Here is a 57090-nt window from a genome sequence, read left to right on the forward strand (position 1 = left end):
CCAGGAGCTCCTTCTTGGTGAGACCGGAGGCGGCCACGTCCTCGAAGTCGATCGCCTCGAGCTCCTTCAGACGCTGAAGGCGCTTGTAGACGGTGGAGAAGTTGGTGAGCATGCCGCCGAGCCAGCGCTGGTTGACGTAGGGCATGCCGACGCGGGTCGCCTGCTCGGCGATGGCCTCCTGCGCCTGCTTCTTCGTGCCGACGAACATGATGGAGCCGCCGTGCGCGACGGTCTCCTTGACGAACTCGTAGGCGCGGTCGATGTACGACAGCGACTGGAGCAGGTCGATGATGTAGATGCCGTTGCGCTCGGTGAAGATGAAGCGCTTCATCTTCGGGTTCCAGCGACGGGTCTGGTGACCGAAGTGGACGCCGCTCTCCAGCAGCTCCCGCATCGTGACGACGGCCATGGCCGTATCTCCTTGAGTTTTCTCGGTTGTGTCCTGACGCCCCGACGCGCCGTGCCGCGAGGGACCGAGAGGCGCGGCCACCGACCGAGGATGAGGGCGGTGGCGGGGCGTGCGAAGTCGACCCGGGTGACCCGGATCGCCAGAAGAAGTGTACGGGACCGCCGAGGTGCCGGGTGACGGCGATGTCCACAACGGGCCGGCCGTCCACAGATCCGGACCATGATCAACGCGGAGGCGGCCGGCTGGGGGAACGTCGACGTCATGAATCGCGGACGACGAGTCGTGACGACGGCGCTGGCAGCGGTGCTGCTGGTGGCGGTCCCCCCGGTGGCGGCACGGGCGGCGGTCTGGCCGGTGGGCCCACCCCGCCCCGCGCTGGTCCGGGGCTGGGAACCGCCACCCTCCCCGTACGGGCGGGGCCACCGCGGGGCGGACCTGGCGGCCAGCCCGGGCACCGAGGTGCGCGCCGCCGCACCGGGGCGGGTGTCCTTCGCGGGACCGGTGGCGGGGCGCGGTGTGCTGTCGATCGAGCTGACGGGGACGGACGACCCGCCGCTGCGCACGACCTACGAGCCGGTGCGCCCCCTGGTCCCACCGGGCGCCATGGTGGCCGAGGGGCAGGTCGTGGCGGTGGTGGCGGCGGGTTCCTCGCACTGTCCGCGCGGGTGTCTGCACTGGGGGCTGCGGCGGGGCGGGACGTACCTCGACCCGCTCTCCCTCCTGCCCGCCCCGGCCCTGCGCCGGGGCCCGTCCCGGCTGCTTCCGGTCTTCGGAGTGCCCCTGCCGCCGACGGCTCCGGGGGCGGCCGTACCGGGACTCGCCGAGGCGTCGGCGGCCTCGTCCCGGGCCGGTGCCGACACGGTCCAGGCCCTGGTGCTCGCAGCGGCGGCGCTCTTCTCGCACCGGGCGATTCGTCTCGGGCGCCAGAGGGTCGCCAGGGGTGGGAGCGGCGGCGCGGGTGTGGGGCACGAGCACGGAGAGGGAGTGGGGGCGGAACCGGGCAGCGACACGGGACAGGTCGCGACCGGCCGGAGGGACCCGATACGACCAGGCCGCGACCGGGCCGAACGCCGACGCGGACCGGAACCGGCCGAACAAGGACCCGCAGTGGGGCTCAGTCCCCCAGCACTCCACGGAGCGCCATCGAGACCGCGGCCTCGGCGATGGCGGAGGGGTCTTCGGCGGCGCCCAGCTCGATACGGCGCACCGCCGCGTCCACGACCCCCTGGAGGAGCATGGCAGCCAGGCGGGGCTGCCGGTGCTCCAGGTCCCCGAGCGCCTCCGCGATCATGGCGATCAGCCCACCGTGCGCGGCACGGATCTTCTCCCTGGCGCCGTCGTCCAGCTCGCTCGCCGAGATCGCGACGACGGCACGGTGGCGCCGGTCGCCGACGAGTTCCAGCTGACGGCGCACATACGCCTCGACCTTGCCCTCGGGGGTGTCCGAGCCGGCCATGGCGGCTTCGACCTCCGCCGCCCAGACCGGGAAGTCGACGGCACACAGCTCTTCGACCACCGCGGCGCGGGAGCGGAAGTACTCGTACACGGAGGACCTGGCCAGGCCCGTGCGCTCGGCGAGGGCGGGGAAGGTCAGCGCGTCCGTCCCGCCTTCGGACAGCAGGGAACGCGCGGCGTCCAGCAGGGCGGCACGCTGCATGGTCCGGTGCTCGGCCACGGAGGCCGCTCGAATCCTTGGCACGGGACCACTTTACGGCGACGGCGGCACGCACGGGCGGGACAGTGACGGTTCGGCACCGCGCCGCCGCCCGCTCCCCGGGCCGCCCCGGCCCGTCCGCCTCACCGGGCGACGTCGGCCAGCTTCGCCCTGAGCTGCAGCACGGACTTGGTGTGGATCTGGCTGACCCGACTCTCGGTGACGCCCAGGACATTGCCGATCTCGGCCAGGGTCAGGCCCTCGTAGTAGTAGAGGGTGACGACGGTCTTCTCCCGATCGGGAAGGGTGTTGATCGCTCGGGCGAGGAGACGCCGCAGCTCGCGGTCCTCGGCCACCTCGACCGGGTTGTCGGCGGCGGTGTCCTCCAGGGTGTCCATGAGGCTGAGCCGGTCGCCGCCCTCACCCCCGACGTGGAGCAGTTCCTCCAGTGCGACGACGTTCGCCAGGGACAACTGGCTGAAGACGGAGTGGAGGTCCTCGAGCGAGATGCCCATCTCCGCGGCGACCTCGCTCTCGGAGGGGGTGCGCCGCAGTTGCGCCTCCAGTGTGGCGTACGCCCGCTCGACGTTGCGGGCCTTCTGCCGCACCGAGCGCGGGATCCAGTCCAGCGCCCTCAGCTCGTCGATCATGGCGCCCCGGATGCGGGTGATCGCGTACGTCTCGAACTTGATCGAGCGCTCGATGTCGAACTTCTCGATCGCGTCGATGAGTCCGAAGACGCCGGAGGAGACGAAGTCCGCCTGCTCGACGTTGGACGGCAGTCCGACGCTCACCCTTCCCGCGACGTACTTCACCAACGGCGAGTAGTGCAGGATCAGCTGCTCCCGCAACCGGTCGTCGCCGGTGGCCTTGTACGACCGCCACAGCTCTTCGAGCGACGAGGGCGCGGGCGGCCGCACGGAACCACGGGCAGCGGGGGGAACTGCCGCGTGGTCAGACCCGGAGGTGTGCTGGGGCATGCGTTGCCTTTGAGCCGTTCTGCTGTGGGGCGTGTCGGGACGGGTTGTCTGGGCCGGTGGCTGGGCGGTGAACCTGGCGAGCGTAGCGTGACTGGGCGATTGCGGTGCGCGAACGGCGGCGGATCGCGCCTCGGTGGGTGTGTACCGTCGGCCACATCTTCGAACGAGAGCCGGAGGCGGGCGCCGGCCCTCGCGGTCCCGCTGAAGTGCCGCCGGGGCCGTCGGGCTCACCCTTTCACCCGAATGCCCCGGATCAAGCACCGCCTCGCCGTGCGTTCGAGCCCGTTGTCGCGGCTGCGGCCAACTGCCAGCGGTCCCCCCGGCGTTCGACGAAGCCCAGGGAGTGCAGCTCGTACAGCCTCGCGAGGGCGTCGTCGGGCGTGGTGCCGGCCCGCGCGGCGACGTTCCGGCCGTCGAGGGAGCCGTTGGCCGGGAGGGCCTCCAGGACCCGTGCACAGCCGTGGCCGAGCAGATCCCGCGGGAGGACCGGACCGCGGCGCGCTGGGGCGAGATCGCCGATGTGGCCGACCAGTTCGACCACTTCGTCGGCGTCGGTGACCAGCACCGCGCCGGTGCGCAGCAGTTCGTGCACCCCTGCGGAGAGTCCGCTGGTCACCGGGCCGGGAACGCCCATGGTGAACCGGCCGAGGCGCTCCGCGGCGCGCGCCGTGGCGAGTGAACCGCTCCGGTACTCGGCCTCCACGACGACCGTGCCCCGGGACAGGGCCGCGATGACCCGGTTCCGCAGCACGAACCTGCTGCGGGTGGGATGGGCTCCGGGCGGCAACTCCGCGATCACCAGGCCCTGTTCGACCACGCGGCGGAGCAACTCCGCATGGCCGCGGGGATAGACGGCGTCCACCCCGCAGGCCAGTACCGCGACCGTCGCGCCCGCCGCGGACAGCGCGCCTCGGTGGGCGGCGGCGTCGACCCCGTACGCGGCGCCGGAGACGACCACCCAGCCGCGCTCGGCGAGACCCGAGGCGAGGCTCCCCGACACATGGACCCCATACGGGGTGCACGCTCTCGCACCCACCACGGCCACCGAACGCAGGGCCCATATCCGCAGGTCGGGTCCGCCCCGGACCCAGAGCCCGACCGGCCTTGCGTCTCCGAGGTCGTCCAGTTGCCCCGGCCACTCCGGATCCCCCGGACACAGGAAGCGTCCGCCCAGTTCGGCCACCCGCTCGAGATCGCGCTCCGGACGTGCCGCCGCAGCCCGCATCCGGTAGCCCTCGATCCGCTGCTCCCCCGCACCGGGAAGGGCACCCTCGCCCGGGGTGGGCGCCGTGAGGCGGGCCAGGAGTTCCACCGGGCCGAGCCGGCGCAGCCATCTCCCCGCGTGTTCGTCACCCGGTTCGACGACCCTCGTCAACGCGGCACGCGCCCTGCGTTCCTCCTCGCCCGCACCGGCGGTCACGACCGGGCTCCCGTCGCCGCGCCCGGGCACCGGTCCGGCCCGCTCCCACGCACGGGGCTCACCGCTCGGCTCCGAACCCCGCCGGGACGCCCCGCGCGATGCCCGTGCGCAGTTGGAGCGCCAGGTCCACATCGCGGGTGCCGGGCCGGTCGTGGCCCGCGAGATCGGCGATCGTCCAGGCGACCCGGAGTACACGGTCCATGCCCCGCGCGGTGAGCAGTCCCCTCTCCATGTCCCGCTCGGCCGCGGCCAGCGCGCCGGGAGCGGTGTGCCAGCGGGTGCGCAGCTCGTGCCCGGGCACCTCGCTGTTCGCGTGCCACGGGGTGCCGGCCAGCCGGGCGGACGCTCTGTCCCGTGCCTCCCCGACCCGGGCCGCGACGTCCGCGGACGGCTCACCCCGGCCGCCCCTGCCCAGCAGGTCGGCCCGGCTGACGGGCTCCACCTCGACCCTCAGGTCGACCCGGTCGAGCAGGGGTCCCGAGAGCCGCGCCCGGTACCGCCGGATCAGCGCCGCGGGGCAGTCGCACCCCGAGCCGTGCAGGGTGTGGCGCCCGCACGGGCAGGGGTTGGCCGCCAGAACCATGAGGAACCGGGCGGGCAGCCGGACCACCCCCGCGCTCCGTGCGACGATCACATGGCCCGATTCGAGGGGCTGGCGGAGGGCGTCGAGCGCCTTGCCGGAGAACTCCGGGGCCTCGTCCAGGAACAGGACGCCCCGGTGCGCCAGGGACACCGCGCCGGGTCTCGGCACGCCCTGACCACCGCCCACGAGGGACTGCATCGTCGCCGAGTGGTGCGGGGCGCAGTAGGGCGGCGTGCGCACCAGGGGCTCGCCGGGCGGCAGGATGCCCGCGACCGAATGAACGGCGGTGACCTCGAGGGACTCCTTGCGGGTGAGTGGCGGGAGCACGGACGCGAGCCGCTCCGCCAGCATCGTCTTCCCCGCGCCCGGAGGGCCCTGGAGCAGCAGGTGGTGGCCCCCGGCGGCGGCGATCTCGACGGCGGTGCGCGCAGCGTGCTGCCCGGCGACGTCCGCCAGGTCCGGATGGGAGCCCTCGCCCCGCCCCGGACCGGCGAGACCCGTGCCCACCCCGGCGCCGGGAACCGTGAGTCCGGCGAGCATGGCGTCGGGCCGGCCGTCGCCGTCGGGCTCCTCCTCCGGCACCGGTTCGTCGTTCAGCACCGCGATGAGCTGGCGCAGACTGCGCACTCCGAGGACCGAGACGCCCGGGACGAGCGAGGCCTCTCCCGCGGTCCGCTCGGGTACGACGACCTGCCGGTATCCCGCCTCCGCCGCGGCGAGCACCGCGGGCAGCACGCCCCGCACGGGCCGCACCCTGCCGTCGAGCCCCAGCTCGCCGAGGAGTACGAGATCCGCGATGGCCCCGGGATCGATGCGCTCGGCTGCACCGAGCACGGCGCAGGCGACGGCCAGGTCGAAACCGCTGCCGCTCTTGGGCACGGAGGCCGGGCTGAGGCCGACGGTGAGCTTCTTCTGCGGCCACTCGGCATCGGAGTTGACGACGGCGGCCCGGACCCGGTCCCGGCTCTCCACGAGGCTCTTGTCCGGGAGTCCCACCAGGGCGAAGGCCGCGACTCCCGGCTCCAGGTCCGCCTGGACCTCCACGACCACGCCCTCAACCCCCACCAGGGCCACCGAGCATGTGCGCGCGAATCCCATCAGGCCACCCCCGCCACATGCTCGACCTGGGGCGCGCCCCGCCGGGGCAGCACGACCCCGACGACGTCGATCCGCACCCCGCCCGGGGGCGGTGGCCCCCCGTGCCGCTGAAGCCAGCAGGCGGCCAGGTGTCTCAACCGCTCCACCTTGGCGGATGTGATCGCGGCCATCGGATGCTCGAAGGGCGTACGCCCGTCGGGGCCGACCCTGCGGGTCTTCACCTCGCAGACGACCATCGTGTCGCCGTCCCGGGCGACGATGTCGATCTCTCCGGCCCGTCCGCACCGCCAGTTCCTGGCGAGTACGGCCATTCCGGCCGCTGCCAGCAGCCGGACGGCCAGTTCCTCCCCGTACCGCCCCAGTGCGCTCGTCGCGTTCATCGGGCACCACCTCCGGCACCGACTCTGACGCCTGCGGCCCCGGCGAGTGGATCTTGGTGGAAAACCGGCCCGATGTGGAAAACCGCGCCGCCCCTTCGGGTGGAGATCAGCCCTGGGGAAGCTCCAGATCGCTCTTGTTCAGCTCCTCGATGTTCACGTCCTTGAACGTGAGTACCCTGACCTGCTTGACGAACCTGGCCGGCCGGTACATGTCCCACACCCAGGCATCTGCCATGGAGACCTCGAAGAAGACCTCACCTTGCACCGAGTGGACCTGCATCTCGTAGTCATTGGTGAGATAGAAACGGCGCTCGGTCTCGATCACGTATTTGAACAGACCGACGACGTCGCGGTACTCCCGGTAGAGCTTCAGCTCCATCTCGGTCTCGTACTTCTCGAGGTCCTCGGCGCTCATGGCATGTTCCCCTTCAGCCGTGCGTCCCCCTATTGTGCGCCAGCCCCCCGCGTCCCTAGACGTTTTCCCGGGCCAGGACCACAGGCGCACTCGGAGGCCCCTCGTCGAGCAGCGTACGCAGCAGCTCGGCGAGCCTGGTCGGATACACCGTCTCACGCGCCGCCGACAGTTCGGCGGAGGTCCACCACCTCAGCCCCGCGACACTGCGCTGCTCCAGCCGGGTCAGGCCGGTCAGGCTGGTCGTCGTCTGCCGGGTACGTGCCAGGTAGTACCACTCGTCCTGGTCCCAGCGCCGTCCGTCGAACGGGAAGGAGCACTCCCGCTGCCAGATCACCGGTCCCAGCTCGACGTCTGTGATTCCCGTCTCCTCGGCCAGCTCGCGCAGCGCGGCCTCCTCCCGTGACTCCGTGCCCTCGACCCCACCGCCCGGTGTGAACCACCAGTCGTCGTCCGGATCGTCCGGCTCGAAGCCGTGCAGCAGCAGGACGCGGTCGTCGGGATCGAGCAGGATCACCCGGGACACCCGGCGCAGGGCGCGCCCGGCCCCGCCCCCGGTCGTCCCGGACGTCCTCCCGTCCACGGCAGCCCCCGGCGCAGGACCGCCCGCAGGCGTCCCTCGGCCCGATCCGTCCGACGGCCCCTCAGACATCCGCGGTCGCCCCGCTCCGCCCAGCAGTACGCTTCCGCCGGCCCGCGAGCTTCGCGAGCGGTCCGTGGGCGGCCCCACCCAGGATCAGCACGGCGCCGAGCGCCACCGACGCGAGGACCGGCCGGACGGGCCCCGGCTCGGAGATCCCGCCGGGCAGGGCGGCGAAGCCCCGCGGCCGTTCCAGTATCCCGCCGAGCGGCCAGGCGACGGCGTCGAGCCGGGCGGTCACCGCCCCGACCGGCACGGTGCCCTGGCCGGCCTCCTGGAGGTGCGAACGGGAGTCCACGGAGGTCCTGCGCTCGTCACCGAGGAGGAAGAGCTTCCCCGCGGGCACGGACACGTTGAAGCCCAACGGTGACGCGGGCTCCTCGCCGCGCAGATACGGTTCCTCGACGGCCTTGCCGTTGACGGTCATCCGGCCGTCGGAATCGCAGCACGCGACCTTGTCGCCGCCGACCCCGACCACGCGCTTCACCATCGGGGCGTCGGCCCACACCTTGTCGGTGAAGACGACGACGTCCCCGCGCCGGACCTCCGATCCGTCGATGCGCTGCGCCAGCACCCGGTCACCCGGCTCCACGGTCGGTGACATCGAGTCCGTCGGGACCGTGTACGGCTGGTAGAGCAGCGCCCCCCAGACGAATCCGCCGAGGAAGAGCACACAGCCGACGGCCACGGCGAGCCCCGACAGCACACTGCCGAGGCGGCCGTGGCCGCTGCCCGTACGTCCTGTTCCGCTCATCGCAGCGCTCCCTGCCTCCCAGGACCGACGATCGCTGATCCGAGCGGCACCCTACCCGTCGGTTCGCCCGCGGGTCAGCCGCCTCCGGCGGACGAGCACGATCGGCAACGCGCCGGCCACCGCGAGTGCGCCCGGCGCGAGGGTCCCGCCGATCACAGCCGCCGAGTTCAGCCCGGGCTGGTCGAAGGTGTCCGGAACCGGCAGCGTGGACCAGCGGTTGAACGGCCAGGCCACCACGACGGCCCTCCCGACGACGTCCTCGTTGCTGACCGTGCCGTTGTAGGGCAGTTCCTGGTGGTAGCGCGAGTCCAGGGAGTTGTCGCGGTTGTCGCCCATCACCCAGATCCGGCCCTCGGGCACGCGGATCGGACCGAACGGCTTGTCGTCGCAGGGCGTGCTGCCGGGCCGGATGTACGACGTCTCGTCCAGGGCCTTGCCGTTGACCATGACCTTGCCTCCCTTCTTGCAGGAGACGGTGTCACCGCCGACCGCGATGACACGCTTGATCAGGTCCTTCTCCTCCGACGAGGGCATCAGGCCGATGAAGCTCAGGAACTGCTGCACCACATTGGGCTCGGGAGCCTGGGTGTCGTCCAGCCAGCCGCCCGGGTCGTGGAAGACGACGACCTCGCCGCGCTCGGGTTCGGAGCCGAACCAGGGCGTCAGCTTGTCGACCAGCACCCGGTCGCCCCGCTGCAGCGTGTTCATCATCGAGTCCGACGGGATCGAGAACGCCTGCACCAGGAAAGTCTTGATCAGCAGCGCCAGGACCAGCGCGATGCCGACGAGGAGCGGCAGCTCCTTCCAGAAGGACCGCTGCTTCCTCGCCCCGGTACCGGACGAGCCGTCGCCGTCCGCCGGGTCACCGCCCCCCGAACCGCCGTCGCCCTGCGGGGGAAGGCCGCCGGAGCCGCTGGAACCGGGGGAAGGCTTCGCGTACCGCTCGGGCCGCTCCTCGGGCTCCTCGTGTCCGGATCGTGCGCCTACGGCCAAATCCCCCACATCCACTCCTCACTCCGTGCGACCGCCCGCGCCCGAGACGGCGCAGGCCCACTACTCCCATAACGAGCGGGAGTTCCGCAGGGCTCGGGAGCAGGACCAGTCCTTTGTGATCCTGGGAGGACACACTATGCGACGCTCCGTGTGCGGTGGCCGTCCCGGCGCGCGCATCGGGGACCGAGGCGTACGTTCCCCTCTCCTCCAGTTTGCTCCAGTGGTCGAACGGCCATGCGATGACCACGGCGCGCCCGACGACCTCCTCCTCCGAGACGGTGCCGCTGTACTCCTCGTCGAGGTGGAATCGGGAGTCGGCCGAGTTCGACCGGTGGTCGCCCATCACGAACAGCCGGCCCTCGGGGACCTGCACGTCGAACCTCAGTTTCGAGGGGGCGTTGCCGGGGTGCAGATAGGGCTCGTTCAGCGGGACCCCGTTGACCGTGACCTTGCCCTCCCGGTCGCAGCACTTGACCGAGTCACCGCCGACGGCGACGACCCGCTTGATCAGGTCCTGCTCGTCCTCGGACGGCAGCAGGCCGATGAAGGTCAGCACGTCCTTGGCCTGCTTGACGACGACAGGGTCGTCCCTGCGCGGCGTCTGTTCCTCCTGGAGCCAGCCGCCGGGGTCCTTGAAGACGACGACGTCACCGCGCTCGGGCTTGGAACCGAACCAGGGCGTCAGCTTGTCGACCAGCACCCGGTCGTCGATCCGGATCGTCTGCTCCATCGAACCCGAGGGGATGACGAACGCCTGCACCAGGAAGGTCTTGAGGACGAGGGCGATCATCAGCGCCACCGTGATGAGAAGGGGGATCTCCTTGACCGCGGATCGCTGGCGCCGTCTCTTCACCTTCTTGGCGAGCCTGCGCCGCTCGGCGCGCCCGGGCAGCGTCCGGCCGCCGTCGGTGGGCCGGGTGCCGGTGGGCAGCCGGGTGTCGGCCCGGTGGCTCGCGCGCCGCCCACGGCTACCCATGGACACCGTCCGGTGCGGTCACACGGTCGAAGGCGCCCGTCGAAGGCAGCGCGGACCAGCGGCCGAGCGGCCAGCCGATCCAGTCAGCGCGCCCGACCACCCGGTCGAGGGGGACCGTGCCCCCGCCGGGTTCGCCCAAGTGGTCGCGGGAATCACGCGACTTGCTGCGGTGGTCGCCCATGACCCACAGCGTGCCGTGCGGCACGACGATGTCGAAGGGCACATGGGACGGTGCGTCACCGGCGTACAGATAGCCCTCGTCGACCGGTACGCCGTTCACCTGGAGTCTTCCCCTCTTGTCGCAGCAGACCACGCGGTCGCCGCCCACTCCCACCACACGTTTGACGAAATCGGTGTCGGACGGTTCCGCGAGCCCGAGGGAGGCCAGCCCCTCGCGCGCCGCCGCGCTGACCGGGTTCTCCTCCACGCCCTCCGGCACGAAGGATCCGATGCCGTCGAACACGATCACGTCGCCGCGCCGCGGTTCGGACCCGAAACGGTACGCGAGCTTGTTCACCAGCACGCGGTCGCCGACTTCGAGGGCCGGTTGCATGGAGGTGCTGGGGATCAGGAACGGCTGCATCACGAAATGGCTGAGGAGCAGCAGGAACACGGCGCAGACGCCGCCCAGCACGCCGGCTCGCCGCCAGGACGGCCGCCGGTAGACGCGCGCGGAGCGCGACCGCTCTCCGGTGCCGGACCCATCGGTCTCGGGGGCGGAAGAGCGGTCGCGCTCCGTGTGCAGTGCTTCGGTGTCCATCGGGGCCAGATGCTATCCGGCCGCCGTAAGAACCGTATGAGGCCTCAGCAGGGCGCGGGTGTGAGCCGTGGCTCAGTTCTCGCGCTTCTCCTTGATCTTCGCGGCCTTGCCGCGCAGCTCACGCAGGTAGTAGAGCTTGGCGCGGCGGACGTCACCGCGGGTGACGAGCTCGATCTTCTCGAAGATCGGGCTGTGCACCGGGAAGGTGCGCTCGACGCCGACGGAGAAGGAGACCTTGCGGACCGTGAAGGTCTCACTGACGCCCGAACCCTGGCGGCGGATGACGACGCCCTTGAACTGCTGGATACGGGAGCGGTTGCCCTCGATGACGCGAACGTGGACGTTCACGGTGTCACCCGGGCGGAAGGCGGGGAGGTCGGTCCGCAGCGAGGCGGAGTTGACGGCGTCGAGCACGTGCGACATGTTTCGTCTGCTTTCTTCGCCGATGCCACAGGTCATCGACGGTATCCGGAGTGATGTTCGAGGAGCCGCGGCGTCGGGGCGGGCGTCGTGTCCCCCTGTGGCAGGGGCGCACGCCGGACGTACGGCAGCGGCCTATTCTTCCACGGCCTCCGGCCTGCGCCAAAATCGCCCGTCGGGCGACGGCGCCCAGCCCAGGATGGAGAGGATCTCCCGGTCCTTCTTGTCGAACGCGGAGGGGTCGCAGCGCTCGATCAGGTCCGGCCGGTGCAGGGCGGTCCGGCGGAAGGCCTCGTCCCTTCGCCATCGGGCGATCCGGCCGTGGTGACCGCTGAGCAGCACGTCCGGTACGCCGCGGCCGCGCCAGAGCGGTGGCTTGGTGTAGACGGGCCCCTCCAGGAGGTCGGCCATGGCGCCGGGCGCGAAGGAGTCGTCGCGGTGCGACTCGGCGTTGCCGAGGACGCCGGGCAGCAGCCGTGCGACGGCCTCCGTCATGACGAGGACGGCGGCCTCGCCGCCGGCCAGCACGTAGTCGCCGATGGAGACCTCGTGGACGGGTATGCGGGTCGCGTACTCGTCGATGACGCGGCGGTCGATGCCCTCGTACCGGGCCGGGGTGAAGATCAGCCACGGCCGCTCGGACAGCTCGACGGCGAGCTCCTGGGTGAACGGCCGGCCGCTCGGGGTCGGCACGACCAGCGCGGGAGCGTGGGCGCCCGCCTCGTAGCCGGATGCGAGGACCTCGTCCAGCGCGTCGCCCCAGGGCTCGGTCTTCATGACCATGCCCGGTCCGCCGCCGTACGGGGTGTCGTCGACGGTGCTGTGCCGGTCGTACGTCCAGTCCCGAAGGTCGTGGACGTGGACGCCGAGCTGCCCGCGTGCCCGGGCCTTGCCCACGAGCGAGACGTTCAGCGGCTCCAGGTACTCGGGGAAGATCGTGACGACGTCGAGCCGCATCAGTTCCCGTCCTCGGCGTCCGCTTCCCGCTGCGAGGCGATCTCCGCGCGGTCGTCGACGAGGCCGGGGGGCGGGTCGATGACGGCCCGCTGTCCGGCGAGGTCGATCTCGGTGACGATCTCCTCGACGAACGGGATCATGACCTCGCTTCCGTCCGGCCGCTCGACGATGAAGAGGTCCTGCGACGGCAGATGGGAGATCTCCGTGATCCGGCCGATCCCCGTGCCGTCCGCGAGCACCACGTCGAGGTCCATGAGCTGGTGGTCGTAGTACTCGTCGGGCTCCTCGGGCCGCTCCTCCGGATCGACCTCGGCGATCAGCAGGGTGTTGCGCAGCGCCTCGGCGCCGTTGCGGTCCCGGACCCCCTCGAAGCGCAGCAGCAGCCGGCCGCTGTGCACCCGGCCCGTCTCGATGGTCAGCGGGCCCGCGGAGGCCGGTTCGGTGGCCAGTACGGCTCCGGGGGCGAGCCGCAGTTCCGGCTCGTCGGTACGTACCTCGACGGTGACCTCGCCCTTGATGCCGTGGGCGCGGCCGATCCGTGCGACTACCAACTGCACGCTCAAAGCTCCTGTCGTACGACGACGGGCCGGGGCGGGCCGGTAGGCCCTCCCCGGCCCGCGCCGGTGATCAACTGCTCAGCGGACCTGGTCCACGTCGACGAGGTCGACACGGATACCACGGCCGCCGATGGCGCCCACGACGGTGCGCAGGGCGCGCGCGGTGCGGCCGTTGCGGCCGATCACCTTACCGAGATCGTCGGGGTGGACCCGGACCTCGAGCACCCGGCCGCGACGCAGATTGCGTGAGGCGACCTGCACGTCCTCGGGGTTGTCGACGATGCCCTTCACGAGGTGCTCGAGAGCCTCCTCGAGCATGCTCAGGCCTCGGTGGACTCGGCGGGAGCCTCAGCCTCGTCCGCCTTCTTCTCGGTCTTCTTCGACTTCTGGGTGATGGCCTCACCCTTGCCCTCTTCGCCCTCGAGAGCCTTGGCGAACTCGTCGAAGGAGCGGCGCTTCTCTTCCTTCGTGGCCGGGGCGAGGAGCGGCTTCTCCGGGGCGGGCAGGCCCTTGTGCTTCTGCCAGTCGCCGGTGAGCTTCAGGATCGCGAGAACCGGCTCGGTCGGCTGGGCGCCGACGGACAGCCAGTACTGGGCACGCTCCGAGTCGACCTCGATGCGGGACGGGTTGTACGTCGGGTGGTACAGACCGATCTCCTCGATGGCCCGGCCGTCACGGCGGGTACGGGAGTCGGCGACGACGATGCGGTAGTGAGGCGAACGGATCTTGCCCAGACGCTTCAGCTTGATCTTGACTGCCACGGGAGTGGGATCTCCTGGTTTTGACGTGGTTGGGCACAACGAGATGCCGCGTGGGGTTGCGGTACCCGATGGCCCGATGGACGCGTCAGCCGGAGGAGAGAGGGGTCCTGTGCGACTGTCGAGTACAGCTAGACATTGTGCCACACGGATCCCGGCCGGCTGACCCGAGGCCGTGGACCCCGGGTCGGGCCGGCCGCTCACTCCCGGAGTGCGGCCGTGTGCGGTGTCCCGCTCAGCTCGCCGCCGCCACCGCTTCGGGGATGCGGAACGGCTTGCCGCAGCCTCCGCAGACGATCGGCGCCTGGGCGAGGACCGAGGGGACCACCCGGACGTTTCTCCCGCAGTCGCAGACCGCTTTGACCCGGACGCCGCCGCCGGACGAGCCGTGGCGGGCCGCCGGACCGCGGAAGGTCCGCTTGGTGTCGGATGCCGTGGCGACCGTGTGCGCGGCGAGGGCGCGCTGCAGCCGCTCGATGGTCGGCCGGTACCGCCGCTTCGCCTCGGGGGTGAGGACGACCAGCGAGAAGCCGCTGCTGGGGTGCGGCTCCTCCGGGTGGTCCAGGCCCATCTCCTCGGCGATCGCCAGGAACCGGCGGTTGTGGTAGCGGCCGGCGCGCGAGGTGTCGCGGACGCCCCGGGCGGCGGCAATGCCGTGGACTGCCTCGTGGAGCAGTCGCTCGAAGGAGAGTTCGTGCCCGCAGGCCGACGACGACTCTCCGATCAGTGACTCTGGCGCGGCAAGATCGGGCAGCTCGGGGTGGTGCCGCTGAATGTCGGCCCACGCCTGTGCCAGCTCTGCGGCGAGAACAGGTGGTGTCGTGCTCACGTCGTGACAACGAGCAGGACGTCCCCCGGGTTCCATTCCGGGGCATCCCAAATAATTTGCACGTACCCGTCAGTTGCCGTTGATGCGTCCTGACGAGGGCGGGTGCGCTGATCTGCGGAGAAGCCTCGCAGCTCACAACAAGCTGGTACGTACTCCCGCGTCCACGCCGCAATGCCTACACCGGGCGAGCCGATGCGCGACCCCGGCCCGCGCGCCGGGACCGTGCGCCGGAGCGCCCGCGAGTGGCGCGGCACCCGGGACCGCCGGGCGGGCCTGCGCACGGTCCGCGGCGTTCCCGAGGGCTCGGCACCCGGCCCCTTCGGTGGGCGCGTGCGCCCCAGGAGGCGCGTGCGACGATCGCGAGCGTACCGGGAGCACCTTCGGACCCGGGCACCGACCCGTCCGCGCCCCGCCGGCACCGCACGGGCACCGGCCGGTTCGCGGTGCGGCCCCGGCCGCCCTCGCCGTGTGCGACCGCGGGACGAACCGGGGCGGGTACGCGTTGCACACCCCGGCCCGCCGTGGTCCGGGGGTCCGCCTCCTGCCGCACCCGCTCCCGGTGCCCGTGGCCGTGGGGCGTGTCGCGAAGATCCCTCCCGGCCCGCGACGCCCGGCACGCACTCCCCCGCAGACCTTCGGGCACGGGAGGTGCCCCCACGCGGCGTTGTCGGGGTCATCCGAGAACGTCCATCACCATCCGCCGTGCACGGGCCGTTGTCCGCGGCCTCGGCCTTGTCGATCAGTCCTGTCACCGGTGGGGGAGTCCTCCGCCGGTGGTGGAAGGACGGGCGGTCCTGCCATGGCGGGAATCGCAGGCGGGCTGCACTCTGGATGCGGAACGGTCCCGGGCGCGGGGGCGCACGACCGGGACGTCCGAGACATTGCGGTGCGACCTCTGGACGTACCGAGCGAAGCGCAGTTCCCTGGCATACGGGGGGCGCGAGCGATACGACACGGGGGCTGTCCAGCAGGGCAAGGCTGACCTCTTGGCGGATTGGGGCGCTTTTCGATGACACCTACGCTCGTCCCGCACCACCCTCGTACGTCCTCAGTGCTCCCGGCGGACGCCGGGAAACGCGCCCGTGACTGGGCCGAGATCCAGGAACGGATGCTGGTGCCGCTCTACGAGGCGGTGTACGAGCATCTGGAGGTCGGGGCCGGCACTCGTGTACTGGGCCTCGGCTGCGGCTCGGGCCTTGCCCTGCTGATGGCCGCGACGCGCGGCGCGAGCGTCACCGGCGTCGACACGGACCGGGCGAGGATGGCGCTGGCGCGCGAGCGGCTCGCTCCCGCGCCGGAGCGCCGCGGATCCGGCGACGCACCGTGGGCACGGCTGGTCGAGGGCGGGCCGGAGGAAGCCGCCGATCCCCGGCGCCCCCGGTTCAACATGATCACGGTTTTTCAGCCGATCGGGTGTACGGCCGGCGACTCCGACGGATTGGTTCCGGCGCTGGAAGCAGTAGTTCCGCTCGCTGAGCGCGGCAGCCCCGTGGTGCTGGCGGGTTGGGGCCCGCCCGAGCGGTGCGCCACCTCGGCGGTGCTGAGAGTGGCGAGCAGGCTCACCGAACGACTGCGCGCGGACGGGGGCTGGCGGCAGACGCTCCGGGACGACCTGGAGGACGTGGCGACCAGGGCGGGGATACGTCCGGACGGCTCGGGCCGGGTGTCGTGCCCCTTCGGCTACGCGGACCTGGACAGCGCCGTGCGCGGCCTGATGTCGACCGGCCTGTTCGACGCGGCGGTACGGGCGACGGACCCGGCGCAGGTGGAGAAGGAGGTCAAGGAGGCGCTCCATCCGCATGTGCGGGCCGACGGGACGGTGTGGATGCCGAACGTCTTCCGGTACCTGATAGCGCGTACGCCGTGAGGTGAAGGACCGGCGGCGCGGGGGCCCGCGAGGCACCCGGGCTCGTGCCCTGCGTGCACCGGCGCCGGGTCCCGCGCCGGAGAACGCGGGCGCGGGCCTCCCGCGCCGTGAACGTGCGAGGCGTGCGGGGCGCGCGGGCCTGGCGTACCGGGACCGCGTCTCCGCGCGCGATCCCCTGCCGCACCCGCACCGCGGGCCCCGGCCGCGGGTGCCGCGAGGGCGGCTGGAGCCCGATCGCCCCGAGCCCCCGGCGGGCCCCGGGCGCTTGCGTCCGCGCCCCGGCGACTCAGTGGCCGTTCGTGTCCTTCTTGAGCCGGGGGATGCCGGCGGCCCGGTACGCCTCCTCCTCGTCCAGCGTCTCGCTGGCGAGGAGTGCCTCGGCCAGCGCGTCCAGCCGGTCGCGGTTCTCGCGGAGCTGCCGGCAGGCGCTCTCGTAGCATTCCTCGGCGATCCGGCGCATCTCGTGGTCGACCGCGTCCAGCGTCGCCGGGGCGGCGGTGAGCCCGTACGGCTCCTGCCCGTCCCCCGACACGGCGGTGAAGCGGCCGACGCGCTCGCTCATGCCCCAGCGTCCGACCATGCCCCTGACCAGCCGGGTGACCTGCTCCAGATCGTTCTCCGATCCGGTGGTGATGATCCCGAAGACGACGTGCTCCGCCGCCATGCCGCCGAGCGCCCCGATGATCCTTCCGCGCAGGTACTCCTCGGTGTACGCGTACTTGTCCGCATCCGGGGTGGAGAGCGTGACGCCGAGCGCCCGGCCGCGCGGGACGATCGTGACCTTGCGGACCGGGTCGGCACCCGGCTGGAGCATGCCGAGCAGGGCGTGGCCGCTCTCGTGGTACGCCGTCCTGCGGCGTTCGCCCTCGGGCATCACGAGCGCGCGCTCCGCGCCGAGCTGGACCTTCTCCAGCGCGTCCGAGAGGTCGCGCTGGGTCACCCGGCCCTGCCGCCGTTTGACCGCGAGCAGCGCGGCCTCGTTGGCGAGGTTGGCCAGTTCGGCACCCGTCATGCCCGGTGTCGTACGGGACACCTGCGCCAGATCGACGCTCGGCGCCAGTGGGATGTCCCGGGTGTGGATCCTGAGGATGGCCTCCCGGCCCGCCCGGTCGGGCGGGCTGACGTGCACGATCCGGTCGAAGCGGCCGGGCCGGGTGAGGGCCGGGTCGAGGACGTCTGCACGGTTGGTGGCGGCGATGACGACGACGCCCTCCGAGCCCGTGAAGCCGTCCATCTCGGTCAGGATCTGGTTGAGGGTCTGCTCGCGCTCGTCGTGGCCGCCGATGCTCGCGCCGCCGCCGCGCACCCGCCCGATGGTGTCGATCTCGTCGATGAAGACGATGGCCGGGGCGACCTTGCGGGCCTCGGCGAAGAGCTCGCGGACGCGGGAGGCCCCGACGCCCACGATCATCTCGATGAACTCCGACGCGGACGCGGAGAAGAACGGCACCCCGGCCTCGCCCGCCACGGCCCGCGCGAGCAGCGTCTTTCCGGTGCCGGGCGGGCCGGCGAGCAGCACGCCGCCGGGCATCCGTGCGCCCATGGCCCGGTAGACCTGGGGGTTCTTGAGGAAGTCGACGACGTCGTCGAGCTCGCCCTGGACCTCGTCGATCCCCGCCACGTCGGCGAAGGTGGTGCGTCTGTGGGGTTCCAGCTCCACGGGGCGGGGCGGCGCCTTGCGACCCAGGGGACCGCCGAGGCGTGGCCCCAGGCGTCTCGCGAGGGCCACCCAGAGCAGCACGAGGATCACGATCGGCGCGAGGGAGAGCAGCAGATTGGTCAGCAGGCTGCGCTGGACGACGACCGGTTCGGCCGTGACGGTCACGCCCTTCTGGCTCAGCTGCTGCCAGAGGTCGTCCTCCGCGAACTCGGGCCGCTGGGTCCGGAAGGTGGTGTAGTCGCCCCCGCCGCCGGGGATCGGCTGCCCGGTCCTCAGCTCGCCCTCGATGGTGTCGCCCTTGGCATAGATCTTGGTGACGTTGCCGGCCTCGACCTGCCTGCTGAACTCGGTGTACGAGATCGTCGGCTCGTCGCCCTTGGCGAAGTACGACAGGATCCCGTAGGCGACGAGGAAGAGGACCACGGCGGTCGCCACGAGCCCGATCCAGCCACCGGGCGGCTTCTTGCGCGGCGGCGTGGGTGGCGGTGCCCCCTCCGATCGCCAGGGCTGGTCGGTGCGATCGCGCGGGGGTACGGCATTGGCCACGGCCTGCCCTCCGGTCCCTCGGCTGCTCCAGATCTCTGCCCATGACCGCACAGAACCGCCCGGGCTGCCACCCGGAGCGGAGCCCGGGCGGTGTGAGCGACCGGGCAGCCGAAGGGCCCGGCACGGGCGAGGGCCCCGCGATCGGGTGATCGCGGGGCCCTCGCCCGTGCTCGCGGCGGGCCCGCCGGTCCATGGACTTCCCGGACGTCAGCCCATGAACTTCTTGAACTCCTCGGGGAGCTCGAAGTCCTGGGCGCCCTGGCCACCCGCAGGCAGCCCGAACGGGCTCCCCTGGCCGGCCTGTTCGCGGCGGGCCTGGGCGGCCTGCTCCTCGGCCTTGCGCTTCATCGGGTTGCCGGAACGCTGCTTGCCCTTGGCCTGCTTCTGCTTCTTCTTCTGACGGCCCGGTCCGCCGCCCATGCCGGGGATGCCGGGCATCCCCGGCATGCCGCCGCCCTGGGCCATGCGCGACATCATCTTGCGGGCCTCGAAGAACCGCTCCACCAGGTTCTTCACGGCGCTGACGTCCACACCGGAACCGCGGGCGATGCGGGCCCGGCGCGAGCCGTTGATGATCGTCGGGTCGGTGCGCTCGCCGGGCGTCATCGACTTGATGATCGCCGCCGTACGGTCGACGTCGCGCTCGTCGATGTTGTTGATCTGGTCCTTGATCTGGCCCATGCCCGGCAGCATCCCGAGCAGCTTGGAGATGGAGCCCATCTTCCTGACCTGCTCCATCTGCGCCAGGAAGTCGTCGAGCGTGAACTCCTTGGGGCCCTTCGCCAGCTTGGCCGCCATCTTCTCGGCCTCGGCCTGGCTGAAGGTCTGCTCGGCCTTCTCGATCAGCGAGAGCATGTCGCCCATGCCGAGGATGCGGGACGCCATGCGGTCCGGGTGGAACGCGTCGAACTCGTCCAGCTTCTCGCCGTTCGAGGCGAACATGATCTGCTTGCCGGTGACGTGCGCGATGGAGAGCGCGGCACCACCGCGGGCGTCGCCGTCCAGCTTGGACAGCACCACGCCGTCGAAGCCGACGCCGTCGCGGAAGGCCTCCGCGGTGTTGACCGCGTCCTGGCCGATCATCGCGTCGACGACGAAGAGGACCTCGTCGGGGCCGACCGCGTCACGGATGTCCGCGGCCTGCTGCATCATCTCCTGATCGATACCGAGCCGGCCGGCGGTGTCGACGATGACGATGTCGTGCACCTTCGACTTCGCGTACTCGATCGACTCCTTGGCGACCTGGACCGGGTCGCCCACGCCGTTGCCGGGCTGGGGCGCGAAGACGCCCACGCCGGCGCGCTCGGCGACGACGGCCAGCTGGTTCACGGCGTTGGGGCGCTGCAGGTCGCAGGCGACGAGCAGCGGGGAGTGGCCCTGGCCCTTGAGCCAGAGACCGAGCTTGCCGGCCAGGGTGGTCTTACCGGCACCCTGGAGACCCGCCAGCATGATCACGGTGGGCGGCTGCTTGGCGAAGCGCAGCCGGCGGGTCTCGCCGCCGAGGATGCCGATGAGCTCCTCGTTGACGATCTTGATGACCTGCTGGGCGGGGTTCAGCGCCTGGGACACCTCGGCGCCGAGGGCGCGCTCCTTGACCTGCTTGATGAAGGCGCGCACGACCGGCAGCGCCACATCGGCCTCGAGCAGCGCGATGCGGATCTCACGTGCCGTGGCGTCGATGTCGGCCTCGGACAGGCGGCCCTTGCCCCGGAGGTTCTTGAATGTCGCTGCAAGGCGGTCGGAGAGGGTGTCGAACACGGTGGTCGCGGATCCTCAGGTCTCGGGGGCGGGCGGACAGATGTCACCCAAGGGTATCCGGCCGCGTGGGATGGGGTCTGCCCCCGGGCACGCGGCCGGACGGATCCCTCGCCCGGGTCCGGGGCGTTCACACGGTCCGCAGCGCGGCCTCCAGCGTCCGCGCGACGTCCACGGCCTCCTCGGGCGGCAGCGGGGCTCCTCCGGGACCTGTGACGTAGAACGCGTCCACCGCGTTCGCGCCGAGGGTCGAGACCCGTGCGCTGCGCACGCTGACCGCCGCCGACTCCAGGGCGTGGCCGATCCGGTGCAGCAGCCCCGGGGCGTCCTGCGCGCGCACCTCGATGACCGTGGCCAGTCGGGAGGCCGCCGGGGCGACCGTGACCCTCGGCGGCGGGGCCTTCACCCCGCGCCGGCGCGGATACGCGGCGTCCCGCTCGGCGAGCCGGGCGGTGACGTCCAGGGATCCGTCGAGGGCCCGCACGAGATCGGAGCGCAGCCGGGCGGCCTGCGGGAGCGAACCGTAGGCCGCGGCGACCCGCCAGTTCAGCATCAGGACGGTCCCCGGGCCCACCTCGTGGGGGAGCTCGACGGCGCGCAGGTCGGCGGCGCGGACGGTGAGCCGGTGCAGGGCGAGCACGCCCGCGACGGCGGGCAGTACGGCGGGCTGGTCGGGCACGGCGATGAGGAGCTCGACGCCGACCGGCTCGGGTTCGCCGTCCGGTTGCCGGCCCTCGGCCTGGGCGGCGTGCAGGGCCAGCACCGGTCCGCCGGTGCGCAGCGCCTCGACGGCGAGCCGCTCCTGCTCGGCGCTCGGAGCGACCGGCTCCGGTTCCTCGGGGCTCTCCCCTGCGAGAACGCCCGCGACCCGTTTGACCAGGTCGGCGACGAGTGATCCCCGCCAGGCCGACCAGGCCGCCGGCCCGGTCGCGAGGGCGTCGGCCTCGGTGAGGGCGTGCAGCAGCTCCAGCGTGCCGGGCGAGCCGACGACGTCCGCGACCGCCCGCACGGTCGCCGGGTCCTCCAGATCACGGCGGGTGGCGGTCTCGATGAGCAGCAGATGGTGGCGCACCAGGGCGGCGATCACGGCCACGTCCTGCTTGTCGAAGCCGATGCGGGTGGCGACGTCGCGCGCGATGGTCTCACCGGCCACCGAGTGGTCGCCGGGCCAGCCCTTGCCGATGTCGTGGAGCAGGGCCGCGACGAGGAGCAGGTCGGGGCGGCCGACCCGGCGGGTGAGCGCGGAGGCGCGGACGGCGGCCTCCACGAGGTGGCGGTCGACGGTCCAGGTGTGGACGGGGTTGCGCTGGGGCCGGCAGCGGACCCGCTCCCAGTCGGGCAGCAGCCGGGTGATCAGGCCCTCGGCCTCCAGCGCCTCCCACACGGCGACGGTCGGTTCGCCCGCGCCGAGCAGGGTGACGAGTTCCTCCCGTGCCTCGGCGGGCCAGGGAACGGGGAGCGGCTTGGTGGCGGCTGCCAGGTGGCGTACGGCGTGCAGGGAGAGCGGCACACCGGACTGGGCCGCTGCCGCCGCCGCGCGCAGGGGCAGCACCGGGTCCCGCTCCGGCCTGGCGGAGCGGGCGATGACGGCTTCGCCGTCCATCTCGACGACGCCCTCGGCCAGAGGGGTGCGCTCGGTCTCGGGGCGGCGACCGCCCCAGATGTTCCGCAGCCGGGGGCGCGCGGACCGGGCCTTGAGCACCCGGTTGACCTCGCGCCAGGTGACGTCGGCGGCGTACGAGACGGTCCGCGCGGCCTCGTACACCTGGCGCAGCAGCGCGTCGGCGTCGAGCAGACCGAGTGCCTGCGCCACCTGGTCCTGCTCCTGGAGGGCGAGCCGGTCGGTGGCCCGTCCGGTGGTGAGATGGAGTGCGTCGCGGGCGTCGAGGAGGGTGCGGCGGGCCTCGGCCAGGCCCTCGCGGGGCGCGTCGGCCAGCCAGGACGCGGCGACGGCGCGCAGGGCGGTGGCGTCGCGCAGCCCGCCCCGGGCCTCCTTGAGATCGGGCTCCAGCAGGAACTGCAGCTCGCCCTGGCGTTCGGCGCGTTCGCGGCAGAGCTCGTCGAGTTCGGGGAGCCGCTTCGGCGCCTGGTTGCGCCAGTCGGCGAGGACGGCCGTGCGCAGCCCGGCGACCATCTGGAGGTCACCGGCGACGGCGCGGGCGTCGAGCAGCCCCAGCTGCACCTTGATGTCCTCGCCCGCGGTACGGCGGGCCTCGGCCGGGGTCCGGACCGAGTGGTCGAGCGCCAGCCCGAGATCCCACACCGGGTACCAGATCCGGTCGGCGAGCGAGGCGAGCGCGCCCGGTTCGGCGCCGCCGTCGTGCAGCAGCAGGAGGTCCAGGTCGCTGCGCGGCGAGAGCTCGCCGCGCCCGTAGCCGCCGACGGCGACGAGGGCGGCGCCGCGCACCCCGGTGTCCTCCTTGGCGGCGGCGAACAGCGCCGCGAGCCAGTCGTCGGTGAGCCGGGCCAGCGCGGCACGGCGCGGCGGCCCGGGCCGCGTCTCCTCCTGGAGGAGACGCAGCCGGGCCGCCGCATAGCCGCTGGGTCCCGAGCCCTCGGTTTCCGTGGTCAGATCGATGCTCGTCACCCAGAACTCCCGTCTACAGCGCGTCCGGGCCGCGTTCGCCGGTCCGGACGCGGACCGCGGTGTCGACCGGTACGCTCCACACCTTGCCGTCACCGATCTTCCCGGTGCGGGCGGCCTTCACGACCACGTCGATCAGCTGCTCGGCGTCGTCGTCCTCGACCAGGACCTCGATCCGGATCTTGGGGACGAGGTCGACGGTGTACTCGGCACCCCGGTAGACCTCGGTGTGGCCGCGCTGCCGTCCGTAGCCGCTCGCCTCGGTGACCGTGAGCCCCTGGACGCCGAAGGCCTGCAGGGCCTCCTTGATCTCGTCCAGCCGGTGCGGCTTCACGACTGCGGTGATGAGCTTCATGCGTCCACCTTCTTGTTCTGCGGTCCGGCTGCCACGGTCTCGGCGGGTGCGGGGGCGGTCTTGCGGGAGCCGGCGCCGCCGCCCGCCCCACTGAAGTCGTACGCGGTCTCGGCGTGCTCGACCTGGTCGATGCCCGAGATCTCGTCGTCCTCGCTGACCCTCATGCCGATCGTCCGGTCGAGGACGAAGGCGAGGATCGCGGAGACGATCAGAGAGTAGGCCAGGACCGCGAAGACACCGACGGCCTGCTTGCCGAGCTGCTCGAACCCGCCGCCGTAGAAGAGACCCTTGGCGTCGGACTGGACGCCTCCCGTGGCGAAGAAGCCGACGAGCAGCGAGCCGACGACACCGCCGACGAGGTGGACGCCGACGACGTCCAGGGAGTCGTCGTAGCCGAACCTGTACTTCAGGCCGACGGCCATGGCGCAGAGCAGACCGGCGACGGCACCGATGGCGATGGCTCCGAGCGGGGAGCAGGATCCGCCGGAGGGGGTGATGGCGACGAGGCCCGCGACCGCGCCGGAGGCGGCACCGAGGGTGGTGAAGGAGCCGTGGCGGATCTTCTCGTAGCCGAGCCAGGCGAGCATCGCGGCGGCCGTGGCGACCTGGGTGTTGACGAACATGACCGCGCCCACGCCGTCGTCGTTGCCGAGCCACGAGCCGGCGTTGAAGCCGAACCAGCCGAACCACAGCAGTGCGGCGCCCAGCATGACCAGGGGCAGGCTGTGCGGCCGCATCGGGTCCTTCTTGAAGCCGACGCGCTTGCCGATGACGAGGATCACGCCGAGGGCCGCGGCTCCGGCGTTGATGTGGACCGCGGTGCCGCCGGCGAAGTCGATGACGCCCATCTCGAACAGCCAGCCGCCCGCGCCCCAGACCCAGTGCGCGACCGGGAAGTAGACGACGGTGGCCCACAGTGCGATGAACAGCGCCCAGGCGGTGAACTTGACCCGGTCGGCGAGGGCGCCGCTGATCAGGGCGGGCGTGATGATCGCGAACATCAGCTGGAAGACGGCGAAGACGTACACCGGGATGGTGTAGCCGTCCCAGAGCTGGTCGACCCCGATGCCGCTCAGACCGACGAAGTCGGACGACCAGCCGATGACGGAGCCGGAGTCGGTGCCGAAGGCGAGGCTGAAGCCGTAGAGCACCCACAGGATGGTGACGATGCCGAGGCTGATGAAGCTCATCATCAGCATGTTCAGCGTGCTCTTGACGCGGACCATGCCTCCGTAGAAGAAGGCCAGCCCGGGCGTCATCAGCATCACCAGCGCGGAGCAGATGAGCATGAAACCGGTGTTGGCGGCAGACAGCTCGGGGGCGTCTGCGGCAAGTGTGATGCCTGGGGGCATCGGCGTCTCCTCGTCGTCGTGCGGCCTGTGCGGGGCGGGAGCCTGGGCTACCGGCGGCCGGTCCGGCTGGATCCGGCTGCCTGGGGAGTCGGCCCGTTATGGGGCATGAGGTTGGCGCGCCGCGGTTTCCGCCGATGCCGCACGATGTTTCACCGCAGTGACGAAGAGGTCGGGCGTGTTACACGCCCATGAACTGAAGGGTCACGGGAACATCACGGGCGTACCCTCCCGGGCGGCACGACCGGCGCGACGGTCACCCGGTTGACCTGGCGTGGGGAGCCGTGTCGGGCAGTAGGGGTGGCCGTCGCGCCGGAGTTCTGTGACGGGCTGCTCAGACCGCCTCGGCGGTCTCCGGCAGCTGTGCGGTGATGAGGTCCGTGAGGTGGGCGACCTCGGGGACGTCGCCGAAGTCCCTGGCCGCCGTGTCGACGGTCTTGCGCAGCCGGGTGTTGACCCGCTCCGAGCGCACCCTCCTGGCGATGTGCAGTGCCTGCTCGGCGAGTCTGGTGGACTGCTCGGGCTCCCTCTTCAGCAGATGCACCGTCGCCATGCCGACGAGGTTGAGTGCATACGAGCGCTGGTGCTCGGCGTCCTCACCGAAGAGCTCCACGGCGCGCTCCATGACGGGCTCGGCGAGCGAGGCGTACATGGGGCTGCGGCCGGCTACGTAGGCGAGGTCCCGGTACGAGTGGGCGTTCTCGCCGTTGAGCTCGGCCTCGGAGAAGAAGCGGATCCAGTCCGGCTCCGGCTCGGGGGCCTCGAGCGCGTCGGCGAAGGTGTCCTCGGCCATCCGGACGGCCCGCTTGGTCTTGCTGGGCTGGCCCATGTTGGCGTAGGCGCGGGCCTCCATCGCATACAGCATGGCCTGTGTACGCGGGGTCGCGCAGTCACGGCTGCCGTACTGCGCGAGGTGGATGAGCTCCAGCGCGTCCTCGGGCCGGCCCAGGTGGATCATCTGGCGGCTCATGGAGGAGAGGATGTACGAGCCGAGGGGCTTGTCCCCGGCCTCCTTGGCTGCGTGGAGGGCGAGCACGAAGTACTTCTGGGCGGTGGGCTGCAGCCCTACGTCGTAGCTCATCCAGCCGGCCAGCTCGGCCAGTTCGGCGGCGCAGGTGAAGAGCCTCCTGGAGGTGGCCGCCGGCTGCGGTTCCTGGAGCAGCTCCGTCACCTCGTGCAGTTGCCCGACGACGGCCTTGCGGCGCAGCCCGCCGCCGCACTGGGCGTCCCACTGGCGGAACATCGCCGTCGTGGACTCGAGGAGGTCCAGCTCCGGCTTGGAGAGCCGGGCGGGGCGGCGGACGCTCGCGGTGTCCGCCGGCCCGGTGTCGGTGGGCGGGGTGGGCACCAGCCAGCGCTGCATGGGCTCGACCAGGGCCGGCCCCGCGGAGAGCGCCAGCGACGTCCCCAGGAATCCGCGGCGGGCCAGCATGAGGTCGCTGCGGGAGAACTCGCCGAGGAGCGAGACGGTCTGCGGGCCGGCCCAGGGGAGGTCGACACCGGACACCGAGGGTGACTGGTGTGCCGTGCGGAGCCCCAGGTCCTCGATGGCGACGACGGTGCCGAACCGCTCCGAGAACAGTTCACTGAGGATGCGCGGGATGGGCTCGCGCGGCTGCTCGCCGTCGAGCCATCTGCGGACGCGCGAGGTGTCGGTGCTGATGTGGTGCGCACCGATCTGCCGGGCCCGGCGGTTGACCTGGCGGGCGAGCTCGCCCTTCGACCAGCCGCTGCGCACGAACCACGAGCCCAGTTGCTCGTTCGGACGCTTCCCGCCGCCCGTGCCGTCCGCGCCGCCGCTCACAGGTAACGCCCCCATCCGCATACTGTCCTTGCCTGTCGTGCCGAGTGGTCCCGCCGGAATGCCCTGCCCGGCGGGACGGTGTCCGAACCCCTAGCAGAATGCCGTGATGCACGGCTCTGCGTCCGGCGGTCGCCCCCCTTCGAACAGGAAACCGACGTGCCCCCGGCATGCCCGCGGAGACATCGCCCCCCGGGCTTCGTGCACCGAAAGTAATCCTACGATCACCGGTCTCGCCATGGCGATTCCAGAAACGCCACCATTCGCCACCCCTTCGAATGAACTGCCTTGCGGCCAGGCGCGATTCACTTGACACACGACGGCCGGGAACAGGCGGAGCGTTGTACGCCGGGGCGCGCGAGACCGGACGCACCACCCCGAGCGACACTTCGCACCGGCGAGCCGGGACGACGGCAACGCAGTGTCACCGCAAGACTCCTTCTCGTAACCACGGCGAGTTCGACCCGTTGGAGGGGGCATGGGCTTCACGATCGGCGGCTCCCGGGTCCGGGAGATCCGGCCCGGCTCACGGCGCCGCGGCCGCGCGACGGAGTGCACGGCTGCGGCCGAGTGCACGGGACTGTGGGGCTGGGACGTGGCCCCGGGCGCGCGGGCAGCGGCGGGCCGCTGCTCCTGCGGGGACCCCGGCTGCCCGGCCCCCGGTGCGCACCCCCTGGACTTCGTGCCCGAGGTGCGGGCCGGTGCGACCCTCGACGAGGTGGCGAAGGCCTGGGCGGAGGTGCCCGGCGCCTCGGTACTGCTCCCCGTGGGCCGCACGTTCGACGTCCTGGAGGTCTCCGAGGCGGCGGGCCGCCGCGCCCTGGTGAGGCTCGAGCGGATGGGCGTGCCCCTGGGGCCCGTGTCCGCGACGCCGACGGGCCGCGCCCAGTTCTTCGTGGCCCCGGGCGCCGCCCCCGAACTGCCCCATCTGCTGTACCGGATGGGCTGGGACGACGCCGGCCTGGACCTGCGCTGCCTCGGCGCGGGCCATCATGTGACGGCCCCGCCCTCCGACCACGCCGGCCTCGGTCCGTCCCGCTGGCTCCGACCGCCGGCCCTCGGCTCCTCCGAGGCTCCGCCCCAGGCCCGGCTGCTCCTGGGGACGCTCGCCTACATCTGCCACCGCTCGACGGCCCTCTGAACGCCGCCGAGGCGTCCCGGCCGTTCACGCCGGATCCCGCGTGTCTCCCGTCGCCCGTCTCCCCGCACCCGGTGCGGCGGCCCCGTGCGGAGGCCGCACGGAGCGCGTCCGCCGAGCCGCGGAGGACGCGGCGCGGCGGAGGGGCCGGACGGAGCGACCCCGGGACGGCTGGGGCGTGTCGCGATAGCCCCTCCCGCCCTGCGGGGCGGACGGAGCGATCTGCGCGACACGGCCTGGGTGCCGCGTCGGGCGAACGTCGCCCGGCACGGCGACTCGCGGCGTTGGCCGAATCAACCGATCAGGCCCACTACGAGGTCGATCCTGCGCCCTGCGGTCCTTCCCCTCGGCCCGCAGGGCCGCGCTAGGACCTAGTCCTACTAGTCGCCGATCAGGGCGTCGACGAAGGCCTCGGGTTCGAAGGGGGCCAGGTCGTCCGGGCCCTCCCCGAGGCCGACCAGCTTGACCGGCACACCGAGCTCGCGCTGCACGGAGATGACGATGCCGCCCTTGGCCGTGCCGTCGAGTTTGGTGAGGACGATGCCGGTGATGTCGACGACCTCGGCGAAGACGCGGGCCTGGACCAGGCCGTTCTGCCCGGTCGTGGCATCGAGGACGAGCAGCACCTCGTCCAGCGGGCCGTGCTTCTCGACCACGCGCTTGACCTTGCCGAGCTCGTCCATGAGCCCGGTCTTGGTGTGCAGCCGGCCCGCCGTGTCGATGAGGACGACGTCGGCACCCTCGGCGATGCCCTCCTTGACCGCGTCGTAGGCGATGGAGGCCGGGTCACCGCCCTCGGGCCCGCGCACGGTGCGGGCGCCGACGCGCTCGCCCCAGGTCTGCAGCTGGTCGGCGGCGGCGGCACGGAACGTGTCCGCCGCGCCCAGGACGACGCTGCGCCCGTCCGCGACCAGCACCCGGGCCAGCTTGCCGGTGGTCGTGGTCTTGCCGGTGCCGTTGACGCCGACGACCATCACGACGCCCGGGGTGTCCAGGCCGCTCTCGGTCTGCACCGCACGGTCCACGTCCGTACCGATGAGCCGGAGCAGTTCCTCGCGGAGCAGCCCCCTCAGCTCGTCCGGGGTGCGGGTGCCGAGGACCTTCACCCGCTCGCGCAGGTGGTCGACCAGCTCCTGCGTGGCCGAGACGCCGACGTCGGCGGTGAGAAGGGTGTCCTCGATCTCCTCCCATGTCTCCTCGTCGAGGTGCTCGCGGGACAGGAGGGTGAGCAGCCCCTTGCCCAGGGTGTTCTGGGAGCGGGCCAGACGGGCGCGCAGCCGTACCAGACGGCCCGCGGTGGGTTCGGGGATCTCGATCGCGGGAGCCTCGGGCTCGGCGACGACCGGATCCTCGACCGCGGCGGGCTCGGCGACGGCCTCCTCCGCGGTCGGGAGGTCGACCTCCTCGATGGTGCGGCGGGGTTCTTCCCGCGGCGTCTCCGCCTCCTCGCCGACGTGCGGCTCGGCTGGCGGAGCGGTGATGGTCGGCGTGCTCGACGGCGCCGAGGGCGGCAGCTGCTTCTTCCTGCGGCTGCTGACCACGAGCCCGCTGATCGCGCCGATCGCGACCAGGGCGATGACTACAGCAAGGATGACGATTTCCATAACGCCACCCAGTATCGGCCAAGGGCGCCGGGGTCCGGTCCCCTCGGGGCTTCGCACGAGGGAGCGCGCCCATTTTTGGACCTTTTGCCGGAGACGTTACGATGTTCGTTCCGGCCTGACGACGCCCCCCGCGGCCCGGTCGCGGTCGGCGCTCCGCCCGGGGCCACGTCCCCGGGCTCCCCCCATCATCCCGTACGGAGCCTTCTTCATGCCGCACGCCTCCGAATCCGAAGGCGCGATAGAGACCCGTGGCCTCGAGCCCGTGCCCGACGGCGAACGCACCGGCCACGTCCGCGAACTCCTCCCGACCTGGGTCGCCGCGAACATCAGCGTCCTGCTGCTGACGATGGGCGCCGGCCTGGTCGTCTTCAACGGGCTCAACATCTGGCAGGTGCTGGTCGTCGGCCTGACGGCCCCGGTCGTCTCGTACGGCATCGTCGGCCTCATCTCGCTCGCGGGCAAACGCGGGGGCGCGCCCGGCATGGCGCTGTCCCGCGCCGTGTTCGGCCAGCGCGGGAACCTCTTCCCCGGCTCGCTCATCTGGGTCGCCCGCTGGGGCTGGGAGACCATCAACGCGGTGACCGGCGCCTACGCCCTGCTGACGGTGCTCGATCTGCTCTTCGGCATCGAGCCGAACACCGCGCTGATCGTCGTGACCCTCCTCCTCTTCGTCGCGGTGACGTTCCTCGTCTCCGGGCTCGGCATCAACGCGCTGCGGGTGTGCAGCAAGTGGTCCACGTATCTGTTCGGCGGGTTCTCGGTCCTGGTCCTCGGCCATCTGGTGGCCAACACCGACTGGTCGGCCGTGCTGGCCAAGCCGGCCGGTTCGACGGCGATGCTGATCGCGGGCATCGGCACCATCGCCGCCGGAGGGATCAGCTGGGTTCCCTCGGGCCCGGACTTCACGCGGTACCTGCCGCGCACCGCCTCCGGCCGTGCCGTGGTCGGCTCGACGATCGGCGGCGCCGGGATCGTCGTACTGCCCATGGTGCTGATGGGCGCGGTGATGGCCGTGGCGACGCCGGACCTGGCCTCCGCCCGGGACCCGGTGTCGTTCATCGGCGAGCTGCTCCCGGCCTGGATCTCGGTGCCGTACCTGCTCATCGCGCTGGTGGGCATGCTGCTCATCAACTCGATGTCGATGTACTCGGCGGGCTTCACCGCCCAGACCCTGGGCATCCGCGTGCCGCGCACCTGGGCCGTCAGCGTGAACGCGGCCATCTCGCTGGTGTTCGGCTTCCTGCTGATGGTGGTGGCGACGAGCTTCATCGGCTCGTTCATCTCGTTCCTGACGCTGCTCGCCGTCGCCTTCTCGGCGTGGATCGGGGTGTTCGGCGCCGACATGCTGCGCGGGCGCGCGTACGACGCGGTGGCGCTGATGGACACGGGCCGCACCAGCGGCTACTGGTACCGGGGCGGGTTCGCCTGGCAGGCCATGACGGCGTGGGGCGCCGCCCTGCTGGTGGGCCTGCTGTTCACCAAGGTCGACTGGTTCGCCGGCCCGCTGGCCGGGTCCTGGATCGGCAGGAACGGACTGGGCTGGGCGGTGACCGTCGTCGTGGCGGGGGCGCTGTACGCGGTGCTCCCGCGCACGGCCGGTCCGGCGGCCGCCGACGAGCGGGCCGGAATCACGGAGGAAGGGCCGGCGCGCACGGCGGTTCCCATCTGACGCAACGTCAGCTACCGTCCCCCTTCGCCACCCCCACACCCCGGCGGAGGGGGACGTTCGCCATGGCCTTCACAGTCCTGCGGTTCAACCTCGTCGATCCCGCGGCGACGCCCGGCTCCCTCGCGGCGCGGTACCGCGTCGCCCTGGAGCTGGCGGCCCACGCGGACGAGCACGGGGTCGACGCGGTCCAGACCGAGGAGCACCACGGCGTCGCCGACAACTGGCTGCCCTCGCCCCTCGCCTTCGCCGGGGCCGTGTTCGGCGCGACGCGCCGGATCGCGGTGACCGTCTCGGCGGTGATCGGCCCGCTGCACGATCCGCTGCGGCTGGCCGAGGACATCGCCGTGCTGGACCTGCTGAGCGGGGGGCGGCTGGTCACCGTGGCGGGCATCGGCTACCGGCCGGAGGAGTACGCGGCCCACGGTGTGGACTGGCATCGCCGCGGGACCCTCCAGGACGAACTGCTGGAGACCCTGCTGGCGGCGTGGACCGGCGAGGTGTTCACCCATCGCGGCCGCCGGGTGCGGGTCACTCCCCGGCCCGGCACGCAGCCGCATCCGCTGCTGCTCGTGGGCGGCTCGTCGAGAGCGGCCGCCCGGCGTGCCGCCCGCTTCGGGCTGCCGTTCTTCCCGAGCGCCCATCTGCCCGAACTGGAGGCGTACTACCACCGGATGCGCGAGGAGTACGGGACCGAGGGGTTCTGCATGATGCCGGCTGCCGAGACGCCGCTGCTGCACGTCTCCGAGGACCCGGACCGGACGTGGGCCGAGTACGGCGGGCACTTCCTGCACGAGGCCCGGACATACGCCTCGTGGCAGTCCTCCGGCGTCCGCTCCGCCGTGCGGTCGTCGGCGACGACGGTGGACGAGCTGCGTGCGGAGGGCGTCTACCGGGTGCTGACCCCGGACGAGTGCGTGGGGCTCGGGTCCGAGAGCCTGGTGCTCCATCCGCTCTGCGGCGGGATGCCCCCGGAGGAGGGGCGGCGGAGCGTCGAGCTGTTCTGCGAACGGGTACTGCCCCGGCTCAAGGGCTGAGCCGGGGCAGTGCCATGGCCATGGGGCCGAGAGGAGGGGGCAGCGGGGTTTAGCCCATCTCCTCCAACGCCTTGCCCTTCGTCTCGGGCACCCATTTGAGGATGAACGGGATCGAGAGCACGGCGAAGACCGTGTAGATGACGTACGCGCCCGAGAGGTTCCAGTCCGAGAGGGTCGGGAACGTCACCGTGATCAGCCAGTTGGCGATCCACTGGGCCGCGGCGGCGACGCCCAGCGCGGCGGCGCGGATCTTGCCGGGGAACATCTCGCCGAGCAGCACCCACACCACCACGCCCCACGAGAGGGCGAAGAAGAGCACGAAGAAGTTGGCGGCGAAGAGGGCGACGGTACCCTGCAGGGCGGGCAGCGAGACCTCGCCGCCCACCTCGGTCTTGTACGAGAACGCCCAGGCGGCCACCCCCAGCGAGATCGCCATGCCGCCGGAGCCGATGAGCGCGAGCGGCTTCCGGCCGATCCGGTCGACGAAGATCATCGCGATCACCGTACCGATGATGTTCACGATGGACGTCTCGAAGGAGTAGAAGAACGAGCTCTCGGGGTTGACGCCGACCGACTGCCACAGCGCCGAGCTGTAGTAGAAGATCACGTTGATGCCGACGAGCTGCTGGAAGAGGGACAGGCCGATGCCGATCCAGACGATCGGCAGGAAGAGGAACCTGCCGCCGAGCAGGTCCTTGAAGGAGGGCTTGCGCTCGTGGCGCATGTTCTCCTCGATCTCGGCGACCCGCTTGTCCAGGTCCACGGCCTTGCCCTCGACGTCGCGGAGCACCTCGCGCGCCTGCGGGTAGCTGCCGATCGAGATCAGGTACCGGGGCGACTCGGGGATGGCGAAGGACAGCAGTCCGTAGAGCACGGCTGGGACGACCTCGATGCCGAGCATCCACTGCCAGGCCTCCAGCCCCGCCATGTCACCGCGCTGGTCTCCGTCGGCGAGGGTCAGGATGGTCCAGTTGACCAGCTGGGAAACGGCGATTCCGGTGACGATGGCGGCCTGCTGGAAGGAGGCGAGACGGCCACGGTACGCGGAGGGCGACACCTCGGCGATGTAGGCGGGGGCGATGACGGATGCCATGCCGATGGCGACGCCGCCGACGATGCGCCAGAGGGCCAGGTCCCAGAGGGCGAACGGCAGTGCGGAGCCGACCGCGCTGGCCGCGAACAGCACGGCGGCGATCTGCATGACCCGGATGCGGCCGATGCGGTCGGCGATCCGGCCCGCGGTGGCCGCGCCGATCGCACAACCGATGAGAGCGGCTGCGATGACCTGGGCGAGCGCTTCGGAACCCACGTCGAATCGGTCGCGGATGGCCACGACGGCTCCGTTGATCACCGCGCTGTCGTAGCCGAAGAGGAAGCCTCCCATCGCGGCCGACGCCGCGATGAAGACGACATGGCTGAGGTGCTCCGGCCTGGCCTTGCGGCCTTCGGGCGCCTGCGCCTGCGGTGTGCTGGTCACGTCTACTCCTGGGGCCACCCGGCGACGGCGCCGGGGGTGGGGGGCGAGCCCTTCCAGTGGCGCACAACATAACGCCGCCCACCACTTGAAGGTAAAAGCAACGTTGCAGAGACTATGCGTTCAAGTTTCGAAGTCAAGAGCGCGCCAGGAAGTCACAGGACCCCCATGAGTGGGCACACTTGTGTAAAAATGTTGAAGATCAGAGAGCCGAACGGCATCGGTATGGGGGCGACCGTCGGCTCGAGGGAGGAAGCCGGAGCCCCGTCTGCTCCCGGCGGGCGGCAGGGCTCAGCGGAGCCGCTGGCTGATGACCTTCGAGACGCCGTCACCCTGCATGGAGACGCCGTAGAGCGCGTCCGCGACCTCCATGGTCCGCTTCTGATGGGTGATCACGATCAGCTGGGAACTCTCCTGGAGCTCCTGCATGATGCGGATCAGCCGCTGCAGGTTGGTGTCGTCGAGCGCTGCCTCGACCTCGTCCATCACGTAGAACGGGCTGGGCCGGGCCTTGAAGATGGACACGAGCATCGCCACGGCGGTCAGCGAGCGCTCGCCGCCGGAGAGCAGGGACAGCCGCTTGACCTTCTTGCCCGGGGGCCGGGCCTCAACGTCCACGCCCGTGGTGAGCATGTTGTCGGGATCGGTCAGGATGAGCCGGCCCTCACCCCCCGGGAAGAGCCGCGAGAACACGCCCTCGAACTCACGCGCGGTGTCCCGGTACGCCTCCGTGAACACCTGCTCGACGCGCTCGTCGACCTCCTTCACCACCTGGAGCAGATCGGCACGGGTCTTCTTCAGGTCTTCGAGCTGTTCGGACAGGAACTTGTGCCGCTCCTCCAGGGCCGCGAACTCCTCAAGAGCGAGCGGATTCACCTTTCCGAGTTGCTGGTACGCCCGTTCGGCGGACTTGAGCCGCTTCTCCTGCTCGGCGCGGACGAACGGCCGCGGCTGGTTGCGCGGGTGACCGGGATCCTCGGGGAGCTCCTCCCCCTCGGCGGGCGGCGACGGCGGCACCAGCTGGTCCGGACCGTACTCGGCGACCAGCCCGGCCGGTTCGACGCCCAGCTCCTCCAGCGCCCTGGTCTCCAGCTGCTCGATGCGCAGCCGCTTCTCGGCCCCGAGGACCTCGCCGCGGTGCACGGAGTCGGTGAGTCTGTCGAGCTCGCTCTTGAGGTCCCGGCCCGCCGCTCGGGCGGCGGAGAGCTCACGCTCGCGCTCCGTCTTGGCCGCCTCGGCAGCGGCACGCTCCCGCTCTGCCCGGACGACGGACACCTCGACGTGGGCCAGGAGCAGGCGGGCACCCCTCGCCACCGCCTCGGCGACGGCGGCCTCGTGGCGGAGCCTGGCACGGCGCCGCTCGGCGCGCGCCCGGGCCTCGCGCTCGGCGCGTGCGCCGCGGTCCAGCGCATCGGCCCGCCCGGCGAGCCCCTTCACCCGCTCCTCGTGCGTACGTACCTGGAGCCTGGCCTCCATCTCGGTCTGCCGGGCGTTGGCGCCGTCGGCGGCGAGCCGGTCGCGGGCCGAGGTGTCCGGCTCCTCCTCGACAGGGGTCTCCTCCGCGACGGCCAGCCTCTCCGCCAGCTCCTCGGCCTCGTACAGCGCCTTCTCGAGCGCCTCCTCAGCCCGCGCGGCGGCCGCCGCCGTGCGCTCGGCCTCCCCGGCGGCGCCGCGGGCCTGACCGGCCAGCCGGCCCAGTTGCTGGGCGACGCCGGCCTTCTCCCGCTCGGCCGCCCGTCTCCGCTCGCCCAACTCCTCGACGAGGGCGGCGCACGCCGTACGCCGCTCGCCGGCCTCGCGCTGCCCCGCGGCGAGTTCGTCGCACCGTACGGCCAGTTCCTCCAGCTCGGCAGCGGCCTCGTCGACCGACGCCTGCACCTCCAGGAAACTGGGCGCGCCCGCGGAGCCCCCGTGAGCGAAGTGGGCGCCGAGGACGTCGCCCTCGGCGGTGACGGCGACCAGTCCCGGCTCCGCACGGACCAGGTCCTCGGCGTCATCCAGGGTGCCCACGACCACCATGTCCCGTACGAGCCTCGCCACGGCGGGCATCAGCTCCTCCGGCCCGCGCACCAGGTCGAGGACGCGGGGCGGCCGCGTCCCCCCTTCACCGTCGGCGGCCGGCGAGGGGACTGCCCCGGGATGTGCGTGTGCGGCCGCGCCGGCCGGGACCGCGGGCGGCACGGGGGTGGGCGCGGGGACCCCGGGCGTCGGGACGTTCTCGGCGGGCGGCCGGGCGGGGGCGGGGATTCCGGCCGTGGGCGGGCCCTCCGCGGGGGCGCCCGCCTGCCCCGGCACGGACAGCAGCAGGGACGCACGGCCCGCGTCCTGCTTGCGGAGCAGCCGGATGGCCTCGGCCGCCGTGGAGGGATCCGCGACCGCGACGGCGTCGGCCGCAGCGCCGAGCGCCGCCGCGACCGGGAGTTCATGGCCGGGAGCGACCGTCAGCAGTTCGGCGGCGGGGCCCAGCAGGCCGGAGAGCCGGTCCCGGGCGGACAGCAGTGCGCCGGTGCCGTCCTTGCGACGCAGCCCCTGCGCGAGGGCCTCGTGGCGTGCGGCGACCGCGGCCCGCTTGCGTTCGGCGTCCGTGGCCGCTTCCCGGGCGGCCGACAGGGCCGCCTCCGCCTCGGACAGTTCACGCCTCGCCGCGTCGTGCCGGTCCGCGAGCGCGGTGTCGTCCGCCTCCAGCCCGTCGACCTCCGCCCTGAGCTGCTCGTACTCCTCCTGGGCCGCGGCAGCCCGTTCGCCCGCCTCGTCACGGGCGGCGGCCAGCCGGTCGATCTCCGCCTGGGCCGAAGCGGCGCGTGAACGGGCGGCGTTGACCTGCCCGTTCAGCCGGGCAAGTCCTTCACGGCGGTCGGCGATCGCCCGGGCCACGTCCTTCAGCCGGCGTTCTTCGACCGCCAGTTCGCGCTCCAGTTCGGCGCGGTGGGCGACCGTGTCCTCCAGCGCGCGCTGCGCCGCCTCCAGCGCGGCCTCCAGCTCCGCCTCCTGTTCGCGGATCCGCGCGGCTTCCCGCTCCATGTCCTCGGGGTCACGTCCGCGCCGTTCCTCCGCGGGCACCGAGGTGGCGCTCTTCACCCGGGCCTCGGCCAGGGACACCGTGCCGCGCACCCGCTCGGCCAGCTGCGAGAGTTCGTACCAGGTCTGCTGGGCCCGCTGCAGCCGCGGCGCCAGCCGGCGCACCTCGTCCTCCAGGTCGGCCTCCCGGGCCAGGGCCGCCTTGAGCTTCGCCTCCGCACCCTCTTTGCGCTCCTTGAGCGCGGCCTCGTCGGCGACCTCGCTCCTGAGCGCCTCGCGCATGCGCACGAGGTCGTCGGCGAGGAGGCGCAGGCGCGCGTCGCGCAGGTCGGCCTGGATGACCGCGGCCCGCCGCGCCACGGCGGCCTGCCGCCCCAGCGGCTTGAGCTGCCGCCGCAGTTCGTCGGTGAGGTCCTGGACACGGGCGAGGTTCGCCTGCATCGCGTCGAGCTTCCGCAGCGCCTTCTCCTTGCGCTTGCGGTGCTTGAGGACGCCCGCGGCCTCCTCGATGAACGCCCGGCGCCCCATGGGGTCGGCGTGCAGGACGGAGTCGAGCTGGCCCTGCCCGACGATGACGTGCATCTCCCGCCCGATACCCGAGTCGGAGAGCAGTTCCTGGATGTCCAGCAGCCGGCAGGTGTCCCCGTTGATCTGGTATTCGCTGCCGCCGTTGCGGAACATGATCCGCGTGATCGTGACTTCGGCGTATTCGATGGGCAGTGCGCCGTCGGAATTGTCGATCGTGAGCGAGACCTCCGCGCGGCCGAGCGGCGGCCGCCCGGTCGTCCCGGCGAAAATGACGTCCTCCATCTTCCCGCCGCGCAGGGATTTCGCCCCCTGTTCGCCCATGACCCAGGACAGCGCGTCCACGACATTGGACTTGCCGGAGCCGTTCGGCCCGACGACGCACGTGATGCCGGGCTCGAAGCGCAGCGTCGTCGCCGAGGCGAAGGATTTGAACCCGCGGAGGGTCAGGGCCTTGAGGTGCACGCCGCCGGACTCTACCCGTCGCTGCCCGGAGATCGCCGCCGGCGCAGGGCCTGCGGCTCACCACGACATGAGCGCGCCGCGGTTTCGTCCCTGAATATGCAGGGCACATCAGACGGTAAGCAGTGCACTACAGAGGGGGAAACAAAGAAAGAAGGGACGCCGAAGCGTCCCTTGCATACATACCTGCCGTGCGAGTGAGTTCCTCACCGGATCCCCACGGGATCTGGGATCAGGTGAGCGCCGGCTCGCCCTTGGGTACGTCGATGTCGATGCCTTCGAGCAACGACTCGCCACGGTGCTGTGCGGCGGCAGCGCTCAGCGCGTCGTTCTCGGACTGGATCCGTACGAGCTCGGACTCCAGGTCCTGGACGCGCTGCTGAAGCCGTCGCATCTCGGCGAGGAGTCGCGGGTCGGAACCGCCGACGTAACCGAGAAGCGCCTTTGCCATGATGGATGGTCCTCCACACTGAGTGACCGACCGATGCGGTGTGGGTCGTGAGGGATTTCGCACCCGCGGTGCTCGGCAGCGCTTGTACTCACTGCGGTTCTTGCTGCCAAACAGCTAGGGTGCGCGGGGCTTCCAGCGTCTCACCAAAAAGTTTGACGGTCAACACGATCACGCCCCGTATCGGGGGCAAGCCGCGGGCTCGCGGCCGCGGAACGCGCGGCGGCGGCTCTCCTGCGGGCCCCGGGGGCTCGGAGATCATCGTTACTGGCGCAGCCTGGCACGGCGGGACCGTTATTGGCAACCACCAGCGCGTTTCTTTCGAACACGCATGCTGTGGGCAGTCGGATGAACACATCGTGTACCCATGCCGGGTCTTCCGATCAGCGGATCGCGAATCCGTCGTAGCCCCCGCGCGGAGCGCCCCAGATTTCGGTGACGCCGGCGACGGCGCCGGGCGTGTCGGACGACCGCAGCCACTCCAGAAGACGGTGGCAATTCTCACGCGGGCCTTCCGCCACGATCTGCACCCTGCCGTCGTCGAGATTGAGCGCGAAGCCGCGGAGCCCGCCTATCCCCAGAGCGTTTTCCCTGGTGAACCAGCGGAAGCCCACTCCCTGTACGCGACCGCGTACCCATGCGGTCATCCGTGCGTGCTCATGCATGCGCGAAACCTACACGGACGCGTACCGGTCAATGCCACTCGGGTCACATCGCCCACTCCCGACATCGCGTACAGTCGCGACGCAACGGACTTCGCCCGTTCGGGCGAGTCATTCCACTGATCCAGCTGAAGTCGAGACCGGAAGGGCGAGCGGATGGGACGCCACCGCCGGAAGAAGCGGGTTCCCGGGCCCGTACGCACCGGACTGCTCGGGATCGCCGCCGCGGCCGCGGTCGGCACCGTCGCCGTCGCGGCCGGGCTGGTGCCGGGCGGCGACGTGTTCACCACGGAAAGCCGGAAGACCGCCGCGCAGCACGTGCGCGAGGCGGCGGGCGGTGCCCTCGAGACCCAGGGCGGCACCGCCGCGACCCCGTCGCAGCGCACCTCCGCCGAGGCGGCCCCCCGCCCGTCGAAGGGCATGTCCTCGACGACGGGGAAGACGCAGAAGGGCTCCCCGTCGGCGGCCGCGTCCAAGCCGGAGCCGCCGGCGAGGAAGGCACCTTCGGCGAAGCCACCGGCCGCACCCGGAAGCTCCGAGGCTCCGGGCAGCAGGGCCGCGGAGCGGAAGTCGGCCCCGGAGCGCCGGGCCGTCCCCGTCCCCGCCAAGCCGCGGCCCAAGGCACCGTCCGGCGAGAACGCGGCGGAGGCCGAGGTGCTGGCCCTGGTCAACAAGGAACGCGCCAAGGTGGGCTGCGCCCCGGTGCGGGCGGACGCCTCGCTGGGCCGCCTCGCGGGCCGGTTCAGCTCCGACATGGCCGCGCGCGACTTCTTCGACCACACCGACCCCGAGGGCGACGGCCCCTGGGACCGTGCCGCCCAGGCCGGCGTCGGCGGACTGGGTGCCGAGAACATCGCCCGCGGCCAGGCCGACGCCCGGACCGTGATGAACGCCTGGATGAACAGCGACGGCCACCGCGCGAACATCCTCAACTGCGAGTACCGGACGCTGGGCGTGGGGGTCTCCTTCGCCCAGGGCGGTCCTTGGTGGACGCAGGACTTCGGCTTCTGAGTACACCTCGCGCCCCGCACACTCCCCCGGGCCGCCCCAAGGCCGTCGTCGGCCGCCGGGGCGGCCCGGACCGCGTTCGCGGCAACGCGCGAGTGACCGGCGGGCATCGGGTGCGGGTTGCGTCCGCGGGCTGGGCGTGACGGTGGCCGCGTAGCCGGCTCAGGGCCATGACGCTCTCGCCCGTGCCGGGTACCGGTCTTCGCGGCCCGAGGCCCGGCAGGCTCGGGTTGCCCGGGCAGTGCGGGGCAGGGCAGCGGCGACACCGCTCCACCGGCCTCAGCCGTCAGTGGCAGTCGAAGCGCCAGTCCCACGGAAGGCCTGGGCACTGGCGGCAGTGGAAGAAGTAGACGCCGCCGCAGTCGCCGAGCCGTATGTCACCGGTGATGGTCAGAAGGTGCTCCATGCGGTGTCCGCTCTCGCAGTCCGGCCAGTCGGCAGGCTGCGTCCAGGCGGGCCAGCCGCCGACCTTCGTCCCGATGACGTTGGAGTCGGGTGGCCGCACCGAGCCGCCCGTCGACACCCGGAGACGGGGCTCCCACGTCTCCCGCACCTCCTCGGGCAGATCCAGCCATCTCGGAAAGTCCTGCGCCCTGGTCGGGGACACCGTGGACGGTTCCGGCATGTGGTCCTCGTCGTACTCCCCCTCGCTCACGCCGGGGATCACGGACAGCGGACCTGCGGCCACGACCTCCGCCTCGTTGCGCCAGTACAGCTGCGGCATCACCGGCCCCGGGTCCTGCTCATGGACCAGCGCGCACCACACGAGCTGCAGCAGGTCCTTCCCCTGCGGGAACTCCAGCCCCGGCACATCCCTGGCGAACAGTTGGAGGATCGGCACCATCGGCACCGCGCCCGGGACGATCTCGGTGCGGTTGCCCCAGTCGGATCCGTACGTCCAGTGGTCTTCCTGGGCGCAGTACGGCCAGGGCTCGTCCCCGGGCCACAGCAGCCCGCCTCCCAGCGAGCTCTCCCGCACACCGGGGTCGCCCGGCTCCGGGTTGAGGAGGGTGGCCTCCCGGGCAAGCCCCGCGTACTCCGGTATCAGGGCGCGCAGGTCCTTCGCGCACGGCTCGGGGGTGTCTCCGGGCATCGTGACTCCTCAGGCGTACGAAGATCGACGGGAAGCTGCTGACACGCTAGTGCCTGCCACCGACAGCCCCCGCACGGCAACGGCCGCCTCAACGCACTTCGTGCGCACGGGACGTTCGGTACCACCGCCGGTCACGCCACGGGGGGACGGCCTGGACGCGTTCGCTGACGGCCGGGCGGGGCCGCGTCCCGAGCCTCCGGGTCCACGAAGGGCTCCGCCTCCGCTTTCCTCGGGATACAGCCCGACCCCGCTCGGACGGGAGGTCACGGAGCGGCTGCTCGTGCTGATCCGTCGCGTGGAGGGGCGGATGCCGGAGGTGCCGGCCGCCCGCGGACGCTACGACGCGACGCGCGGCAACGAGCGGGCCGGCCGCGGCGGGCGCTGACAACGCGGGCAGTAGTAGCTGGAGCGGTTCATCCAGGGGCGGCGACGCATCACCGTACCGCAGCGGCGGCAGGGCTCGTCCTCGCGCCCGTATGCGTCGAGCGACCGGTCGAAGTACCCGGATTCGCCGTTCACGTTGACGTAGAGGCTGTCGAAACTGGTGCCGCCGACGGCGAGGGCGGCGTTCATCACGTCCCGCACGTGGCCGAGGAGTTCGGCGGAGCGGGGGCGGGTCAGAGCGGCCGTTGGCCGGTCGTAGTGGAGTCTGGCCCGCCACAGTGCCTCGTCGGCGTAGATGTTGCCCACACCGCTGATCAGGGCCTGGTCGAGGAGGGCCCGCTTGATCGTCGTACGGCGCAGGCGGAGCGCCGTGTGGAAGGCCGCGTCGTCGAACTCGGGGTCGAGGGGGTCCCGGGCGATGTGGGCGATCGCGTCCGGCCGCCCGTCCGGGGTGGTGTCGTGGAGGGACAGTCCGCCGAAGGTGCGCTGGTCGACGAAGCGGAGTTCGGTGCCGAGGCCGTCCTCGAAACGGATCCGGATCCGCAGGTGCTTCTCGTCCGCGGCCGCCTCCGGCTGTACGAGCAGCTGCCCGCTCATGCCGAGGTGTCCGAGGACGGCGCTGCCGCTGTCCTCCAGCGGCAGCCAGAGGTACTTGCCGCGCCGCCGGGCGGTTCCGATCCGCTGTCCCCGGAGCCTCGCGGCGAAGTCGCCCCCGCCGCCGAGGTGCCGGCGCACGGCCCGTGGGTGCAGGACCTCGACGTCGCCCACGGTCCGCCCGGAGACCCACTGCTCGAGTCCCCGCCGCACGACTTCCACCTCGGGCAACTCGGGCACGTATCTCCTCCGGATCTCGACCGACTCGACGCCCGCAGCGTACCTCCGCGCCGCGTCCCGGCGAGCCGCGGCCCTCCCGCCCCGGCAGCCGGTGCGGGTCGGAGGAACGCCTGCGGGAAGGGAAGGACCCCGCCGCGCGGGCGCGGCGGGGTCCGGAAGCGAAGCGTCAGGCGGTGGCGCGGGGTGAAGGGGTGTCGGCGGCCCCTCCGGCCTCCGCGATCTCCGCGGCTTCGGCGGCCCTCGCCGCCGCCGCGCGTTCGTCGGCGGCGGCGCGGATCGCACGCCACGCGGACTCCGCCGCCTGCTGTTCCGCTTCCTTCTTGCTGCGGCCGGTGCCGGTGCCGTACGAGACACCACCGACGCGGGCGGCAGCAGTGAAGGTCTTCTCGTGGTCCGGACCCGTCTCGGAGACCAGGTACTCGGGCACTCCGAGCCCCTCGGCGGCCGTCAGCTCCTGGAGACTGGTCTTCCAGTCCAGGCCGGCACCGAGGTTCGAGGACTTCTCGATCAGCGGGTCGAAGAGCCGGTGCACCAGCTCGGACGCCGCATCGAGGCCCTGGTCGAGATAGACCGCGCCGATCACCGCTTCCAGGGTGTCGGCGAGGATGGAGGCCTTGTCCCGCCCGCCCGTGCCCTCTTCGCCCCGGCCGAGGCGGATGAAGGACCCGAGATCGAGGCCGCGCCCGACCTCCGCCAGCGCACGCGAATTGACCACCGCGGCCCGCAGTTTGGCCAGCTGGCCCTCGGGCAGGTCGGGGTGGGTGCGGTAGAGCGTGTCCGTGACCACCAGTCCGAGCACCGAGTCCCCGAGGAACTCCAGCCGCTCGTTGGTGGGCAGACCGCCGTTCTCGTACGCGTACGAGCGATGGGTCAGCGCGCGCACCAGAAGGGCGGACTCGAGCTGATACCCGAGCCGCCCTTCCAGAAGCGTGTGGGACGAGGCCGAACTGATGCTGTCAGACATCGCGCCTCTCACCAGCCGCTCAGACCTCGAGGACCTGGCGCTTGTTGTAGGTGCCGCAGCTCGGGCACGCGATGTGCTGCTGCTTCGGCTCCTGGCAACGCTCACACGAAACCAGGGTGGGGACCGCAGCCTTCCACTGCGACCGGCGGTGGCGCGTGTTGCTGCGCGACATCTTCCGCTTCGGAACAGCCACGGCTACTTCTCCTGCTTCTCGTCGACGCGTGCTGATCGAGGCGCGTCGCCGCTCTTCTTGTCCTTCTCACCGGTTCCGAGTGAATCGGCGAGTCCCTGCAGTGCCGCCCAACGCATGTCGACGGCGTCGTGGTGGTGGTCCGGATCGGCGTTCAGGTCGGCCCCGCAGTCGGAGCACAGCCCTGCACAGTCCTCCCGGCACACCGGCTGCATCGGCAGTGCGAGCACCACCGCGTCACGCAGCACGGGCTCGAGGTCGAACATTCCGTCCTCGAGGAAGATCACGTCCTCGTCCTCGGCGTCGTCGCCGGGCTCCGACTCCTTGGCACGGCCCCGGTCGTCGGCGTCGGGGTACGAGAACATCTCCTGGAAGTCCGCCACGACCTCATGGCGCAGCGGCTCCAGACACCTTACGCACTCCCCCTCGGCCGTCGCACGGGCGGTGCCTGTGACGAGCACCCCTTCCATGACGGACTCGAGGCGGAGCTCCAGCTCCACGGGCGCGCCCTCGGGCACGCCGATGACCCCTTCGACGCCGAGGACCGCCGGCGCTGCAGGCGCCGGAACGGAACGGGAGAGCCGCTGGAGCGCACCGGGCCGCCGGCCCAGCTCGTGCGTGTCGAACACGAGGGGGTTGCGGTGGTCGAGGCGGGCGTTCAGGGCTCTTCCTGCTTTCGGATCGAGTGCGGGAGGCCACGAATCCAGCGCAGCATCAATCCACGCTCGCGCGACCGAAGAGCCAGGATACTGGACCGTTCGCTCCAGGCCCAATCCGGTGCTTACCGGATCAGCGGCCCTGCTCGTAGCGCCGCAGCTGCTCCATGTCGATCATGCTGGTGTCGAAGAAGCTCGTCTCGTCCAGCGAGGCGGGTTGGGCGTGGCCCTGATGGGCCTGCTGAGGCTGCGGCTGCTGGGCGCCGTAGCCTCCGGCGTACGGGTCCTGACCGTACCCCTGGGCGTACGCCGGGTCGTAGCCCTGCTGCTGTCCGTAGCCTCCGGCGTACGGGTCCTGCTGGTACCCGTACACGTCCTGCGGCTGGGCCTGGGCCGCCGCGGGCTGGTAGCCGTACGGGTCGGCCTGCGCCGGGATCTGGGGCAGCGGGGCCTGCGGCTGCTGCGCCCGGGGCTCCGGGTCCGCCAGTTCCGCGAGCCCGGCGAGATAGTCGGCGTCGCTGGTGTGCCGCCCGGTCCCGGCGGCCTCCTGTGCCGCCATGTGCGCGCCGAGCTCGTCCGTCGCGATGCGGCCGTGCAGCTTCTGCCGGCCCCGGCCGACCGCCTCCAGCGTCTTGGACAGCACCGCCTCGAAGGCGCCCAGCTTGGCGTCGACGTAGTCGTCCGCGCGCCGGATCAGCGTCTGCGGGTCCGCGCTGTACTCGGGGGCGTCGTCGTCGGCGGGGTCGACGTAGCCCCGGTCGTCCGGGCCGTGGCCGCGGCCGAGCAGCTTCTCGCGCCCCCGGTCGACGGAGCCGATGGTCTTGTTGAGGACGACCTCGAAGTTGGCGAGCTTGGAGTCGACGTAGTCGTCGGCCTCGGCGCGGATCTCCTCGGCCTCCCTCCGGGCCTCGGCGAGGATCCGGTCGGCCTCCTCCTGGGACTGCCGGGCGATGTGGGTGTCGGAGACCAGCGAGCCGCGCTCGGAGTGGGCGGCCTGGATGATCCGCTCGGCCTCCTGGCGGGCCTGCTCGACCATCTGCTCCCGGTCGCCGATCAGCTCCTGGGCCTGGGCGAGCGAGCCGGGCAGTGCCTGCCGCACCTCTTCGAGCATCGCGAGCAGTTCGGCGCGGTTGACCACGCAGGAGGCCGACATGGGCATGGACCGGGCGTTCCCGACCGCCTCGACGATCTCGTCGAGCTTCTTCTGCACGTCCACCGTGTGCTCGCCACTCTCTACAGTCACTACAGCCGTTTTGGAGCCGGACGCAACGACTGTACGGCCAGTCGACGCCGGTCCGACACCGGATGACGGCACGTCAGGAAGGGGCCGTGCGTGCCGTCTCCCGCGTCACTTGTTCGGGAGCCGTTCGGTCAGCGCCTCCAGGACGGCCGGCGGCACCAGGTGGGAGACGTCTCCGCCCCAGGCCGCGACTTCCTTGACCAGCGAGGACGACAGGAAGCTGTAGGTGGGACTGGTCGGCACGAAGAGCGTCTCGACGCCCGACAGACCGTTGTTCATCTGGGCCATCTGCAGCTCGTAGTCGAAGTCGCTGACCGCCCGCAGGCCCTTGACGATGGCGGGGATGTCCCGCTCCTTGCAGTAGTCGACGAGCAGGCCGTGGTAGGCCTCGACCTCGACGTTGCCGTACTCGGCGGTGACGTCGCGGATCAGCTCGATCCGCTCGTCGACGGTGAACAGTCCCTGCTTGGACTGGTTGATCATCACCACCACGTGCACCACGTCGTACAGCTTGGAGGCGCGGGCGATGATGTCGAGGTGTCCATTGGTGATGGGGTCGAACGACCCCGGACAGACGGCGCGGCGCAACTGAAGTCCCTCGCTCTCCGGTCCGGTCATGGTGCGTCTTCGCACGTAGAGGCGGCGCGACCGTACCAAAGCGTCCCCTCGCCGTAGCGACGGGCCCGCAAGGGTTCGATCCCGTCGGGCCAGGCGAACTCTCCGCCCCTGGTGCTGCGCTCCACGGTGACGACGGCGCACTCCGCGAGCCAGCCCCCCGCGCGGAGTGTGAGGAGAATCTCCCGAAGATCGTCGTCGGTGACGGCGTACGGCGGGTCGAGGAACACCACGTCGTACGGGTCCGCCGGCGGCGGTCCCTGCACGACCTGCTCGGCACGGCCGGCGCGGACCTCGGCTCCCGGCAGGGCCAGGGTCCGGACGTTCTCCCTGACCGTGCGGGCGGCGCGGGTGTCGGCCTCGACGAGCAGGGCGTGGGACGCGCCGCGGGACAGCGCCTCCAGACCGACGGCGCCCGAGCCCGCGTAGAGATCCGCCACGCGCAGTCCCCGGAAGCCGCCGAGCAGCGACTCCCAGGTGGAGAACAGGCCCTCGCGCGCCCGGTCCGAGGTGGGGCGGGTGCCGTTGCCCGGCGGCACGGCCAGGCGGCGTCCGCCGGCCGCACCGGCGATCACGCGGGTCATCTGGGTCCTTCGCGGAAGACGGTGCTCGATCGGCTCGTGCGGCCTGGTCGTGGCCGTCGGACCGATCCGGTCACCTCCACGATATGGGCTCCGCGCGGCCGGGGAGCCACGCCCGTCCCCGGTCCCGGTGCGGAAGGAGCGCTGCGGCCGGCGCAGGGCAGGCCTTCCCCGGGCCCCTGCGGCACGGGGAGGAACGCGCTCGGGTCGGAGCCGCGGCTCAGCCCTTGTCCAGGTACTGCTCGCGGTCCTTGTCCAGCAGGGCGTCCAGCGCCGTCCGCAGCTCCGGGAGTCCCTCCAGCTCCGGGTCGGCGCCGACGACGGACACCGCCTCGTCGCGGGCAGCGGCGATGATCTCCTCGTCCTCGATGACCGCGAGGACCCGGAGCGAGGAGCGCACTCCCGACTGGGCCTGGCCCAGCACATCGCCCTCGCGGCGCTGTTCGAGGTCGATACGGGAGAGCTCGAAGCCGTCCAGGGTGGCGGCGACCGCACCGAGCCGGGCGCGTGCGGGGCTCGCCTCGGGCATCTCCGTGACGAGCAGGCAGAGCCCGGGGGCCGAGCCGCGGCCGACCCGGCCGCGCAGCTGGTGGAGCTGGGACACGCCGAAACGGTCGGCGTCCATGATGACCATCGCGGTGGCGTTCGGCACGTTCACGCCGACCTCGATGACGGTCGTGGCGACGAGCACGTCCACCTCGCCCGCGGTGAAGCGGCGCATCACGGCGTCCTTGTCGTCGGGCGCCATGCGGCCGTGCAGCACCTCCACGCGCAGGCCCTTCAACGGTCCGGCCGTCAGCTGCCCGGCCACGTCCAGCACGGCCAGCGGCGGCCGCTTCTCGGCCTCGTCCTCCGGCGACTTCCGCCGGGCCTCGGCGGAAGTGTCGAGGTCGTCGCCGATGCGCGGGCAGACGACGTAGGCCTGGTGACCGGTCTCGACCTCCTCGCGCACCCGCTCCCAGGCCCGCGCCAGGAAGTGCGGCTTGTCCGCGGCGGGGACCACGTGCGAAGCGATCGGCGAGCGTCCCGCGGGCAGTTGGTCCAGCACGGACGTCTCCAGGTCGCCGAAGACCGTCATGGCGACCGTGCGGGGGATCGGGGTGGCGGTCATGACCAGCAGATGCGGCGGCTGTTTGCCCTTGCCGCGCAGGGCGTCGCGCTGCTCGACGCCGAATCGGTGCTGCTCGTCCACGACGACCAGGCCCAGGTCGTGGAACTGCACCTTGTCCTCGATCAGGGCGTGCGTCCCGATGACGACCCCCGCCTCGCCGGTGGCGAGGTCGAGCAGGGCACGGCGGCGGGCGGCCGCGCCCATGGATCCGGTGAGCAGCACGACCTTGGTGGCGCGCTCGGCGCCGCCGAGCATCCCGCCCTCGGCGAGGTCGCCCATCATCTCGACGACGGACCGGTGGTGCTGCTGGGCGAGGACCTCGGTGGGCGCGAGCATCGCCGCCTGCCCTCCCGCGTCCACCACGGCGAGCATGGCGCGCAGGGCGACCATGGTCTTCCCGCTGCCCACCTCCCCCTGGAGCAGCCGGTGCATCGGATGCTCCGTGGCCAGGTCGCCGAAGATCTCGGCGGAGACCTTCCGCTGCCCCTCGGTGAGGGTGAACGGCAGCCGCGCGTCGAAGGCGTCGAGCAGTCCGTCCGGCACGGGCCGGCGGGCGACGGCGGGGAGCTGCGCGTCCGCGTACCGCCGCCGGGCGAGGGCGACTTGGAGGACGAAGGCCTCGTCCCACTTGAGCCGCTGTCTCGCGTCCTCCACGTCGGCCTTGGTCTGCGGACGGTGGATCTTGAGCAGGGCCTGCGGGAGGGGGACGAAGCCACGGCCCTCGCGCAGCGTGGCCGGCAGCGGGTCCACGGCCTCCGTCGCGTGCGGGAGGACGGCGTCGACGGCCTTGGCGATCTTCCAGGACTCCAGGCCCTTGCAGGCCGGGTAGATCGGGATGAGCTTTCCGGCGAAGGCGCTGACCGCTCCCTCGCCGCTCTCGGCGTCGAGCCGTTCGTACGTGGGGTGGGCGAGCTGCAGCTTCCGGTTGAACACGGAGACCTTGCCGGCGAACATGGCGCGGGTACCGGGCAGCAGGTCCTTGTGGGGCCGGTGGACGCCGCGCCCGAAGAACACCAGCTGGAGCCGTCCGCTGCCGTCGGTGATGGTGACCTCCAGCCGCTGGCCGCGCCCGCCGTTGAACGTGAGCACGCGGGCGTCGGCGACCTGGGCGACGACGGTCACGTGCTCGTCCAGCGGCAGCTCGGCGAGCCGGGTCAGCTGTCCGCGCTCCTCGTACCGGCGCGGGTAGTGGTGCAGCAGATCACCGACGGTACGCAGGTCGAGGTTCTCGGCCATGACCTTGGCGGTCGCGGGGCCGAGCGTCTTGGTCAGCGGTTCGTCCAGCACGCCGTCCATTGCACACCACGGCACCGACAACCGTCAGGCGCCCGCGGGAACGGCGCGTTCCGCAGGGCGTACGGCGCGCACCCGAGGCGCCGGGGAGGCGCGGCGGGCGGCCGTCGGAGCCCGGTCCCCCGCGAACCGTCCGGAAACCGCACGGAGCCACCGTCCGCGGGCGGGCGGTCACTCCACGCCGACGAGGAGCGGGGCTCCCGCGCCCCCGTGGTAGATCACCGTGTCCACCGCCAGGTGTCCCGCGCGCACGTGCGCCTCCAGCCTCTCGCCGAGCTCCGGCGGGGCGTCCTCGGGGAGGACCAGGGTGACGAGTTCGCCGCCGGCCGAGAGCATGCGGTCCAGAACCGTTTCGGCGGTGGTCGCGAGGTCCCCGCCGATCACCGCCACATCGCCCTCGATGAGCCCCAGCACGTCCCCCGCCTGGCAGACGCCGGCGGACGTGAAGGACTGCCGCTCGGCGACGGCCAGTTCGCCGTAGCGCGTCGCGCCCGCCGCCGAGGTCATGGCGACGACGTCCTCGTCGAAGCGCCTCCCGGGCTCGTGGACGGCGAGCGCGGCGATGCCCTGGACCGCCGAGCGGGTCGGGATGAGGGCGACCCGGACGCCCTCGGTGCGGGCCTGTTCGGCCGCGGCGGCCGCCGTGTGCCGCAGCTCGGTGTCGTTCGGGAGGAGCACGACCTCGCGGGCGTGCGCCCGCCGGATGGCGTCGACGAGCTCACCGCTGGCGGGCGGTTCGCCGGGCCGGGCGAGCACCGTCGTCGCGCCGGCGTCCGCGCACAGCCCGGCCAGTCCCTCCCCCGGCACCACGGCGACTACGGCCCGCTGGACCCGCTCCCGGGGCTCGGCGTGCCCGGCCGCCGCGAAGTGGGTGATCCGGATCCGGTACGGCCGGCCCGCCTCCACTCCGGCCTCCACCGCCGCACCCGCGTCGTCGACGTGCACATGGACGTTCCACAGCCCGTCACCGCCGACCACGACCAGCGAGTCGCCGAGCGCGTCGAGTCGGGACCTCAGCCGGGCCACGGCGGTGTCGTCGGCCTCCAGGAGGTAGATCACCTCGAAGGCCGGACCTCCCTCGGCACACGGTTCGGCCGCCGTCGTCACGGCGGGGTGGGCGCGCACCGCGGGCCGCACCGACGCCTCCCCCGTCACCGCCTCGGCCAGCGCGCCCAGCACCGCCACCAGGCCCTGTCCTCCGGCGTCCACGACGCCGGCCCGGCCCAGCACCTCGAGCTGTCCCGGCGTTTCCGCCAGAGCCCGGCGCGCGCCCGAGTAGGCGGCCGCGACCGCCGCCGCGTCGTCGCCGTGCGCCGTGCCGTGCGCGGCCTGCGCGGCGGCGGAGGCGACGCTCAGGATCGTGCCCTCCACCGGGTGCGCCACCGCCTCGCGGGCGGACTCCGCGGCCCGCCGGAGCGCCTCGGCGGCCCCGCCGCCCCGCTCCCCGAGCACCTCGGCCATGCCGCGCAGCAACTGCGCCAGGATCGTCCCCGAGTTGCCCCTCGCCCCGATCAGCGCCCCGTGCGCCATGGCCCGCACCGTGTCGGCGAGCGCGGGGGCGGCCGAGCCGGTCCCGTACGCGGCGAAGACCGCCTCCACGGCGGTGGCCGCGGACTCGACGGTCAGATAGAGGTTGGTGCCGGTGTCACCGTCCGCGACCGGATAGACGTTGATCGCGTCGATCTCCTCGCGCTCCCGGCCCAGTGCGTCCAGAGCGAGCGAGCACCAGGTGCGGACCGCCAGGGCATCGAGGGGCTGGGGCAACGAGGTCCTCCTTCGGCGGTCCCTCCACGCCGCGGTGGCGGACGTGGGAGGGGAGGCTGGGCTGCACCGCAGGGTAGACCCGGGCCGGGCCCGGAACCGGGGTGGGGGCGTGGGTGCCCGTGGTAGTTTCGTTCTACGGGCGCAGCCGTTGTATGCTGCTCCGGTTGCCCGATGAGAATCGGGCCATTCCCCCGGCAAGCCACTTCAGACCACTGATTCCGGCACGCCGGATTTCACTGTAAGTGCATCTGAAGTCTTTGGAGTGACCCGTGGCTGCCAACTGCGACGTCTGCGGCAAGGGGCCGGGCTTCGGCAACAACATCTCCCACTCGCACCGCCGTACGTCCCGTCGCTGGAACCCGAACATCCAGCGCGTGCGTGCCGTGGTCGGTCGGACGCCGAAGCGGCTCAACGTCTGCACCTCGTGCATCAAGGCCGGCAAGGTCTCGCGCTAAGTGATGCTCCCCGCGTTCGTGCGGGGATGATCCCGCCGACGTCTCGTCGTAGCGCAGCCCTGCGGTTGCCTTGAAAGCCGGTCCACCTCTCGGTGGGCCGGCTTTTCGCCGTACGCGCCCGGGCCGGAGCGCGCCGGCCCGGACCCCGTCAGCGGCCCGGCCGGTGCCGTTCCCAGGCGTGGTCGACGGGGCCGATCCCGCCGCCGAGCGCGAATCCCGCGGCGATCGCGCCCGTCACGTACGCCTTGGCGGCCGAGACGGCCTCGGGGACGTCCCGTCCCTTGGCGAGCTCCGCCGCGACGGCCGAGGCGAGGGTGCAGCCGGTGCCGTGTGTGTGCCGGTTGTCGTGCCGCGGGGCACGCAGCCAGTGGGCCGCGGTGCCGTCGGTGAGCAGGTCCACCGCGTCCCCTGCGAGATGACCGCCCTTGATCAGCGCCCATCGCGGCCCGAGGGCGAGCAGCGCGTCCGCCGCACGGCGCAGATCGGTCTCGCTCTCCACGCGTACGCCGGTGATCCGGACGACCTCGTCGAGGTTCGGGGTCGCGACCGTGGCCGTCGGCAGCAGCTTCGTACGGACGGATTCGAGTGCGGAGGCGGCGAGCAGGGAGTCGCCGTGCTTGGAGACGCCGACCGGGTCGACGACCACGGGGGCGTCCGTGCCGGCCAGCAGGTCCGCGACGGCCTCGACGAGTTCGGCCGAGGCGAGCATCCCGGTCTTCACGGCCTGGACCCCGATGTCGTCCACGACGCTCCGGTACTGGGCCCGCACCGCGTCGACCGGCACTTCCCAGGCTCCCTGCACCCCGAGGGAGTTCTGCGCGGTCACCGCCGTGACGACGCTCATCCCGTGCACGCCGAGGGCGAGCATGGTCTTGAGATCCGCCTGGATCCCGGCGCCGCCACCGGAGTCGGACCCGGCGACGGTGAGCACCCGCGGCGGTGCCTGCCGCGTCATGTGCCCTCCCCGAAGTGGTCCCAGCCGCCCTTGCTGGTCCAGGGCGCCCCGTCGACGGTCACCTGCGGCAGCGCGGACGGGTTGAGCACCTCGCCGATCACCTTCCAGCGTGCGGGCAGCTTCGCGTCCGGCGGGAAGGTGGCGACGATCGCGTGGTCCTCACCGCCGCTGAGCACCCACTGGAGAGGGTCGACACCGACGGCCTGGCCGATGTCGTTCATCTGCGAGGGGATGTCGATGAGACCGGAGCGCAGGTCGATGCGGACCTTGCTGGCCTCGGCGATGTGGCCGAGGTCGGCGACGAGGCCGTCGCTGACGTCGGTCATCGCCGTGGCGCCGAGTCCCGCGGCGGCCGGGCCCGCGTGGTACGGCGGTTCGGGGCGGCGGTGCGCCTCGACGAACGCGCGCGGCGAGCGGAACCCGCGGGAGAGCACTGCGTGTCCGGCGGCGGACCAGCCCAACCAGCCCGTGTAGGCGACGACATCGCCGGGCTGCGCGCCGGCCCTGGTCACCGGGTCGTGGTTGCGCAGATCGCCGAGCGCGGTGATCGCGAGGGTGATCGTGTCGCCCCGGACGACGTCGCCGCCGACGACCGCCGCACCGGCGACCTGGCACTCGTCGCGGATGCCGTCCATCAGCTCGGTGGCCCAGGTGACCGGGAGATCGGCGGGGACCACGAGGCCGAGCAGCAGAGCGGTCGGCACGGCGCCCATGGCGGCGATGTCGGCGAGGTTCTGCGCGGCGGCCTTGCGGCCCACGTCGTAGGCGGTGGACCAGTCGCGCCGGAAGTGGCGTCCCTCCAGCAGGAGGTCGGTGCTGGCCACGACCCTGCGGTCGGGTGCGGACACGACCGCGGCGTCGTCGCCGGGTCCGAGCCGTACCGCGGGGGTGGAGGTGAGCCTGGAGGTGAGCTCCCTGATGAGCCCGAACTCCCCCAGTTCGCCCACAGTGCCCTTCATCTCGTCATGCCCTTCGTCGCCGCGGTGCCGCCGGACGGCCCGGCCCACCTGTTCGTCGTGCGGTCGCGAGCCGTCACCGCTGTCGGTACCGTCGAGTAGGCCCCGTCGGCCGTCAACTTCTGTGCCCGGTACGCCACGCTGCGCACGCCCCGGAACGCGCGGGTCTCCCCGCGGCCCGCGGCGACGCGATACCGTGGCGTCCCTTCTCCCCACATGATCCTCGTGGCCGCCCTGGAGGTTCCGTGGTACAGGCGTACATCCTCATTCAGACCGAGGTGGGCAAGGCGTCGACGGTCGCCGACACCATCTCCAAGATCCCGGGAGTGATCCAGGCCGAGGACGTGACGGGTCCCTACGACGTGATCGTGCGCGCCCAGGCCGACACCGTCGACGAGCTGGGCCGCATGGTGGTCGCCAAGGTCCAGCAAGTGGACGGCATCACCCGTACGCTCACCTGCCCCGTCGTGCACCTGTAGCCCCCGTCTACGCTTGGCCGGTGATGACTCACCGCCGGCTCCCGTTCCTGCCCTTCGCCGCCGTGCTGCTGGCCGCCGCGGGCTGCTCCTCCACGGACGCCGCCCCGTCGGTCACGGTTCCCGCTCCCCCCGCCGAGGAGAAGGCCCTCTGCCTGGCGTTGCACAAGGCGTTGCCGGAGTCGGTGGCCGGTGAGAGCCGCCGGGATCCCGAGCCCCGCTCCGAGCTGACCGCCGGGTGGGGGGACGCCGCGATCGTACTGCGCTGCGGGGTTCCGCGCCCCGCGGGGCTGCAGAGCGAGCAGGCGGACGGGGTGGAGGTGAACGGCGTGGACTGGTACTCCGAGGAGCTGGAGGACGGCGCCCGGTTCACCACCACCTACCGCAGGACGTACGTCGAGGTGACGCTGTCGGACCGGTTCACGGACATGGGGCCGCTGACGGATCTGGCGGGACCGGTCGCCCGGACCGTCCCTCCTCTCTTCACCCGGAATCCCTAGGTGCCCCGCTGAACCGAATCTCCCCGCACCCGGTGGCGGGTGCGGGGAGATTCGGTTCAGCGCAGTCCGGTGGAGCGGCGCAGCGCGGCCCGGATCAGCAGGTCGACGAGCTCCGCGTAGTCGACCCCGGACTCCTGCCACATGCGCGGGTACATCGAGATGGGCGTGAAGCCCGGCATGGTGTTGATCTCGTTGATCACGAACCGGCCCGCCTCGGTGAGGAAGAAGTCCGCGCGGACCAGTCCCTCGCAGGACGCGGCCTCGAACGCCTCGACGGCGAGCCGCTGCACCTCGGCGGTCTCCTCGTCGGTGAGCGGCGCGGGCACGAGCCCGGTGGCCGAGTCGATGTACTTGGCCTCGAAGTCGTAGAAGTCGTGCGAGGACACGGGCGGGATCTCGGCCGGCACACTGGCGCGGGGGCCGTCCTCGAACTCCAGCACACCGCACTCGATCTCGCGGCCGCGCAGCAGCGCCTCCACGAGGATCTTCGGGTCGTGGCGCCGGGCCTCCTCGACGGCCCCGTCCAGGCCCGAGAGGTCGTCGACCTTGGTGATGCCGATCGAGGAACCGGCACGGGCGGGCTTCACGAACAGCGGCCAGCCGTGCTCGCCGGCGAAGTCGACGATCCTCTTACGGGCGGCGGAAGGATCCTGCTCCCACTCACGGGGCCTGATCACCGCGTACGGGCCGACCGGCAGTCCGAAGGAGACGAAGACCCGCTTCATGTACTCCTTGTCCTGGCCGACGGCCGAGGCGAGCACCCCGGCTCCCACGTACGGGACGCCGGCGAGTTCGAGCAGGCCCTGGAGCGTGCCGTCCTCGCCGTACGGGCCGTGCAGCACGGGGAAGACGACGTCGACCTCGCCGAGCGCCTTGGGCACGGAGCCGGGCTCGCTGTAGACGACCTCGCGGTTGGCCGGGTCCACGGAGAGAACGACGCCGCCCTCGGCCGATTCGGCGAGGTCGGCGACGGACGGCAGCCTCCGGTCGGCGATGGCCATCCGGTCGGGCTCGTCGGCCGTCAGCGCCCAGCGGCCGTCCGCCGTGATGCCGATGGGCAGGACGTCGTACTTGGTGCGGTCGATGGCACGCAGTACGGCGCCGGCCGTCACGACGGAGATCGCGTGCTCGGAGCTTCGGCCGCCGAAGACGACCGCGACACGCGGCTTGCGGAGCGCCTCACCGCCGGTGGGGACGAGGCCGGTGCTCTGGGACTGGTTCTCGCTCATATCGCGACGAGCGTACCCTGCGCCTCCGCCGGGCCGAAGGGGCGCGCGGCCACCGAACGGAAGAGTGCCTTCCGGCGCCCTTCCCTCAGTGGCGCTCGGGCTTGGCGCTGCGGGACATCAGCTCCTTGAGCGCGACGACCGGCGGCTTGCCCTCGTGGACGATCGACACGACCGTCTCGGTGATGGGCATGTCGACTCCGTGCCGGCGGGCGAGATCGAGAACCGACTCGCAGGACTTGACGCCCTCGGCCGTCTGCTTGGTCGCGGCGATGGTCTCCTGGAGCGTCATCCCGCGGCCGAGGTTGGTGCCGAAGGTGTGGTTCCGGGAGAGCGGGGAGGAACAGGTGGCCACGAGGTCGCCGAGGCCGGCGAGGCCGGCGAACGTCATCGGGTCGGCGCCCATGGCGAGTCCGAGGCGGGTCGTCTCGGCGAGCCCCCGGGTGATGAGGGTGGCCTTGGAGTTGTCGCCGAGGCCCATGCCGTCCGCGATGCCTACGGCCAGTCCGATGACGTTCTTGACCGCGCCGCCGAGCTCGCAGCCCACGACGTCGGTGTTGGTGTAGGCGCGGAAGTACGGGGTCATGCAGGCGGACTGGAGGCGCCGGGCGACGCCCTCGTCGGCGCAGGCGACGACCGCGGCCGCGGGCTGGCGGTCGGCGATCTCCTTGGCCAGGTTGGGCCCGGTGAGGACGGCGACCCTCCCCCGGACCTCGTCCGGGGCGCCCCCGGCCGGTGCCTTGGCGACCACTTCCTCGATGACCTCGCTCATCCGCTTGGCGGTGCCGAGTTCGACGCCCTTCATCAGGGAGACGAGCACGGTGTCGGGGGCCAGCAGCGGCGCCCATTCCGTGAGGTTGGCGCGCAGGGTCTGGGAGGGGACGACGAGGACGGTGAAGTCGGCGTCGCGGGCGGCCTCGGCGGGGTCGGTGGTTGCCCGGACCGCCTCGGGGAGCTGGACCCCCGGCAGGTAGTCGGGGTTGGTGCGGGTGCCGTTGACGGCGTCGACCAGTTCGGCGCGGCGGCCCCACATGGTCACCTCGCAGCCGGCGTCGGCGAGGACCATCGAGAAGGCCGTGCCCCAGGAGCCGGTGCCGAAGACGGCCGCCTTGACGGAACGAGTCACTTGATCCCCTCCCCGGCGGCCCTGCGCCGCTGTTCGGCCCGCGCCTGGCGGTGGTCGTACGGCGTCGCCGGCGCCTTCTCGCCGCGGATCTCCTCCAGCTGCGCGGTGATCGCGGCCATGATGACCTCGGTGGCCTCGCGCAGGACGTCGGGGGTGGGCTCCATGCCGTGGAACCGGTCGAGGTCCACGGGCGGCCCCGCCTGCACGACCAGGGTCTTCCGGGGGAAGAGACGCAGCTTGTTCTCCTTGGCGTAGGGCGGCATCGCCATGTTGGCGCCCCACTGGGCCACGGGGATGACCGGGGCCTTGGTGAGGAGCGCGACGCGCGCGGCACCGGTCTTGCCCGCCATCGGCCACATCCCGGGGTCCCGGGTCAGCGTGCCCTCGGGGTAGAACGCGACGCACTCGCCGCGCTCGATGGCGTCGACCGCGGCGCGGAAGGCGTCGAGGGCGTTCGTCGTCTCCCGGTAGACGGGGATCTGGCCGGTGCCGCGCAGCATCGTGCCCACGAAGGAACCCTTGAAGAGCCCGGACTTCGCCAGGAAGCGCGGGACCCGTCCGGTGTTGTACTGGTAGTGCGCGTAGGAGAGCGGATCCAGGTAGGAGTTGTGATTCACCGCGGTGATGAATCCTCCGTCGGCCGGAATGTGCTCCATTCCCCGCCAGTCCCGCTTGAACAGAACCACCAGCGGCGGTTTCGCGATGACCGCAGCAAGGCGGTACCAGAAGCCGATTCTGCGGCGGGACACTCGGACACCTTCCTCTTTGGACCTGACTGCCGCCCGGCTGGTGCCCGGCTGCTGGGGGTCAAGTGTCGCCCCAGGCCCCTGGTCTGTCGAGAACACCGTACGCCCCGCCTGCGACGCCGGGTCGCCGGACGGTCGTGATCGCGGGTGACAATGGGCCCGTGCACTGGTCACTGGTCGTCCCCCTGAAACCGCTCGCACTGGCCAAGAGCAGGTTGTCGGAGGCCACGGGTGGTGCGATGCGGCCGCGGTTCGCGCTCGCCTTCGCACAGGACACGGTCTCCCGGGCGCTGTCCTGCCGCACGGTGCGGGATGTGGTGGTCGTCACTGACGATCCGCTGGCGGCGGCCGAGCTGGCGGCCCTGGGCGCGCGTGTCGTCCCGGAC

General features: G+C 72.1%; 52 protein-coding genes and 2 pseudogenes (2 of these 54 only partly in view). 10 read left to right on the forward strand and 44 right to left on the reverse strand.

Annotated elements, in window-relative coordinates:
- Window positions 1–409 carry the 5' end (the start) of a 30S ribosomal protein S2 gene (gene rpsB, locus O7595_RS08685; protein WP_269728154.1) on the reverse strand. 488 nt of this gene lie to the left of the window's left edge, so the window shows 409 of its 897 coding nt (coding positions 1–409); it begins with the start codon at window positions 407–409; the stop codon falls past the left edge of the window.
- 261 nt (window positions 410–670) lie between these two features.
- Between rpsB and O7595_RS08690 the strand changes: the two are divergent.
- Window positions 671–1060, forward strand: a pseudogene (locus O7595_RS08690) (peptidoglycan DD-metalloendopeptidase family protein); the annotation flags it as partial.
- A gap of 463 nt (window positions 1061–1523) precedes the next feature.
- Here O7595_RS08690 and O7595_RS08695 read toward each other — a convergent pair.
- The 17 genes and pseudogenes from O7595_RS08695 to O7595_RS08775 form a co-directional block, all read right to left on the reverse strand.
- Window positions 1524–2084: a TetR/AcrR family transcriptional regulator gene (locus O7595_RS08695; protein ID WP_269732421.1), complete on the reverse strand. Its 561-nt coding sequence runs from the start codon at window positions 2082–2084 to the stop codon at window positions 1524–1526.
- 122 nt (window positions 2085–2206) lie between these two features.
- The gene (whiG, locus tag O7595_RS08700; RefSeq protein ID WP_269728155.1) at window positions 2207–3043 is read right to left on the reverse strand and encodes an RNA polymerase sigma factor WhiG; all 837 of its coding nucleotides are present in this window, start codon (window positions 3041–3043) and stop codon (window positions 2207–2209) included.
- Window positions 3044–3296: 253 nt separating this feature from the next.
- Window positions 3297–4463 carry a DNA-processing protein DprA gene (gene dprA, locus O7595_RS08705; RefSeq protein WP_269728156.1) on the reverse strand — a complete coding sequence of 389 codons (1167 nt, stop codon included), beginning with the start codon at window positions 4461–4463 and terminating at the stop codon, window positions 3297–3299.
- Window positions 4464–4521: 58 nt separating this feature from the next.
- The gene (locus O7595_RS08710) at window positions 4522–6144 is read right to left on the reverse strand and encodes a YifB family Mg chelatase-like AAA ATPase (RefSeq protein WP_269728157.1); all 1623 of its coding nucleotides are present in this window, start codon (window positions 6142–6144) and stop codon (window positions 4522–4524) included.
- Window positions 6144–6524, reverse strand: a complete 381-nt coding sequence (locus O7595_RS08715) for a YraN family protein (RefSeq protein ID WP_269728158.1) — start codon at window positions 6522–6524, stop codon at window positions 6144–6146. The genes O7595_RS08710 and O7595_RS08715 overlap by 1 nt, the downstream gene beginning before the upstream one ends.
- 106 nt (window positions 6525–6630) lie before the next feature.
- Window positions 6631–6939: a DUF2469 domain-containing protein gene (locus O7595_RS08720; RefSeq protein ID WP_017947641.1), complete on the reverse strand. Its 309-nt coding sequence runs from the start codon at window positions 6937–6939 to the stop codon at window positions 6631–6633.
- A 55-nt stretch (window positions 6940–6994) separates the two neighbouring features.
- Window positions 6995–7588, reverse strand: a complete 594-nt coding sequence (locus O7595_RS08725; RefSeq protein WP_443071586.1) for an NUDIX hydrolase — start codon at window positions 7586–7588, stop codon at window positions 6995–6997.
- The gene (gene lepB / locus O7595_RS08730) at window positions 7581–8330 is read right to left on the reverse strand and encodes a signal peptidase I (protein WP_269728160.1); all 750 of its coding nucleotides are present in this window, start codon (window positions 8328–8330) and stop codon (window positions 7581–7583) included. The genes O7595_RS08725 and lepB (O7595_RS08730) overlap by 8 nt, the downstream gene beginning before the upstream one ends.
- A 51-nt stretch (window positions 8331–8381) precedes the next feature.
- Window positions 8382–9323 (reverse strand): signal peptidase I, encoded by a 942-nt coding sequence (lepB, locus tag O7595_RS08735; RefSeq protein WP_443071587.1) that lies wholly within the window; start codon window positions 9321–9323, stop codon window positions 8382–8384.
- Window positions 9217–10299: pseudogene (gene lepB / locus O7595_RS08740) on the reverse strand (signal peptidase I); the annotation flags it as partial. The gene lepB (O7595_RS08735) and the pseudogene lepB (O7595_RS08740), both read right to left, overlap by 107 nt.
- On the reverse strand, window positions 10292–11059 hold the full coding sequence (gene lepB / locus O7595_RS08745; protein ID WP_269728162.1) for a signal peptidase I: 768 nt from the start codon (window positions 11057–11059) through the stop codon (window positions 10292–10294). The gene lepB (O7595_RS08745) and the pseudogene lepB (O7595_RS08740), both read right to left, overlap by 8 nt.
- 72 nt (window positions 11060–11131) lie before the next feature.
- Window positions 11132–11482, reverse strand: a complete 351-nt coding sequence (gene rplS / locus O7595_RS08750; protein WP_269728163.1) for a 50S ribosomal protein L19 — start codon at window positions 11480–11482, stop codon at window positions 11132–11134.
- 132 nt (window positions 11483–11614) lie between these two features.
- Window positions 11615–12436, reverse strand: coding sequence for a tRNA (guanosine(37)-N1)-methyltransferase TrmD (gene trmD / locus O7595_RS08755; protein ID WP_269728164.1), 822 nt, complete (start codon window positions 12434–12436; stop codon window positions 11615–11617).
- On the reverse strand, window positions 12436–12993 hold the full coding sequence (gene rimM / locus O7595_RS08760) for a ribosome maturation factor RimM (RefSeq protein WP_269728165.1): 558 nt from the start codon (window positions 12991–12993) through the stop codon (window positions 12436–12438). The genes trmD and rimM overlap by 1 nt, the downstream gene beginning before the upstream one ends.
- Window positions 12994–13071: 78 nt before the next feature.
- Window positions 13072–13311, reverse strand: coding sequence for an RNA-binding protein (locus O7595_RS08765; RefSeq protein WP_017947632.1), 240 nt, complete (start codon window positions 13309–13311; stop codon window positions 13072–13074).
- Between the two features lie 2 nt (window positions 13312–13313).
- Complete coding sequence (gene rpsP, locus O7595_RS08770) at window positions 13314–13754, reverse strand: 30S ribosomal protein S16 (protein ID WP_018891857.1); 441 nt, start codon at window positions 13752–13754, stop codon at window positions 13314–13316.
- A gap of 232 nt (window positions 13755–13986) precedes the next feature.
- The gene (locus O7595_RS08775) at window positions 13987–14616 is read right to left on the reverse strand and encodes a hypothetical protein (RefSeq protein WP_269728166.1); all 630 of its coding nucleotides are present in this window, start codon (window positions 14614–14616) and stop codon (window positions 13987–13989) included.
- 973 nt (window positions 14617–15589) lie between these two features.
- On the opposite strand from O7595_RS08775, the gene O7595_RS08780 reads away from it, so the two are divergent.
- A complete protein-coding gene (locus O7595_RS08780) occupies window positions 15590–16447 on the forward strand; it encodes a methyltransferase domain-containing protein (protein ID WP_269728167.1) in 858 nt (285 codons plus the stop codon).
- Window positions 16448–16733: 286 nt separating this feature from the next.
- Here the strand turns inward: O7595_RS08780 and ftsH are convergent, their stop codons facing one another.
- The 6 genes from ftsH to nsdA form a co-directional block, all read right to left on the reverse strand.
- Complete coding sequence (gene ftsH, locus O7595_RS08785) at window positions 16734–18653, reverse strand: ATP-dependent zinc metalloprotease FtsH (protein ID WP_269728168.1); 1920 nt, start codon at window positions 18651–18653, stop codon at window positions 16734–16736.
- A 207-nt stretch (window positions 18654–18860) separates the two neighbouring features.
- Window positions 18861–20411 (reverse strand): signal recognition particle protein, encoded by a 1551-nt coding sequence (gene ffh, locus O7595_RS08790; RefSeq protein ID WP_269728169.1) that lies wholly within the window; start codon window positions 20409–20411, stop codon window positions 18861–18863.
- 127 nt (window positions 20412–20538) lie between these two features.
- Window positions 20539–22995 (reverse strand): [protein-PII] uridylyltransferase, encoded by a 2457-nt coding sequence (locus O7595_RS08795; protein ID WP_269728170.1) that lies wholly within the window; start codon window positions 22993–22995, stop codon window positions 20539–20541.
- Between the two features lie 13 nt (window positions 22996–23008).
- Complete coding sequence (locus O7595_RS08800) at window positions 23009–23347, reverse strand: P-II family nitrogen regulator (protein WP_084904268.1); 339 nt, start codon at window positions 23345–23347, stop codon at window positions 23009–23011.
- On the reverse strand, window positions 23344–24699 hold the full coding sequence (locus O7595_RS08805; protein ID WP_269728171.1) for an ammonium transporter: 1356 nt from the start codon (window positions 24697–24699) through the stop codon (window positions 23344–23346). The genes O7595_RS08800 and O7595_RS08805 overlap by 4 nt, the downstream gene beginning before the upstream one ends.
- Before the next feature lie 331 nt (window positions 24700–25030).
- Entirely contained in the window at window positions 25031–26500 is a 1470-nt protein-coding gene (gene nsdA / locus O7595_RS08810) for a transcriptional repressor NsdA (protein WP_269732423.1), read from the reverse strand.
- Window positions 26501–26975: 475 nt separating this feature from the next.
- Here nsdA and O7595_RS08815 point away from each other — a divergent pair, with 475 nt between their 5' ends.
- Complete coding sequence (locus O7595_RS08815) at window positions 26976–27638, forward strand: bifunctional DNA primase/polymerase (RefSeq protein ID WP_269728172.1); 663 nt, start codon at window positions 26976–26978, stop codon at window positions 27636–27638.
- Between the two features lie 377 nt (window positions 27639–28015).
- Here O7595_RS08815 and ftsY read toward each other — a convergent pair whose 3' ends face one another.
- Window positions 28016–29239 carry a signal recognition particle-docking protein FtsY gene (gene ftsY / locus O7595_RS08820; protein ID WP_269728173.1) on the reverse strand — a complete coding sequence of 408 codons (1224 nt, stop codon included), beginning with the start codon at window positions 29237–29239 and terminating at the stop codon, window positions 28016–28018.
- Between the two features lie 208 nt (window positions 29240–29447).
- Here ftsY and O7595_RS08825 point away from each other — a divergent pair, with 208 nt between their 5' ends.
- Complete coding sequence (locus O7595_RS08825; protein WP_269728174.1) at window positions 29448–30908, forward strand: cytosine permease; 1461 nt, start codon at window positions 29448–29450, stop codon at window positions 30906–30908.
- Window positions 30909–30970: 62 nt separating this feature from the next.
- Window positions 30971–31942: an LLM class flavin-dependent oxidoreductase gene (locus tag O7595_RS08830; protein WP_269728175.1), complete on the forward strand. Its 972-nt coding sequence runs from the start codon at window positions 30971–30973 to the stop codon at window positions 31940–31942.
- A gap of 49 nt (window positions 31943–31991) precedes the next feature.
- On the opposite strand, the gene O7595_RS08835 is transcribed toward O7595_RS08830, so the two are convergent.
- The 4 genes from O7595_RS08835 to O7595_RS08850 all read right to left on the reverse strand — a co-directional run bounded on the left by O7595_RS08835 (window position 31992) and on the right by O7595_RS08850 (window position 38534).
- On the reverse strand, window positions 31992–33419 hold the full coding sequence (locus tag O7595_RS08835; protein ID WP_269728176.1) for a sugar porter family MFS transporter: 1428 nt from the start codon (window positions 33417–33419) through the stop codon (window positions 31992–31994).
- Window positions 33420–33707: 288 nt separating this feature from the next.
- Window positions 33708–37424 carry a chromosome segregation SMC family protein gene (locus O7595_RS08840; protein ID WP_269728177.1) on the reverse strand — a complete coding sequence of 1239 codons (3717 nt, stop codon included), beginning with the start codon at window positions 37422–37424 and terminating at the stop codon, window positions 33708–33710.
- Window positions 37425–37653: 229 nt separating this feature from the next.
- A complete protein-coding gene (locus O7595_RS08845) occupies window positions 37654–37872 on the reverse strand; it encodes a hypothetical protein (RefSeq protein ID WP_269728178.1) in 219 nt (72 codons plus the stop codon).
- Window positions 37873–38252: 380 nt separating this feature from the next.
- Window positions 38253–38534 (reverse strand): acylphosphatase, encoded by a 282-nt coding sequence (locus O7595_RS08850; protein ID WP_269728179.1) that lies wholly within the window; start codon window positions 38532–38534, stop codon window positions 38253–38255.
- A gap of 153 nt (window positions 38535–38687) precedes the next feature.
- Between O7595_RS08850 and O7595_RS08855 the strand changes: the two genes are divergently transcribed.
- The gene (locus O7595_RS08855) at window positions 38688–39542 is read left to right on the forward strand and encodes a CAP domain-containing protein (RefSeq protein ID WP_269728180.1); all 855 of its coding nucleotides are present in this window, start codon (window positions 38688–38690) and stop codon (window positions 39540–39542) included.
- A 283-nt stretch (window positions 39543–39825) separates the two neighbouring features.
- Here the strand turns inward: O7595_RS08855 and O7595_RS08860 are convergent, their stop codons facing one another.
- From O7595_RS08860 to O7595_RS08905, 10 genes are all read right to left on the reverse strand, one after another.
- Window positions 39826–40632, reverse strand: a complete 807-nt coding sequence (locus O7595_RS08860; RefSeq protein ID WP_269728181.1) for a hypothetical protein — start codon at window positions 40630–40632, stop codon at window positions 39826–39828.
- Between the two features lie 336 nt (window positions 40633–40968).
- Window positions 40969–41850, reverse strand: a complete 882-nt coding sequence (gene mutM, locus O7595_RS08865) for a bifunctional DNA-formamidopyrimidine glycosylase/DNA-(apurinic or apyrimidinic site) lyase (protein WP_269728182.1) — start codon at window positions 41848–41850, stop codon at window positions 40969–40971.
- 166 nt (window positions 41851–42016) lie between these two features.
- Window positions 42017–42814 carry a ribonuclease III gene (gene rnc / locus O7595_RS08870; RefSeq protein WP_269728183.1) on the reverse strand — a complete coding sequence of 266 codons (798 nt, stop codon included), beginning with the start codon at window positions 42812–42814 and terminating at the stop codon, window positions 42017–42019.
- Between the two features lie 19 nt (window positions 42815–42833).
- Window positions 42834–43007, reverse strand: coding sequence for a 50S ribosomal protein L32 (rpmF, locus tag O7595_RS08875; protein WP_026165248.1), 174 nt, complete (start codon window positions 43005–43007; stop codon window positions 42834–42836).
- Between the two features lie 2 nt (window positions 43008–43009).
- Window positions 43010–43633, reverse strand: coding sequence for a YceD family protein (locus O7595_RS08880; protein ID WP_269728184.1), 624 nt, complete (start codon window positions 43631–43633; stop codon window positions 43010–43012).
- Window positions 43634–43793: 160 nt separating this feature from the next.
- A complete protein-coding gene (locus O7595_RS08885) occupies window positions 43794–44876 on the reverse strand; it encodes an ATP synthase F0 subunit B (RefSeq protein ID WP_269732424.1) in 1083 nt (360 codons plus the stop codon).
- Between the two features lie 132 nt (window positions 44877–45008).
- Window positions 45009–45518: a pantetheine-phosphate adenylyltransferase gene (coaD, locus tag O7595_RS08890; protein WP_269728185.1), complete on the reverse strand. Its 510-nt coding sequence runs from the start codon at window positions 45516–45518 to the stop codon at window positions 45009–45011.
- The gene (gene rsmD, locus O7595_RS08895) at window positions 45515–46099 is read right to left on the reverse strand and encodes a 16S rRNA (guanine(966)-N(2))-methyltransferase RsmD (RefSeq protein WP_269728186.1); all 585 of its coding nucleotides are present in this window, start codon (window positions 46097–46099) and stop codon (window positions 45515–45517) included. Before rsmD ends, coaD begins: the two co-directional genes overlap by 4 nt.
- A 217-nt stretch (window positions 46100–46316) precedes the next feature.
- The gene (gene recG, locus O7595_RS08900; RefSeq protein WP_269728187.1) at window positions 46317–48503 is read right to left on the reverse strand and encodes an ATP-dependent DNA helicase RecG; all 2187 of its coding nucleotides are present in this window, start codon (window positions 48501–48503) and stop codon (window positions 46317–46319) included.
- Window positions 48504–48671: 168 nt separating this feature from the next.
- Window positions 48672–50264: a DAK2 domain-containing protein gene (locus O7595_RS08905; RefSeq protein ID WP_269728188.1), complete on the reverse strand. Its 1593-nt coding sequence runs from the start codon at window positions 50262–50264 to the stop codon at window positions 48672–48674.
- 269 nt (window positions 50265–50533) lie between these two features.
- On the opposite strand from O7595_RS08905, the gene rpmB reads away from it, so the two are divergent.
- On the forward strand, window positions 50534–50719 hold the full coding sequence (gene rpmB, locus O7595_RS08910) for a 50S ribosomal protein L28 (protein WP_003957616.1): 186 nt from the start codon (window positions 50534–50536) through the stop codon (window positions 50717–50719).
- Window positions 50720–50867: 148 nt separating this feature from the next.
- Here rpmB and thiD read toward each other — a convergent pair whose 3' ends face one another.
- Both thiD and O7595_RS08920 read right to left on the reverse strand, forming a co-directional pair.
- Window positions 50868–51674, reverse strand: a complete 807-nt coding sequence (gene thiD / locus O7595_RS08915; RefSeq protein ID WP_269728189.1) for a bifunctional hydroxymethylpyrimidine kinase/phosphomethylpyrimidine kinase — start codon at window positions 51672–51674, stop codon at window positions 50868–50870.
- Window positions 51671–52633 (reverse strand): thiamine-phosphate kinase, encoded by a 963-nt coding sequence (locus O7595_RS08920; protein WP_269728190.1) that lies wholly within the window; start codon window positions 52631–52633, stop codon window positions 51671–51673. Before O7595_RS08920 ends, thiD begins: the two co-directional genes overlap by 4 nt.
- Window positions 52634–52875: 242 nt before the next feature.
- On the opposite strand from O7595_RS08920, the gene O7595_RS08925 reads away from it, so the two are divergent.
- Window positions 52876–53109, forward strand: coding sequence for an Lrp/AsnC family transcriptional regulator (locus O7595_RS08925; protein WP_017947604.1), 234 nt, complete (start codon window positions 52876–52878; stop codon window positions 53107–53109).
- A gap of 23 nt (window positions 53110–53132) precedes the next feature.
- A complete protein-coding gene (locus O7595_RS08930; RefSeq protein WP_269732425.1) occupies window positions 53133–53606 on the forward strand; it encodes a DUF3515 domain-containing protein in 474 nt (157 codons plus the stop codon).
- Window positions 53607–53662: 56 nt separating this feature from the next.
- On the opposite strand, the gene O7595_RS08935 is transcribed toward O7595_RS08930, so the two are convergent.
- From O7595_RS08935 to O7595_RS08945, 3 genes are all read right to left on the reverse strand, one after another.
- Complete coding sequence (locus O7595_RS08935; protein WP_269728191.1) at window positions 53663–54835, reverse strand: D-alanine--D-alanine ligase family protein; 1173 nt, start codon at window positions 54833–54835, stop codon at window positions 53663–53665.
- A gap of 85 nt (window positions 54836–54920) precedes the next feature.
- Window positions 54921–55958, reverse strand: coding sequence for an NAD(P)H-dependent glycerol-3-phosphate dehydrogenase (locus O7595_RS08940; protein WP_269728192.1), 1038 nt, complete (start codon window positions 55956–55958; stop codon window positions 54921–54923).
- Window positions 55955–56707, reverse strand: a complete 753-nt coding sequence (locus O7595_RS08945; RefSeq protein WP_269728193.1) for a lysophospholipid acyltransferase family protein — start codon at window positions 56705–56707, stop codon at window positions 55955–55957. Before O7595_RS08945 ends, O7595_RS08940 begins: the two co-directional genes overlap by 4 nt.
- Before the next feature lie 158 nt (window positions 56708–56865).
- On the opposite strand from O7595_RS08945, the gene cofC reads away from it, so the two are divergent.
- Window positions 56866–57090 carry the 5' portion of a 2-phospho-L-lactate guanylyltransferase gene (gene cofC, locus O7595_RS08950; protein WP_332328139.1) on the forward strand. It continues 417 nt past the right edge of the window, so only the first 225 of its 642 coding nucleotides appear in the window; its start codon is at window positions 56866–56868; the stop codon falls past the right edge of the window.

Origin of the sequence: Streptomyces sp. WMMC940 (genome assembly GCF_027460265.1) — a bacterium.
Classification (GTDB): Bacteria; Actinomycetota; Actinomycetes; order Streptomycetales; family Streptomycetaceae; genus Streptomyces.

Excerpts from the sequence above, each read along its gene's own strand:
- whiG (WP_269728155.1), bottom strand. The coding sequence starts at position 3,043 with ATGCCCCAGCACACCTCCGGGTCTGACCACGCGGCAGTTCCCCCCGCT.
- O7595_RS08710 (WP_269728157.1), bottom strand. The coding sequence starts at position 6,144 with ATGGGATTCGCGCGCACATGCTCGGTGGCCCTGGTGGGGGTTGAGGGC.
- O7595_RS08715 (WP_269728158.1), bottom strand. The coding sequence starts at position 6,524 with ATGAACGCGACGAGCGCACTGGGGCGGTACGGGGAGGAACTGGCCGTC.
- O7595_RS08720 (WP_017947641.1), bottom strand. The coding sequence starts at position 6,939 with ATGAGCGCCGAGGACCTCGAGAAGTACGAGACCGAGATGGAGCTGAAG.
- O7595_RS08725 (WP_443071586.1), bottom strand. The coding sequence starts at position 7,588 with ATGTCTGAGGGGCCGTCGGACGGATCGGGCCGAGGGACGCCTGCGGGC.
- lepB (WP_269728160.1), bottom strand. The coding sequence starts at position 8,330 with ATGAGCGGAACAGGACGTACGGGCAGCGGCCACGGCCGCCTCGGCAGT.
- lepB (WP_269728162.1), bottom strand. The coding sequence starts at position 11,059 with ATGGACACCGAAGCACTGCACACGGAGCGCGACCGCTCTTCCGCCCCC.
- rplS (WP_269728163.1), bottom strand. The coding sequence starts at position 11,482 with ATGTCGCACGTGCTCGACGCCGTCAACTCCGCCTCGCTGCGGACCGAC.
- trmD (WP_269728164.1), bottom strand. The coding sequence starts at position 12,436 with ATGCGGCTCGACGTCGTCACGATCTTCCCCGAGTACCTGGAGCCGCTG.
- O7595_RS08765 (WP_017947632.1), bottom strand. The coding sequence starts at position 13,311 with ATGCTCGAGGAGGCTCTCGAGCACCTCGTGAAGGGCATCGTCGACAAC.
- O7595_RS08775 (WP_269728166.1), bottom strand. The coding sequence starts at position 14,616 with ATGGAACCCGGGGGACGTCCTGCTCGTTGTCACGACGTGAGCACGACA.
- O7595_RS08780 (WP_269728167.1), top strand. The coding sequence starts at position 15,590 with ATGACACCTACGCTCGTCCCGCACCACCCTCGTACGTCCTCAGTGCTC.
- O7595_RS08800 (WP_084904268.1), bottom strand. The coding sequence starts at position 23,347 with ATGAAGCTCATCACCGCAGTCGTGAAGCCGCACCGGCTGGACGAGATC.
- O7595_RS08805 (WP_269728171.1), bottom strand. The coding sequence starts at position 24,699 with ATGCCCCCAGGCATCACACTTGCCGCAGACGCCCCCGAGCTGTCTGCC.
- O7595_RS08815 (WP_269728172.1), top strand. The coding sequence starts at position 26,976 with ATGGGCTTCACGATCGGCGGCTCCCGGGTCCGGGAGATCCGGCCCGGC.
- ftsY (WP_269728173.1), bottom strand. The coding sequence starts at position 29,239 with ATGGAAATCGTCATCCTTGCTGTAGTCATCGCCCTGGTCGCGATCGGC.
- O7595_RS08825 (WP_269728174.1), top strand. The coding sequence starts at position 29,448 with ATGCCGCACGCCTCCGAATCCGAAGGCGCGATAGAGACCCGTGGCCTC.
- O7595_RS08830 (WP_269728175.1), top strand. The coding sequence starts at position 30,971 with ATGGCCTTCACAGTCCTGCGGTTCAACCTCGTCGATCCCGCGGCGACG.
- O7595_RS08845 (WP_269728178.1), bottom strand. The coding sequence starts at position 37,872 with ATGGCAAAGGCGCTTCTCGGTTACGTCGGCGGTTCCGACCCGCGACTC.
- O7595_RS08850 (WP_269728179.1), bottom strand. The coding sequence starts at position 38,534 with ATGCATGAGCACGCACGGATGACCGCATGGGTACGCGGTCGCGTACAG.
- O7595_RS08855 (WP_269728180.1), top strand. The coding sequence starts at position 38,688 with ATGGGACGCCACCGCCGGAAGAAGCGGGTTCCCGGGCCCGTACGCACC.
- O7595_RS08860 (WP_269728181.1), bottom strand. The coding sequence starts at position 40,632 with ATGCCCGGAGACACCCCCGAGCCGTGCGCGAAGGACCTGCGCGCCCTG.
- rnc (WP_269728183.1), bottom strand. The coding sequence starts at position 42,814 with ATGTCTGACAGCATCAGTTCGGCCTCGTCCCACACGCTTCTGGAAGGG.
- coaD (WP_269728185.1), bottom strand. The coding sequence starts at position 45,518 with ATGACCGGACCGGAGAGCGAGGGACTTCAGTTGCGCCGCGCCGTCTGT.
- rsmD (WP_269728186.1), bottom strand. The coding sequence starts at position 46,099 with ATGACCCGCGTGATCGCCGGTGCGGCCGGCGGACGCCGCCTGGCCGTG.
- recG (WP_269728187.1), bottom strand. The coding sequence starts at position 48,503 with ATGGACGGCGTGCTGGACGAACCGCTGACCAAGACGCTCGGCCCCGCG.
- thiD (WP_269728189.1), bottom strand. The coding sequence starts at position 51,674 with ATGACGCGGCAGGCACCGCCGCGGGTGCTCACCGTCGCCGGGTCCGAC.
- O7595_RS08920 (WP_269728190.1), bottom strand. The coding sequence starts at position 52,633 with ATGAAGGGCACTGTGGGCGAACTGGGGGAGTTCGGGCTCATCAGGGAG.
- O7595_RS08930 (WP_269732425.1), top strand. The coding sequence starts at position 53,133 with ATGACTCACCGCCGGCTCCCGTTCCTGCCCTTCGCCGCCGTGCTGCTG.
- O7595_RS08935 (WP_269728191.1), bottom strand. The coding sequence starts at position 54,835 with ATGAGCGAGAACCAGTCCCAGAGCACCGGCCTCGTCCCCACCGGCGGT.